The following is a 57671-nucleotide window of genomic DNA, read 5'->3' as shown; positions in this document are numbered from 1 at the left end:
CGGCCGGGCTGTGGGTCGTGACGCAGCTCAAGGTGATCGTCGTGCCGATCGCGGTGGCGCTGCTGCTCACCGTGCTCCTCACGCCGGTCCAGCGGTTCTTCCGGCGGCACCTGCGGATGTCGCGGGGCCTCGCGTCGGGCGCCGCGCTCATCGCGCTGATCGTCGTGGTCGCGGGGCTCATCGCCATCGCGGGGCAGCAGATCGTCAGCGGGTTCCAGGACCTGCGCGACCAGGCGGTCGAGGGCTTCGAGCAGTTCACGAACTGGCTCGCCGACGGCCCGCTCGGCCTCGACTCGACCACGCTCTCGCACTGGCTCGACCAGGCCGGGACCGCGGTGTCCGAGAACCAGGACTCGATCGTCTCGGGCGCCCTGGGCGCGGCCACGACCATCGGCCACGTGCTCGCCGGGGCCCTCATCGCCCTGTTCTGCACGTTCTTCTTCCTGCTCGACGGCCGCTCCATCTGGTCGTGGGTCGTGGGGCTGCTCCCGCTGCGCGCCCGCGACCGCGTGCACCAGGCCGGCCGCCGCGGCATCGTGACCCTCGCCGCGTACACGCGCACCCAGATCCTCGTCGCCGCGGTCGACGCGGTCGGCATCGGCGTCGGCGCCGCGTTCTTCGTGCCGTCGCTCGCGCTGCCGCTCGGCATCCTCGTCTTCGTCGGGTCGTTCATCCCGATCGTCGGTGCCATCGTCACCGGGTCCATCGCGGTGCTCGTCGTGCTCGTCGCGCAGGGCTGGGTGCAGGCGCTCGTCATGCTCGGCATCGTGCTGCTCGTGCAGCAGATCGAGGGCCACATCCTCCAGCCCTTCCTCATGGGGCACGCGGTCTCGCTGCACCCCGTCGCCGTCCTGCTCGTCGTCGCGGCGGGCAGCTTCGCCGCGGGCATCGTCGGCGCGCTGTTCGCTGTCCCGATCGCCGCGGTGCTCAACACGGTGGTGCTCTACCTGCACGGCCACGACAAGTTCCCCGAGCTCGGCACCGACGACCGCGTCGTCGTGCGCGGCAGCCCGCAGCCGCCCGTCATCGCGCGCGCCGAGTCCGACCTCGACGACACGAGCGCCCGCCGCCCCGGTCGCCGGGCGCACGACGCCGGCGGCTCGGCGGTCGTCGAGACGCAGGACGCGGGCGTCGCCGACGCACCGGGCGAGGGCACGCCGGGAGAGGCGCGGTGACCTCGGGTCCCGTGCCCGTCCCGCTCGACGACGTCCGCGACGCGGCCCGCCTGCTCGACGGCGTCGCGTACCGCACGCCGGTCCACACGACCCGGGCGATCAGCGAGGCGGCGGGCGTCCAGGTCCTCCTCAAGTGCGAGAACCTCCAGCGCGCGGGGTCGTTCAAGGTCCGCGGCGCCTACGTGCGCATGGCGCGCCTGAGCGCCGACGAGAAGGCGCGCGGCGTCGTCGCGGCGAGCGCGGGCAACCACGCCCAGGGCGTCGCGTTCGCCGCGGGACTGCTCGGCATCCGGGCCGTCGTGTACATGCCGGTCGACGCCGCGCTCCCCAAGGTCGCGGCGACGCGCCAGTACGGCGCCGAGGTCCGGCTCGTCGGCGCCGACGTGGACGAGACGCTCGCCGCCGCGCGCGCCGAGGCCGACCGCACGGGCGCCGTGTTCATCCACCCGTTCGACCACCCCGACGTCGTCGCGGGCCAGGCGACCATCGCGCTCGAGATCCTCGAGCAGGTGCCCGACGTCCGGACCGTCGTCGCCCCGCTCGGCGGCGGCGGGCTCGTCGCCGGGCTCGCCGCGGCGTTCGCCCAGGCCGCGCCGCACGTGCGCGTCATCGGCGTGCAGGCGGAGCGCGCCGCCGCCTACCCGGGCTCGCTCGCCGCAGGGGCGCCGACGACGGTCCGGCTCGCCGGGACGATGGCCGACGGCATCGCCGTCGGGACCCCGGGAGCGGTGCCGTTCGGGATCGTCGCGCACCACGGCGTCGAGGTGCGGACGGTGACCGAGGAGGAGATCTCCCGCTCGCTGCTCATGGTCGCCGAGCGCGCCAAGCTGCTCGTGGAGCCCGCCGCAGCGACGGGCGTCGCGGCCCTGCTGTCGGGGACGGCCGCCGTCGACGCGGGCGCGGCTGACCCGGTCGAGGGGCCGGTCGTCGTCGTGCTGTCCGGGGGGAACGTCGACCCGCTCGTGCTGCTGCGGGTCGTGCGGCACGGCCTCGCCGCCGCCGGCCGGTACATCCAGCTTCAGGTGCTGCTCGACGACCGTCCCGGCGCGCTGGCGCGCATGCTCGAGGCGATCGCGGCGAAGCGCGGCAACATCATGCACATCGACCACGACCGCACGGACGTGGGCCTCGCGATCGGAGAGGCGTGGGTGCGCATGCAGGTCGAGACCAAGGGACCCGAGCACTGCGACGAGCTCGTCGCGCACCTGCGCTCCGCGGGCTACCGCGTCGAGCGCAGCGACGGCGGCTCGCCGCGGGTCTGACGAGAAGCGAGAAGTGGCCCCTCCGACACGTGTCGGAGGGGCCACTTCTCACGTCTCGCCCGGCGGCATGCGGCTGCCGGGGGCGCGTCAGCCCTCGAAGGGCTTCGCGGCGGTGATCTTCACGGCGATCTCGTTGCCGTTCGGAGCGGTGTAGCTGGTCTCGTCGCCGACGGTCTTGCCGTCGATCGCGGCACCGAGCGGGGACGTCGGCGAGTACACGTCGAGGTCCGTCGTGCCGGCGATCTCGCGCGAGCCGAGGAGGAACGTCATCTCGTCGCCCGCGACGACGGCCGTGACGACCATGCCGGCCTCGACCTTGCCGTCGTCCGGGGGCGTGCCGATGCGCACGTTGCGCAGCTTCTCGGTGAGCTCGCGGATGCGGGCCTCGTTCTTGGCCTGCTCCTCGCGGGCGGCGTGGTAGCCGCCGTTCTCCTTGAGGTCGCCCTCGTCACGGGCGGCGGCGATGCGCTCCGCGATCTCGGTGCGGCCCTCGCCGGACAGGTGGGCGAGCTCGGCCTGCAGCCTGTCGTGCGCCTCCTGGGTCAGCCAGGTGACGGTGGTGTCGGTCACGGTTCGCTCCTTCCTTTCCATGGTTCGACGGTCGCGCCGGGCACGGCCGTGCAGGTACGGGCAGCCGGGGCGCGTGCTCACGCGAGCGCCTGCCTGCCCGGGTCGGTGACGCTGCCCGGGTGGCAGCGCGGAGGACTGGTTCCCGCCGGACCGCCGGGTCGCCCGGTGGTCGGTCGCCTGTCACGAGCGCCGGCCGCGGGCCGCACGCGGTCGGGTGCGGGAATCCCTCAGGATAGCAAAGCACGAGGTGCCGACGGCGCGGGCCAGGGCGGCGCGAGGGCCGAGCGGCGCAGCGGCCGGGCCGCACGACAGCAGGGCGGCTCAGGGAGCCGGGCGGCAGGACTGGACGATCCCCGTCGTGGCGAGCTCCGACGTCGCGACGCTCACGGTGTAGCGGGACTCCGTGACCTCGACGGGGCCGACCGTGACGTCGACCGTGCCGACCTGCGCGTAGCTCTCCGCGAGCGCGTCGAGGGTGCAGGTCGCCGTCGTCCCGGGGTCCATGTACACCTCGAACGTGACGTCCACGCGCTCCGGGCTGACGACGGTGTACCCGAAGTCCTTGAACCGCACCGGTTCGTTCGCGTAGCGCATCCCGATGACGAACGTGATCGCGAGCCCGACGACCGCGACGAGCACGATCCCGACGACGGCCAGGCGCCGACGGCGCTCCGTGGGCTCGGGTCCGTACCGGCCCGCCGGGGGGCGCAGGGGCGTGCTCGGGCTGGGCTGCGGGGCGGTGGTCTCGTTCGTCATGGTGCGGTCCCGTGGTCGGTGCCGCCGCGCCCCGGTCGCTGCCCTGCGGAGTGCCGGCGGTGACCGGCGGTTCGTCAGGTGTGGGCGCGGTGGTGGATCATGTCCTCGACCCATCTTCGCAGAGCCCCGGCCCTCGTCGTGCACCCACGGCGTCCCGTGCCGCGTCCCAGGCCGCGCGAGGAGACGTACGACGCACCCGGGAGGACCAGTGGCCGAACCCGCGGCCGGATCGACCACCCACCGCGAGCAGCCGGAGACGCTCCGTCTCCTGGCCGTGCACGCCCACCCCGACGACGAGTCGAGCAAGGGTGCCGCGACGACGGCGCGCTACGCGGCCGAGGGCGTGGACGTGCTCGTCGCCACGTGCACCGGGGGAGAGCGCGGCGACATCCTCAACCCGAGCTTCGGCGAGGGTCCGGCGGACATCGAGGGCATGCGCGCCCTGCGCCGCGTCGAGATGGCCGCCGCCGCGCGCGCGCTCGGCGTCCGGCAGCAGTGGCTCGGGTTCGTCGACTCGGGGCTGCCCGAGGGCGACCCGCTGCCGCCGCTGCCCGAGGGCTCGTTCGGCCTCGTGCCGCTCGAGGAGGCGGCCGCGCCGCTGGTCGAGCTCGTGCGCGAGTTCCGCCCGCACGTCGTCACGACGTACGACCCGTCGGGCGGCTACCCGCACCCGGACCACGTCATGTGCCACCGCGTCGCGTTCGAGGCGTTCCACGCCGCGGGCGACCCGGAGCGCTACCGCCGGGAGGGCGGCGCGGCGCCCTGGTCGCCGCTGAAGCTGTACTACAACCACGACTTCTCGATGAACCGCATCCGCACGCTCCACGAGGCGATGCAGGGCGCGGGCCTGGAGTCGCCGTTCGGCGACTGGGTCGAGTCGCGGTCCGCGCGGGAGATCCCCGAGCGCGAGGTCACGACGCGCGTCCACGTGGCGCGCTACTACGCCCAGCGCGACGCCGCACTCATCGCGCACGCGTCGCAGATCGACCCGGACGGCTTCTTCTTCGCGATCCCGCGCGACCTCGAGGTCGACGTGTGGCCGTTCGAGGAGTTCGAGCTCGCGGAGTCGCGCGTCCCGACGGACCTGCCGGAGGACGACCTGTTCGCGGGCGTGCGGGAGCTCGTCGCGGGCGAGGAGGTGGCCTCGTGAGCGCGGCGCCCTTCCTCGACGTGCCGACGCTCGCGGGCGGCCCGGGCTGGGCGGCCGACGTCGTCGCGGAGACCGCGACGCCGAGCCCGTCGGACGACCCGCTGCGCGAGGACCTCGACCCGAACGACGTGTCGCCCGGCCTCGTCGGGTTCCTCGCGATCTTCGCCGTCGCGGTCGCGACCGTCGCCCTGTTCTTCGGGCTCTCGCGCCAGCTCCGGCGGATGCGGCGCAACGCCGACGCGCAGGGGATCGGCCCTGACGGCCCGGTCGGCGCGACCACCCCGGAGACCTCTGCAGGCGCCGGTCCGGACGGCGCGACGCCGGGCGGCTCCACGCCCGACCGCGGCACGCCGGACGGGCGCGGCCCGGCCGGCAGCGGTCCGGAGCGGCAGGACTGACCGTGGCGACGGGCGCCCGCGTCACGATCGGGCAGCTCGAGGTCTCGGCCGACCACGCCGCGAACCTCGTGACGGTCGGTGCCGCGTTCCGCGAGGCGGGGCGCGTGGGCGCCGACCTGCTCGTGCTGCCGGAGTACGCCGCGGCGTTCGACCCGCGGGGCACCGGCGCCGAGCACGCCGAGCCTCTCGACGGGCCGTTCGTCGGCACGCTGCGCCGCCTCGCGCGCGAGCACGGCGTGGCGGTCGTGGCGGGGACCCTCGTGCCGGGCAGCGCGCCCGGCCGGGCGGTCAACGTCGTCGTGGCGGTGGACGCCGCGGGCGAGCTCGTGGGCACGTACCGCAAGGTGCACCTCTACGACGCCTTCGGTCACCGCGAGTCGGACCGGCTCGACGCGGGCGACCCGGCCGCCCCGCCGCTCGTCCTGGAGGTCGGCGACCTGACGTTCGGCGTCATGACCTGCTACGACCTGCGCTTCCCGGAGAGCGCGCGGCGCCTCGCGGACGCGGGCGCCGACGTGCTCGTGGTGCCGGCCGCGTGGGCGGCGGGCGAGCTCAAGGCGGACCAGTGGCGCACCCTCGCGCGGGCCCGCGCGATCGAGAACACCGCCGTCGTGCTCGCCGTCGGGCAGGCGGGCCGGGGCGTGACCGGGCGCTCCCTGCTCGTCGGCCCCGACGGCCAGGTGGGCCTGGAGCTCGGCGAGCGCGCGGAGCTGCGCAGCGCGGACCTCGCCCCGGCCGCGCTGGCCGCGGTGCGCGAGCGCAACCCGTCGCTCGCGAACCGGCGCTACGTCGTCGTCCCGAAGGACTGAGCCCGCGCCCGGGAGGGCGCTCAGCGCGCGGCGAGCGCCGCGAGGAGGATCGCGGCGTAGTGGCACCCGTAGCCGACGACGGTGAGCACGTGGAAGATCTCGTGGAAGCCGAACCAGCGGGGGCTGGGGTTGGGCTTCTTGATGCCGTAGACCACGGCGCCCAGCGTGTAGGCGAGGCCGCCGACCGCGACGAGCCAGACGATCGCGGGGCCGTTCGTCGTCGTCCAGAACTGGGGCATGTAGCCCACCGCGACCCACCCGAGCGCGACGTAGACGGGCACGTACACCCACCGCGGGGCGTCGAGCCACAGGATCCGGGCGAGGAGGCCGAGCGCGGCCCCGCTCCACACGATCGCGAGCAGGATCGTCGCGGTCCGCTGGGGGAGCAGGAGCACGGCGAGGGGCGTGTAGGTGCCCGCGATGATGAGGAAGATGTTCGAGTGGTCGGCGCGGCGGAGCACGCCCGCGACGCGGGGCGACCACGTGCCGCGGTGGTACACGGCGCTCGTGCCGAACAGGAGGCACGCGGTGAGGCCGAAGACCGCGGTCGCCACCTTGCCGGCGACGGGCGGCGCGACGACGACGAGGACGATGCTCGCGACGAGCGCGAGCGGGAACGTCCCGGCGTGGATCCAGCCGCGCAGGCGCGGCTTGACGACCTCGGCGACCTTCGCGACCGCGTCGCCCACGTTCTCGCGGACGGAGTCGAGCGCGTCGGTGCCGGGTGCGTGCGCCGGGCCAGGGTCGGCGGGCGGCGCGCTCGGGGTGCGGTCGCGGTCGGTCGGTCGGTCCACGACGTCTCCTCGGGGTGATGAGTCCGGGCACGGAAAGGGCGGTGCGGGGGCGCCCGCACCAACCTACGCCATCGTAAGTTACGGCAACGTAGGTTTGCGACCTGCGCCCCCGTCCGGTGTGAAGATCCTGGGCAGGGGCGTGCGGACCGGTCCCGGGCCGCCGGACCGGGCACGGACGAGCGGTAGCGTGTGCGGGTTCGGCCCGAGCGCCCCGCACCGGGGCGTGCCCGCCGGGCGTCCCCGTCCGCCCATCGCCGAGGAACCAGCGTGCGCCTGCCCCGCCCCGTCTACGGACTCTACGAGCGTCGCCTCGCGGCGACCCTCTCGCGCGAGAGCGTCCCGCGCCACGTGGGGGTCATCCTCGACGGCAACCGGCGGTGGGCGCGCTCGTTCGGGGAGTCGACGGCGACCGGCCACCGCCGGGGTGCCGACAAGATCACGGAGTTCCTGGGCTGGAGCGAGGACCTCGGCGTGGAGGTCGTCACGCTGTGGATGCTCTCGACCGACAACCTGTCACGGTCGCAGGAGGAGCTGTCGGCGCTGCTCGACATCATCGAGGACGCCGTGCGCGACCTCGCCGAGACGGGCCGCTGGCGCCTGCGGGTCATGGGTCGGCTCGACCTCCTGCCCGAGCGGCTCACGGCGGCGCTGCGCGACGCGCAGCAGCGCACGGCCGCCGTCGACGGGCTCCAGGTCAACGTCGCGATCGGCTACGGCGGGCGCCACGAGATCGCCGACGCCGTGCGGTCGTACCTGCGCGAGCAGGCCGCCGCGGGCGCGCGCCTGCAAGACCTCGCGGAGAACCTCGACGTCGAGCACATCGAGGAGCACCTCTACACCAAGGGCCAGCCGGATCCGGAGCTCGTCATCCGCACGTCGGGCGAGCAGCGACTCGGCGGCTTCCTGCTCTGGCAGAGCGCGCACTCGGAGTTCTACTTCTGCGAGGCGTACTGGCCCGACTTCCGTCGCGTCGACTACCTGCGCGCGCTGCGCGCGTACTCCCAGCGCGAACGTCGGCTGGGCCGCTGACCGGCCACCCGGCGGGTAGGGTCGATGCGAACGCATCGAACGTGACGACCGAGCCGTCCGGGGGCGACATGACGCAGCAGCACGCCGACGACGCGGGCCCCGAGCCGGGCCCGGGGAGCGCGCGCCTCGCCGTCGAGACCTGGGAGTCCCTCTTCCGCGCCCAGGTCGCGGTCATGCGGCGGCTGCAGTCCGACCCGGTGTGGGACGGCCTGACCCTGCGCGAGTACGACGTGCTGTTCTCGCTGACGAAGGGCCCCGAGGACGGGATGCGGCTGCGCGACCTCAACGCGTACATCCTGCTCAGCCAGCCCTCGCTGAGCCGCATGGTGGAACGGCTCGCGGCGCGCGGCCTCGTCGAGCGGGCGACCCCGCCGGACGACGCGCGGGGCACGCTCGTCCGCCTCACCCCGGCGGGTCGGGACCTCCAGCGCACGACCGGCCGCGCGCACGCCCGCGCCATCGCGACGTACGTGGGCGGCGCGCTCGACGACGACGACCTCGCGACGCTCGGCGTGCTCCTCGAGCGGCTGCGCGCGGCCCAGCCGGACATCCCGGACGCCGTGCCGGGACGGGACGCGAGCACCCCGGGCGACTGAGCCCTCGCCCCTCGGCTCGCCCCGCACGCCGGGCGCGCACCCCGCGCGCTGTGGCGCGGAACACGTCCGGTCCGTCCCTTCCGCTGCGGGCCGTCGCGCGCCGGCCTGCCTAGGATGCGAGCGTGTCCTCAACGCCGAGCACCACCCCGAACCCCGTCCCCGGGCCCCGCGTCGACGGCCCGCTGCGCGTCGTCGTCGCACCCGACTCGTTCAAGGGCAGCCTGAGCGCCGCCGACGTCGCGCGCGCCGTCGCGACGGGCGTGCGCAGCGTCGTCCCCGACGCGGAGGTCGTCGAGCTCCCCATGGCCGACGGCGGCGAGGGCACGCTCGAGGCCCTGCTCGCCGTGTGGGGCGTCCCGGCCCGGGAGGTCTCCACGGTCGACGCGATCGGCCGTCCCCGCGCCGCACGGTACGGGGTCTCGGCCGACGGCCGCCTGGGCGTCGTCGAGCTCGCCGAGGCGAGCGGGCTGCCGCAGGTGAGCGACGTCGCGCTCCAGCCCCTGCACGCGCACACCCGCGGCACGGGCGCCGCGGCGGCCGCTGTGCTCGACGCGGGCGTCGACGAGGTGATCGTGTGCCTCGGCGGCTCGGCGTCCACCGACGGCGGCGCGGGCATCCTCACGGGCCTCGGCGCGCGGCTCCTCGACGCCGACGGCGTGCCCGTGCCCGACGGCGGGGAGGGCCTCGCGCGGGTCGCGCGGCTCGACCTGGCCGGCCTGCACCCGCGGGCGCGCGAGGTCCGCTGGCGCCTCGCGGTCGACGTCACCAACCCGCTGCACGGCGAGCGGGGCGCGGCGCACGTGTTCGGGCCGCAGAAGGGGGCCCAGCCGGCGGACGTCGCGTTCCTCGACGACGCGCTGCGGCGCTGGGCGGGAGTCCTCGTGCAGGAGACCGGCGTCGACGTGGCGGAGCTCGCCGGCGCGGGCGCCGCGGGCGGCGTGCCCGCCGGCATGGTCGGCGTCCTCGGCGCCGAGCTCGAGCCGGGCGCGCGCCTCGTCGCCGAGGCGATCGGGCTGCCCGCCGCGGTCCACGCGGCCGACCTCGTCGTCACGGGCGAGGGGTCGTTCGACTCGCAGTCCGTCAACGGGAAGGTCGCGGACGCGATGGGCGCCCTCGCGGCACAGGCACCGCACCGCCCTCCGGTCGTCGTGCTCGCGGGCCGGGTGCTGCTGCCCGCCCACCAGGCGCGCGAGGCCGGGATCGCCGCGGCGTTCAGCATCGCGCCCGGGCCCATCGCGCTCGACGAGCTGCTCGACCGCACGGCGTCCCGCCTCGTCGACCTCGCGGCGTCCGTCACGAGCCTGCACGTCGCGTCGCGGCGCTGACCGCCGCCCTGCCCGGGCCGACTCCCCGGGGAGGTGCCGCTCTCAGCGCTTCGGCCAGCTCCAGGCGGGCTGGTCGAGCAGCCCCTCGCGGCCCGCGACCGTCGTCTCGCCGAACGGCGACCGCACGAGCTCGACCTCGACGAGCTCGTCCGCGCCGGGCAGGCCCGCCGGGCCCGACGCGGCCGCGTCGCGCAACGCCTCGACGAGCGGCGGCGCGTGCGTGACGACCACGACCTGCGTCTCGCGACCCGCGGCGTGCACGAGCGCGCCGAGCGCGGGCAGGAGGTCGGGGTGCAGGCTCGTCTCCGGCTCGTTGAGCACGAGGAGCTCGGGCGGTCGCGGCGAGAGCAGCGCGGCGACGAGGAACAGGTAGCGCAGCGTCCCGTCGCTGAGCTCGGCACCGGTGAGCGGCCGGAGCAGCCCGTCCTGGTGGAAGGTGACCTCGAACCGGCCGTCGTCGGCGTGCACCGCGAGCCGGCTCCCGGGGAAGGCGCGGGCGACGGCGTCGTCGAGCTCGTCCCCGCGCCCCAGGTCGCGCACCGTCTCCAGCGCCGCGGCGAGGTCCGCGCCGTCGTGCGCGAGGACGGGCGTGCGGGTGCCGAGCTGCGGCGAGCGCGCCGGGGCGTCGGCGTCGGTGCGCAGCTGGTCGTAGAAGCGCCACGACCGCAGGCGCTCGCGCACCGCGACGACCTCGGGTGCGCCCACCGGGTCGACGAGCTCGGTGAGCACGCTGTCGAAGGGGCGCAGGCGCGCGGGTGAGGACTGCCAGCGGCCCGCGTCGTCGCGCACGCGGACGGCCGGCCCGCGCCGCTCGACCTGGAGCGTCGCGGGGCGCGGGACCGGCCCCGACCAGACGGTCTCGACCTTGATCTCCGGGTCGAGGGCGAACGCCGACCCCGGGTGCTGCGGCAGGCCGAGGTCCACCGCGTATCCGAGGTCGTCCGGGGTGGCCCCCGCGAAGCCGAGGCGCAGCGCGGCGGGCGCCGTGCGGCGCGTGCCCTGGACCGCGCCGCCCCCGCGCGCGGCCCGTCCGCCTTGCTCGGGCCCGGCCCAGAGCGTCGACCGCAGCCCGCCCTCGCGGGCCACCGCCCCGACGGCGCCGCCCAGCGCGCACCCGGACAGCAGGCGCAGCGCGCGGTACAGGCTCGACTTGCCCGTCCCGTTCGCCCCGGTCACGACCGTGAGCCGCCCGAGCGGCAGCACGAGGCTCCGCAGCGAGCGGTAGCCCTCCACCGCGATCGTCGCGAGCATCGGTCACCTCCCGCCCGGCACGCTACGCGCCGGGTCCCACGCGGCTGCCCGGGGGACCCGGCGCGGTGCGCGATGAGGCGGCGGCGTGCCGCGCGGCGGGGTCAGTCGGTGATCGCAAAGGCGTCGATCTCGACGAGCATCTCCTCGCGGGGCAGGCCCGTGAACACCGTGGTGCGGCTGGGGAGCACGCCCTTCGTGGTGTGCTGCGCGACGAACGCGCCGTACGCGTCGTTCATGATCGGGAAGTCCTCGCGCTTCGTGAGGTAGACGCGGAGCATGACGACGTCGTCGAACGTGGCGCCGGACGCCTCGACGATGGCGCGCACGTTCTCGAGCGTGCGCGTGGTCTGCGCGGCGACGTCACCGGGGTAGAGGTACTCGTTCGTCGCCGGGTCGACGGGGCCCTGGCCCGAGACCTGGACGAACGGTCCCTTGCGCACGCCCTGGTGGAACGTGTGCGCGGGGGCCGGGGCGTCGGGGGTGGAGATCGCGGTCTTCTCGGTGGTCATGCGGGGTCCTCTCGGGTGCCTGGGTGTCTTGTGGGGTCGGGGTGGGTCAGAGGTCGATCGTCGCGAGGTCCACGACCTCGTCGCCGCGCACGACGGCGGCGACGCGCCACCGGTCGAACGTCGTGCAGGGGTGGGAGATGCCGAAGCCGACGACGTCGCCCGGGCGGACCTGGGCGGTCGCGGGGCCGGTGGTCGCCTCGCCCGCGTCGAGCGCGAGGTAGAGGTGCTGGTCGTTGAGCGCGGTGACGCGCGTCCCGGCGAGCTCGCGCGGGGCGAGCCAGCCGTCGTCGGACTGCGAGCGCAGCCAGAGCGCGACGGGCAGGTCGATATCGAACGAGACGTCGCGGCGCCCGACGCCGCAGATCGCGAGCCCGGGCTCGGGGACCGAGAGCACCTGCCCCCAGACCGTCGCGGCGCCGCGCAGCGGCTCGACGCCGGGGAGGCGGCCCCAGGGGTCCGTGCGCGAGTAGAAGCCGTGGTCGTGCGTGACGTACGCGCCCGAGCGCACGACGACGCGAACCTCGACCTCGGGCCCGTCCGGGCCGGGGACCGGGCCGGGCAGCCCGGCGAGCACGACGTCGAGGAACGAGCTGCCGCCCGCCGACAGCACGAGCGGCTCGTCCACGCCCGCGAGACCCTCGCGCACGAACGCGGTGCCGAGCGTGCGCAGGTCCTCGCACCAGGCGGCGACGGCACCGAGCTCGTCGGCGCTCGTGCCGCCCGCGACCGAGCCCTCGTACCCGGTCGCGCCGAGCAGGCGCAGGCCCGACGCGCGGACCGCGCGCGCGAGGTCGAGCGCCGCGGCGGTGCTGCGGACGCCGGTGCGCCCGCCGGGGACGCCGAGCTCGACGAGGACGCCGAGGCGCGCGCGGACGGCGGCCGGGGCGTCGGCGAACCCGCGGGCGAGCAGGTCGACCCCGTGCGGGGAGTCGACGCACAGCCACACCTCGCCGTCGTCGCCCGCGGCCTCGGCGCGCGCCAGGTCGTCGCGCAGCCACGCGATCTCGCGCGGGTCGAGCAGCTCGTTGGCCAGGAGCACGCGCGGCACGCCCCAGTCGCGGACGGTGCGCAGCTGCGACGGCGTCGCGACCGTCGCGCCCCACGCCCCGGCCGCGGCCTGGCGCGCGTAGAGGGCGCGCGACATCGTCGTCTTCACGTGCGGCGCGTGCTCGACCCCGCGCTCGGCGCACACGCGCGCGACGGTGCGGACGTTGTGGTCGAGCGTCGCGTCGTCGAGCGTGAGCAGCGGCCAGGAGAACGCGCCGTCGGTGACGCGCGGCGAGCCCGCGAGCACGTCCCCGACGGTGGTCTCCGCCGGGAGCCGCAGCCCCTTGGTCCGGGGCCCGACGACGTCGCGCGCCCAGGGGCGGTCGGGTGCGGGGCGCGCGGCGTCGGGCGTCGTGCCGGTCATGGGGTCCTCCTCGGGGACGGGGCTCTCGTGCTGGACGGGGGCAGGGCGCGGGTCACGCCGCCGGTGCGCCCGGACGCAGCGGGCGGCCCGGGAGCGCGTCGGTGAGCGCGCCGTCGCGCAGGACGCGCACGCCCGCGACCAGCACGTCGTCCACGCCCGACGCCGGGCGGCGCGGGTCCTCGTACGTCGCCTCGTCGCGCACGCGGTCGGGGTCGACGAGCGCGAGGTCCGCGACCGCCCCCGGGACGACCGCGCCGCGCCCGGCGAGCCCGAAGCGCGCGGCGGGCCGCGCGGACAGGTGCGTGACGGCGTCGTGCCACGTCCAGTCCCCGAGCGTACGCACGTGCTCGGCGAGGAAGCGCGCGAACGCGCCCCAGCCGCGCGGGTGGGGGCGGCCGCCGCCCCCGACCGGCGCGTAGATGGCGTCGGACCCGCCGACGTGCGCGGGGTGGCGCAGCAGGGCGCGGACGGACTCCGGGGAGTTCGTGGGCGGCTGGGCGAACACGCACGACGCGCGCAGGCGCGTCGCGACGAGCAGCCGCACCGCGGTCTCGGCGAGGGACAGCCCCAGGCGCGCCGCGACGTCGGGCAGCGTCCTGCCCTCGGTCCACGACAGGTCCTCGACCGGGCCCGGCGCGGCCCCGGCGGCGGGGCCGGTCGGGACCGCGGCCATCGTCACGCGCGGCCACAGGTCGGCCAGGTGCGGGAAGTGCTCGCGGTGCAGGCGCTCGAGCACCGCGGGGTCGGCGAGCGCCGCGACGGTCGCGTCGACGTCTGCGATGGGGAGCCAGGTCGGCAGCGAGACCATCGACAGGATCGAGCAGCCGCGCAGGTACGGGTACGAGTCGAACGTGACGTCCAGGCCCTCGGCGTGCGCGTCGTCGACGTACCCCAGCAGCTCCGCGGCCGGGCCGTGGTAGTGCGAGACGTGGGTCGCGACCCCGGAGGCGCGCGCGACGCGCACGAGCTCGGCGAACGCCGGCCCGGCCCGGTCCTCGTAGCCGCGCATGTGCGACACGTGAGGAAGTCCTCGCGCCGCGAGCGCGCGCGCGAGCGCGACGAGCTCGGCCTCGTCGGCGTACGTCGCGGGGACGTACTCCAGGCCGGTCGACAGGCCGAGCGCGCCGTCGTCGAGCGCGGACGCGAGCAGCGCGAGCATGCGGTCCGTCTCGGCGGGCGTCGCGGGGCGCGCGGCGGCGCCGAGCACCGCGTAGCGGAGCGTGCCGTGCGGGGCGAGGTAGCCCACGTTGACGCGCGTCGTGCCGTCGTACGTGGCGAGGAGGTCGCCGACGGACCCGCCGCGGAACGTCGGGTGCTCGCCGTTGATCGCCGCGAAGTACCCGCTCGCCCAGGCGGCGGCGTCGTGCAGGCGCGACGCCGCGGGCCCGCCGTCCACCGCCTGCGCACCCGGGCGCGGCGAGGGCGCGTAGGACACCCCGTCCTGCCCGACGACGACGCTCGTGACGCCCTGGCGCAGCATCGCGAGCTGCACGTCGTCGTGGAGCACGGCCGCCTCGCCGTGCACGTGCGCGTCGACGAACCCCGGCAGCAGCAGCCTGCCGTCCGCGTCCAGCACGTCGACACCGGCCGGAGCGGTCGCCGCGGCCGGTGCGACGCCCTCGACCCGGCCCGCGCGGACGGTGACGTCGACGGGGGCGGAGGGGCCGCCGTCGGGCAGGACGAGGCGCGCGCCGCGCACCACGAGGGCGCTCATGCCGGGCCCCCCGTGTCCTCGTCGCGACCCTCGACCCAGCCGCCGACGCCGCGCAGGCCGCCCGCGGCGAGCTCCTCGGCGCGGTCGCGCGGCCAGCCCGCGACCCCGGGCCGGGTCTGCCACGGGTGCGGCCCGTCGAGCGGCCGGTACTCCACCCCGGCCGCGTCGAGGCGCGGCAGGTGGTGCGCGACGAGGCGCTCGCGGAACGCGCGCGCCGCGGGGGACCCGGGGGAGCGGTCGGCCTCGGGCGACCACATGACCTCGGCGAACGCCGCGAGGCGCGGGAACGCGGCGTAGTCGACGCGGCGCGCGGAGTCGAGGTGCTCGGACCAGAGCTCCGCCTGCCCGCCGAGCAGCGCGCCCGGCGCGGGAGCGGTGGCGGGGCCGGCTGCGGTACGGGCTGCGGCGCCCGCGAGCTCGGCCGGCAGGGGCTCGAACGCGTACACGTCGTCGAGCGTGGTGAGGAACCCGACCGGGACGGGCTCGTCCGGGGTGTCGCCGCCGCGGTGGTCGAGGTACACGACCTGCTCGGGGGCCATGACGACGTCGTGGCCCGCCGCGAGCGCGTCCGCGCCCACGGCCCAGCCCCGCCACGACGTCACGACGACGTCGCGCGGGAGCGCGGGGCCGAAGGCCTCGTCCCACACGACCGCCCGGCGCCCGCGGGACGCGACGTGCTCGGCGAGCCGCGCGAGGAACCAGCCGTGCAGCCCCCCGACGTCGTCGAGCCCGAGCGCCTGGGCGCGCGCGACGATCGCGGGGTTCTCGCGCCACAGCGTCGTGGGCACCTCGTCGCCGCCGATCGCGACGAACGGCGCGTCGAAGATCTCCAGCACCTCGTCGAGCACGTGCTCGAAGAACGTCAGCGACTCCTCCGACGGGTCGAGCACCTCGGTGCTCACGCCCCACGTGGTGCGGACCTCGTGCGGCCGCTTGCGCGTGCCGAGCTCCGGGTACGCGGCGACCGCCGCCTCCACGTGCCCGGGCGCGTCGATCTCCGGGACGACGGTGACACCGCGCTCGCGCGCGTACGCGACGATCTCGCGCAGGTCGTCCTGGGTGTAGAAGCCGCCGTGCGGGCGGCCGTCGGCGACCCCGGCGCGCCAGGTGCCGAGCCCCGACTCGCGCCGCCACGCCCCCACCTCGGTGAGCCGGGGGTAGCGCGCGATCTCGACGCGCCACCCCTGGTCGTCGGTGAGGTGGAGCTGGAGCACATTGAGCCGGTGCGCCGCCGCGAGGTCGACGAACCGCAGCACGTCGGTCTTCGGCAGGAAGTGGCGCGCGACGTCGAGCAGCACGCCGCGCCACGGGAACCGGGGGTGGTCGGTGACCGCGACGTGGCGGAGCGCGAGCGTCGCGCGGCCGCTCGCGCCCGGCGCGGCGGGGGCGCGGCGGAACGCGGCGGGGCCGGCGAGCTGGCGCAGGGTCTGGGCGGCGGCGTGCGCGCCGTCGAGGTCGGCCGCACCGACCCGCACACCGTCCTCGTCGACGAGGAGGCGGTAGCCCGACGGCGGGAGGTCGCCGTCGAGCGCGAAGACCACGGACGGGGTGCCGTCGGCGGGGACGGCGCCCGGAGGGGCGGGCACGAGGTCGAGGCCGAACGCGTCGTCGGTGACGCGCCGCCACCAGCGCGCCGCCGGGTGCAGGGCGGGGTCCGCGACGACGGACGTCCCGTCCGCGACGACGGTCGTCCCGGCGCCGGGCTCGAGCGACACGGGGGCGGGGAGGATCCCGGCGGGGTCCGCCGTGGACGAGGTGGGCACCTTTTGGAAGGACACCGAACGAGCCTAGCGGTCCCGCCCGGTGCGCTCCTACCCGACCGGCGCTCGCGTGCCGCGCCCACCTCCTCCGCCGGGACACGGGGTGGGCGACCGGAATCGTCCGGATCCGGTCGCCGACCCCGTGCTCGGCGGCGCCAGGGGCGTCGGCCGCGCGGGCGGCTCAGCCGCGGCCGCGGGGCTGCATCGCGCGCAGGACGGCGTCGTGGACGTCGGTGTTGCGCTGCGCGCCCGCGAGGCGCGCGGCGCCCGGGCCCTGCGCGGTGATCGGCGTCGCCTCGCCCGTGTGGCCGCCCGTCGTCCAGTCGACCGTGAACTGCAGGTCGGAGCCCGCGAGGTCGAACGGGCCGTCCTCGGCCGTCGCACCCTCGCCGCCCTCGTCCTCGGGGTCGACGTTCTCGATCGCGAGCCCGCCCGTCGCGTGGTCGCCCACGACGAGCACGAGCGTGTCCCGGTTCCGCTTCTGGAAGTCCAGCGCCAGCGCGACGGTCTCGTCGAGCGCCTGCCCGGCCTGGATCGTGCGCGTCGCGTTGGAGCGGTGCGCGAACTCGTCCACGCCCTCCTCCTCGACGAGGAGGAAGAACCCGTCGCGGTCGCGCGACAGCACGTCGAGCGCCTTGGCCGTCATGTCGACGAGCGGCACCTCCGGCTCGTACAGGTCGCCCTCGCCCTCGTTGCGCTGCTCGAACATCTCCTCGTTCGCGAACAGGCCGAGCAGCTTGCGCCCGCGCGCGTCCGCGAGCCCCTCGGCGTCGCTCACGTACGTGTAGCCGAGGCCCTGCGCGCGCTCGACGAGGTTCCCCTTCGTCCCCTTGCTCTGCTCGGTCGGGTCCTTCGCTGGGTTGTCCTCCCACGCGCCGGGGTCGCCGGCCGGGTACCACCAGTCCTCGCCGCCGCCGAGGACGACGTCGGGCCGCGAGCCCTCGAGGAGCTGGCGCGCGATCTCGCTCTGGTCGCCGCGGTCGGGCACGTGCGCGCCGAACGCCGCGGGCGTCGCGTCGGTGACCTGCGCCGTCGTGACCAGGCCCGTGGCCTTGCCCGCGTCCCGGGCCGCCTCGAGGAGCGTCGGGACCGGGTTGCCGTCGACGTCGACGCCCACCGCCCCGTTGTACGTGCGGACCCCGGACGCGAACGCCGTGGCGCCCGCCGCGGAGTCCGTGACGGCCTCCTCGGGGTCGGCCGAGTCCGTCGTGGTCCACCCGGCGTGCTCGAGCGAGTCCATCGCGAGCTGCCCGTCCTTGCCGACCGTCGCGAGCCGGACCAGCTCGCGGTGCGAGAGCCCGAGCCCGTCGCCCTGGATGAAGATGACGTTGCGGGCGCGGTCGTTCCCGTGGCCCTGGCCGCCGCCGCGGTCGCCGCCCCGGTCGTCGCCGCGCTCGCCACCGCCGCCGAGCGGCAGGAGCATCACGAGCGCCGCGGCGGCCGCGACCCCCGTCGTCCCTGCGCTGAAAAGTCCTCGTCGTGCCTGCATGAGACCCCTTCCCACCGGTGCCGGCTCCGGTGCCGGCACGGCCGCCGCGGACGGGGTCGCCGTCGTCGCGGGGCACGCCCGACGGCGTCGGTGCCGCCGGGTCGTTCCCCACGCTAGGCAGGGGCGGGGGACTGGCAAGCGGGGCCGGGGTGCGGGGCGGTCACCAGCGGTTGTGGACCTCCTCGGCCCAGCCGACGAGCCCGTCGAACCGCACCGGCGCGGACGACGTGCCGCCCGCGCCCGGCGCGGCCGACGGGGTGAACGTGCCCGACCAGTGCCCGAAGCACTGGTCGGTCGACGACGAGACGACCCCGAGGTGCGTGCGCGTGACCTTCGTGTGGAAGGGCACGAACGTCGCGTCGAGCCCGCCGCCGCTGACGCGCCACGGCCGGTCCGGGTCGGCGAGGTCGTAGTCCCACACGAGCTCGTCGGGGAGGTGGTGGAGGCGCCCGTCGACGAGGACCGCGTTCTCGGTCGATCCCGTGCCGACCGTCCAGCGGCCGCCCACCTGGATCCCGACGACCCGGCCGTGGCTCTCGCCCGAGCCCGCGCCCCAGTTCCAGCGGACGTCGTACGGCCAGCGCCCGCGGCCGTGGTCGAGCACGGCCCACGACGACCCGGCGGGCACGTCGACCGTCCGGCCGTCGACCCACAGCGTCCCGTGCGCCGGGCGGGCCACGTCCTTGACCGTGTACTGGAACCGCGTGTCGCTCCACGGGACCACCACCGCGAGCCGCTCGTGACCGGGCGGCAGCGCCGCGACGACGTCGAACGAGACGTCGCGCGTGCGCGCCCGCAGGCGCGTGCCGCCGTCGACCTCGTCGAGGTCGATCGCGAGGTTCCTCGCCCGGGCGCGTGCCGGGCCCTCGCCCAGCGTGCCGGGGAGCTCGACGCCGCGCGCCGGCACGACGGTCGCGGCGGCGCCCCACGTCCGCCCCGACTCCCGGTCCAGGACCCACACCTCGTGCACCGCGGCGTAGTCGATCGAGGAGACGGTGAGGGCGAGCACGTGCGTCGGGGTGGTGACGCCCCAGTACTCCCAGCGCTTGTTCCGGCCGAACCGGCGGGGGCCGCCCGGGCCGCGACGCCCGATCGCGGCGGTGCCGACGAGGGGCTGCCGGGCCCAGCCGACGGCTCGGCGGTCGAGGCGGCCGTCGGGGCGGGTGAGCGGCACGCGCTCGGTGATCTCCGGGAGCGGCACGGCTCCACCTCCACGTGGTCGGCTCGGGGCGGCTCGTCCGCGGGCGTCGGTGCCCGCGGCGCGGCCCTGAGGGACGAGCGGCCCGAGTCTAGGGTGCGAGCGTCCTCGCGAGGGGACGAGGTGACACTCTGTCCCGTCAATGTCACGTCCGAGGTGCCCGCTTCCGGACGAGCGGGCTCAGGAGCGGGTGCCATGATCGGGAGCATGCCCCCGTTCTCCCCCCAGGACGTCACTGCCGACACGGGCCGGGCCGTCGAGCCCGTCGAGCCCGTCGAGCCCGCCGCCACCCCCGCGAGCGCCGTCGACCCCGGTCCCACGCCCGACCTGCGCCCGTACGACGCGCTGCTGCTGTACTCGTTCGGCGGCCCCAACAAGCCCGAGGACGTCGTGCCGTTCCTGCGCAACGTCACCGCGGGCAAGGGCATCCCGGACTCGCGCCTCGAGGAGGTCGGCGAGCACTACTACGGCTTCGGCGGCAAGAGCCCCATCAACGAGCAGAACCTCGCGCTCAAGGCGGCGCTCGAGGCAGAGCTCGCGCGCCGCGGCGTCGAGCTGCCCGTCGTGTGGGGCAACCGCAACTGGGAGCCGTACACGACCGACGCGATCGACGAGCTCGAGGCGCTGGGCGCGAAGAACGCCGTCGCGCTGGTGACGTCCGCGTACTCGTCGTACTCGGGCTGCCGCCAGTACCGCGAGGACCTCGCGGTCGTGCTCGACGGGCGCGGCCAGCTCGGCCCCGACGGCTCCACGGGCGTGCAGTTCGACAAGGTCCGCTCCTACTTCAACCACCCCGGCTTCGCGCAGGCGAACGTCGACGCGGTGCTCGACGGCTACGCGGCGCTCGCGGACAAGGGCGGCGACGGCGCGGCCGCGCGGCTCGTGTTCGTCACGCACTCCATCCCGGACACGATGGAGGCGGCGTCGCGCATCTCGTTCGCGACGTACTCCGAGCAGCACCTCGACCTCGCGCGCGTGATCGCGGCGGAGGTCTCGGCGCGCCTGGGTCACGACGTCGCGTGGGACCTCGCGTACTGCTCGCGGTCCGGCCCGCCGAGCCAGCCGTGGCTCGAGCCCGACGTGAACGACCACCTCGAGGCCCTCGCGCAGGACGGCGTCCGCGACGTGGTGCTGTCGCCGATCGGCTTCGTCTCCGACCACATGGAGGTCGCGTACGACCTCGACACCGAGGCGATGGAGACGGCGACGGGGCTCGGGATGACCGCGGTCCGCGCGGGCACCGTGAGCACGCGCGAGCCGTTCGTGCGCGGTCTCGTCGACCTGCTCGTCGAGCGCGCGGCGCTCTCGCGCGGCGAGGACGTCGAGCAGGCCACGGTCGGCGCGCTCCCGGCGTTCCGCTCGGTGTGCGCTCCCGGCTGCTGCCTGCGCCGCGACGGCGAGCCGAGCGGCGTCCCGGCGCTGTGCAGCACGGACATCCACAGCTGAACCCCGGCGGGCACCCCCGCACGGACCCGAGAGGAACCCCGATGAACGACGCCGCGCGCGTACCCGCGGACCACGAGCAGATCAACACCACCATCCGCTACGCGATGTGGTCCGTCTTCGCGACGGCGGCGCCCCTGCCCGCCGACGCGGACGAGCGGGCGGGCCTCGTGGCCGACGCGCTGGCCGCCGTCGGCGGTGGCGACGACCCGTCGGCGACGGACGGCGACCTCGTCGTGCGCGGCTGGTACGACGTCGCGGGCCTGCGCTCGGACGCCGACCTCATGGTGTGGTGGCACGGCCCGACGGTCGAGTCGGTGCAGCGCGCCTACCAGCACCTGCGCGCGAGCGCCCTGGGTGCGCACCTCGAGCCCGTGTGGTCGAACGTGGCGCTGCACCGCCCGGCGGAGTTCAACCGGGGGCACGTGCCCGCGTTCCTCGCGGGCGAGGAGCCGCGCGACTACCTGTCGGTGTACCCGTTCGTGCGCTCGTACGACTGGTACCTCCTGCCCGACGCCGAGCGCCGCACCATGCTGCGCGACCACGGCCTCGCCGCGAAGGACTACCCCGACGTGCGGGCCAACACGGTCGCGTCGTTCGCGCTGGGCGACTACGAGTGGATCCTCGCGTTCGAGGCCGACGAGCTGCACCGCATCGTCGACCTCATGCGCGAGCTGCGCGCGACCGAGGCGCGCCGCCACGTGCGCGAGGAGGTCCCGTTCTTCACGGGCCCGCGCACGACGCTCGCCGACTGGGCGGACCGCCAGCCCCTGGCCTGAGTCCGGCCCCTCGCTCCCGCCCGCCCGGCTCGCCCACCCGGCTCCGCCCAGGCCCGCGGCCGAGAACGACCCTGGTGTCGGTATCCCCGTGATACCGACACCAGCGTCGTTCTTGTCGGCGAGCGGCGTCGTTCTCGGCGGGGGAGCGGCGACGCTCCCGAGATGCTCAGCATGCTGAGTGATGTCAGGCTGGAAATATGACCACCGAAGCCGCCGTCCCCGCGGGAAGCGTCCGCGCCCCCGCCTCCTCCGACCGGGTCCGTCAGGTCGTCGTCCTCGTGGGCTCGCTCGTCGCCGCCGGTGCCGCGGCGTACGGCGCGGGCGCCTTCGGCGGCACGTCCGTCGAGCAGACCGCCGGGGGTGCGCTGTCCTCGACCGCGACGCCCGTCGCGCCGGACAACCCGGCGTTCCGCATCTGGTCGGTGATCTACCTCGGGCTCTTCGTGTTCGCCGTCTACCAGGTGCTGCCCCGGCACGCCGCGAGCCCGCGCCTGCGCGCGACCGCGTGGTGGGTCCTCGTGTCCATGGTCCTCAACGCCGCGTGGATCGGCGTCGTGCAGGCCGGGTGGGTCCCGCTGAGCGTCGTCGTCATCGCGGCGCTGCTCGCCGTCAACGCGGTGGTCGTCGTGCGGCTCGTGCGCCGTCGGCCCGAGTCGACGGCGCAGGCCGTCGTGCTCGACGGGACGATGGGCCTGTACACCGGCTGGGTGAGCGTCGCGACGCTCGCGAACGTCGCCGCGGCGCTCACGGACGCGGGCGTCGGCGAGCTCGGCCTCGGCGCGACGGGCTGGTCCGTCGTGCTCGTGGTGCTCGCCGCGGCGCTGTCCGTCGCGTGGGCGGCGTTCGCCGCCGGGCGCCGCGCGGTCGCCCTCGGTATCGGCCTCGCGATGTCGTGGGGCCTCGCGTGGATCGCCGTCGGACGGTTCCAGGGCGAGCTCCTCGACACCACCGTCGCCTGGGCCGCCGTCGGAGCATCCGCGATCGCGCTGACAGCGGCGCTCCTGGCGGCAACCCGCCCCGCACGCCCCTGAGCACCCGCCGAGCACGGGACCCGCGACCGGATCGAGCCCAGGACGGTCGCGGACCCCGTGCTCGGCGGGGCGGAGCGTCGTCCGTCAGGGGTAGAGGCCGCGGATCTGGTGGGCCTCCGCCACGCGCTGGACGCCGATGACGAGCGCCGCGTCGCGCAGGCTCAGGTCCTCGCGGCGCGCGAGCGCGGCGACCTCCTCGTACGCGTGCAGCATGCGGAGCTCGAGCTTGTCGCCGATCTCCTCCGCGGTCCACCAGTACGCCTGGTTCGCCTGGACCCACTCGAAGTAGGAGACGACGACGCCGCCCGCGTTCGCGAGCACGTCCGGCACCACGGTCACGCCGTTCTTCGCGAGCACGCGGTCGCCCTCGGCGGTCGTCGGGCCGTTGGCGCCCTCGACGACCCAGCGCGCGCGCACGGTCCGGGCGGTGTCGCCGTCGAGCACGCCCTCGATCGCGGCCGGCACGAGCACGTCGACGTCGAGCGCGAGCAGCGCGTCGTTGTCCACCGGGTCGGCCCGGTCGAAGCCCACGACGCTGCCGGTCGCGGCGACGTGCTCGACCAGCGCCCGCACGTCGAGCCCGTCCGGGGCGTGCACCCCGCCGTACTGGTCGGACACCGCCACGACGCGGGCGCCGCGGGCCGCGAAGATCGCGGCCGCGTGCGCCCCGACCTTGCCGAAGCCCTGGACGGCGACGCGCACGTCGGAGAGCGGCACGCCCGCCTCCTCGAGCGCCGCGGCGGTGACGTGCACGACCCCGGCGCTCGTCGCCGTCGTCCGACCGAGCGACCCGCCCACGGTGATGGGCTTGCCGGTCACGACCGCCGGGATCGTGTAGCCCTGGTTGACGGAGTAGGTGTCCATGACCCAGGCCATGGTCCGCTCGCTCGTGCCCATGTCGGGCGCCATGATGTCCCGCTCGGGCCCGATGACCGGCATGATCTCCGACGTGTAGCGGCGCGTCACGCGCTCGAGCTCCGCCTCGGAGTAGGAGCGCGGGTCGATCGCGACGCCGCCCTTCGCGCCGCCGTACGGCAGGTCCACGAGGGCGCACTTCCACGTCATCCACATGGCGAGCGCGCGGACCTCGTCGATGTCGACGCTCGGCGCGTACCGCAGGCCGCCCTTGCCCGGACCGCGCGACACGTTGTGCTGCACGCGGTAGCCGTGGAACAGGACGGTGCGGCCGTCGTCGCGCCGCAGCGGCACGGCCACGTTCACCTCGCGGCGCGGGGTCGCGAGCATCTCGTGCAGGCCGTCGTCGTAGCCGAGGAAGCGGACCGCGTCGGCGAGCTGCGCGTGCGCGGTGTCGAGCGCGGACGCCGGGGCGCCGGCGTCGGGGGAGCGGCGCGTGCCGCGGGGGAGATCGGTGCGGTCGGTGGGGGCGGGGCCGTCGCTCGTGGTGGCGGGCGGCACGGACGTCGTCGTCACGGTTCCTCCGGTTCGAGGTTCTCCTCGGTGCCGCGGGGGTGTGCGGCACCGAGGGTCACGCTACCCCCGGCGCGGTCGCTCGCCGCTCACGCGCCCCGGCGGTGCCCCAGGGCGTCGACGGCCGCGAGCTCGTCCGCGGTGAGGGAGAACCCGGTCACCGCGAAGTTCGCCTCGATGCGCTCCGGCGTCACCGACTTCGGGATGACGACGAACCCGTGGTCGAGGTGCCAGCGCAGCACGACCTGCGTGGGCGTGACGCCGTGCGCCGCCGCGACCTCCGCGAGGACCGGCGCGTCGAGGTCGGTGCGCTTGAACGGGCTGTACCCCTCGAGCACGACGCCGCGCTGCGCGAGCTCGTGCACGACCCGGTGGTGGTAGTCGGCCGGGCTCCACGGGATCTGGTCGACGGCGGGCGTCTCGCCGACCTGCTCGGACAGCACGTCGACCTGCTCGACGGAGTAGTTGCTCACCCCGATCGAACGCACCTTGCCCTCGTCGCGCAGCTCGACGAACCGCTCCCACACCCACGGCGACGCCTCGCCCGCCGGCGGCCAGTGGATGAGCCACAGGTCGACGTGGTCCGTGCCGAGGTCGCGCAGCGACGCCTCGAGCGTCTCGCGCTCGCGGCCCGCGGCGTCCGGCGGGAGCTTGGTCGTGACGAACACGTCGCCACGGTCGACGGACGAGTCGGCGAGCGCGCGCCCGACCTGCGCCTCGTTGCCGTAGCCCGTCGCGGTGTCGACGTGCCGGTAGCCCACGTCGAGCGCGTGGCGCACGGCGCGGTAGGCGTCGTCGCCCTCGGACTGCCAGGTGCCGAGACCGAGCAGGGGCATCGTGCCGCCGGGCAGCTCGACCGTGGGGACGGGGGCGGGGTCTGCGGAGGTCATGCCGTCAGTCTCCGTGCCCGACGGCGTCGCTCGCCACCGCGGGCGCCCTCGCCGTCGCGCGGGCGGAGGTCAGCGGCGCGTGCGGCGGCGGTACTGGGCCGGGGTCTCGCCCGCGAGGCGCGCGAACGTGCGCGTGAACGACGGCTGGTCGTAGAACCCGCTCGCCGCCGCGACGTCGCCGATCGTCATGGCGCTCCCCGCGAGGAGGCGCGTCGCGTGGTCGACCCGGGTGCGCAGCACGAGCTGGCGCGGCGTCACGCCGTACACGCGCCGCACGCGCCGGTCGAGCACCGCGGGCGTGCAGCCCGCCGCCTCGGCGAGCCGAGCCGTCGTCCAGCGGGCGCCGAGGTCCGTCTCGACCGCGGCGACGAGCGCGGCGAGGGAGTCCATGGTCGCGTCGTCGGCGGCGCCCGCACGCAGGTCGTGCGAGACGGACACGAGGCCGACGAGGTGACCGGCGTCGTCGTGCACGGGGAGCTTGGACGTGAGGAACCAGCCCGACGTGCCGCCGAGCCGCCGGATGCGCTCGAGCTCGCCGCGCAGCGCGCGCCCGCGCAGCACCTCGGCGTCCTGCTGCTCGTAGCGCTCGGCGAGCTGCGGGACGAACAGGTCGCGCGCGCGTCGGCCCAGCACCGCGCGGCGCGAGCGCTCGGTCGTCCGCGCGACGAACACCGGGTTGACCGCGACGTACCGGCCCGTGACGTCCTTCGCGCAGAACATCGTGTCCGGCAGCTCGTCCATGAGCGCGACCATGGCGGGGCTGAGCGCTCGGAGGAGCCGGTCCGCCGCGGGCGGCGAGGTCTCGGCGTTGTCGCGGTCGGGTGTCATGTCGCCCCGGATCGTACAAGACGAGTCGCCGCGACCCGAGGCACCCTGGAGGGATGAGCAACGACGCGCCCGCCCGGCCGCTCCCCACCCCCGGAGCCGTCGGCGACACGAGCCTCACCTCCCCGGACGACCTCGTCGAGGAGGCCGTCGCGCTGGCCCGGCGCTGGCTCGCCGCCAGCGAGGGAGCGGGCGACGCGCGCGCCCGCAGGACCGCCGAGCGGCTCGGCGCGCTCGTCTCCGACCCCGCGGGCCTCGAGCTCGCGGTCCGGTTCGTCGACGACGTCGCGCGCCCCCAGGACGTGCACGTCGCCGCGCGGGCGCTCGGCCGCCTCGGCGAGCTCGCGGGCAGCGCGGGGTCGTTCCTCGGGGCGGTCGACCGGTCGCTCCTGCGCGTCGGGGCGGGCGTCGCGCCGGTGCTGCCGCGCGTCGTCGTGCCGGCCGCGCGCGTGCGCCTGCGCCAGCTCGTGGGCCACCTCGTGGCCGACGCCGGCCGCGGCCTCGGCCCGCACCTCGCCCGGACCCGCGCGGAGGGCTACGCGCTCAACGTCAACCTCCTCGGCGAGGCCGTGCTCGGCGAGGCCGAGGCGGACGCCCGCCTCGAGCGCACCCTCGCGCTCGTGCGGCGGCCCGACGTCGACTACGTGTCGGTCAAGGTGTCGTCCGTCGCGTCGCAGCTCGTCACGTGGGACCTCGAGGGGTCGTGCGCGCGGGTCGTGGAGCGGCTCCTGCCGCTGTACCGGGCCGCGCGCGAGCACGGCGTCTTCCTCAACCTCGACATGGAGGAGTACAAGGACCTCGCGCTCACGACCGCGGTCTTCCGCGAGATCCTCGCGCACGACGACCTGCACGACCTCGAGGCCGGGATCGTGCTCCAGGCGTACCTGCCCGACGCGCTCGGTGCGCTCGACGGGCTCACGCGCTTCGCGGCCGAGCGCGTCGCCGCCGGGGGAGCGCCGGTCAAGGTGCGCCTCGTCAAGGGCGCGAACCTCGCGATGGAGGCCGTCGAGGCCGAGCTGCACGGCTGGCCGCAGGCGCCCTACCCGACCAAGCCCGACGTCGACGCCAACTACGTCCGCCTCCTCGACCACGCCCTGCGCGCGCCGCGGACCGACGCCGTGCGCATCGGCGTCGCGAGCCACAACCTCTTCCACGTCGCGCTCGCCGTGCTCCTCGGCCGGGCCCGCGGCGTGAGCCACGCGCTCGACGTCGAGATGCTCCAGGGCATGGCCCCCGGCGAGGCGCGCGCCGTGCGCGACGAGGTCGCGACCGACCGCGTCGAGAGCGGCCCGCACGCCGGGCGCGGCGGGCGCGTCGTGCTGTACACGCCCGTCGTGCGCGACGAGGACTTCGACGTCGCGATCTCCTACCTCGTGCGCCGCCTCGAGGAGAACGCCGCCGAGCAGAACTTCCTGCACGCCATGTTCGCGCCCGACGGGTCGCCCGCGGGCAGCCCCATGGAGCGCCAGGAGGCCGCGTTCCGCGCGTCGGTGCGCCACGGGGTGCACTACGCCGAGACCGACGTCGCGCCGCGCCGCGCGCCCCGGCCCGCCGTCGGCGCCGGGTCGGCGAGCCCGGAGCCCGACGGCACCGTGCCTGAGGGGACCGGCACCGGGTTCGCGAACGCCCCCGACACCGACCCGGCGGTCGCCGCCTCGCGCGACTGGGCCCGCCACGTCACCGGGACCGGCTCCGGGTACGTCCCCGTCCGCACGCCCCAGCTCACCACGACCGCGCAGGTGGACGACGCCGTCGCGACGGCCGTGCGCGCGACCGCCGCGTGGTCGCAGGTCGCCCCGGCGGCCCGCGCCGCCGCCCTGCGCGCCGTCGCCCGGCGCCTGGAGGAGGCGCGGACCGACCTCGTCGCCGCGATGGTCCACGAGCCGGGCAAGACCGTCGCCGAGGCCGACCCCGAGGTGAGCGAGGCCGTCGACTTCGCGCGCTACTACGCGCGCTCCGCCGAGGAGCTGGACCACGTGCCCGGCGCCCGGTTCGCGCCCGACGGCGTCACGCTCGTCACGCCGCCGTGGAACTTCCCCGTCGCGATCCCCGTGGGCGGGGTCCTCGCGGCGCTCGCGGCCGGGTCGGCCGTGCTCGCCAAGCCCGCGCCGCCGACGCCGCGCTGCCTCGAGGTCGCCGTCGAGGCGGTCCACGCGGGCCTGCGCGACGCGGTGGCCGCGGCGCCGGGAGACTTCCCGGCGCTGGACGCGAGCTCGGTGACGGAGGTCGTGCAGTACGTCCGCGTGCCCGACGACGAGCTCGGCACCCGCCTCGTGACGCACGACGACGTCGCTCGCGTCGTGCTCACGGGCTCGATCGAGACCGCGCAGCTCTTCGCGCGGTGGAAGCCGTCGCGCCCGGTGCTCGCCGAGACGTCGGGCAAGAACGCGCTCGTCGTCACGCCGTCGGCGGACCTCGACCTCGCGGTCGCGGACCTCGTGCGGTCGGCGTTCGGGCACGCGGGGCAGAAGTGCTCGGCCGCGTCGCTCGCGATCCTCGTCGGCTCGGCGGGCGACCCGCGGACCGAGACGGGGCGGCGCGTGCGACGCCAGCTCGTGGACGCGGTGCGCTCGCTCGCCGTCGGCCCGGCGACCGACGTCTCGACGACCATGGGCCCGCTCACCGAGCCCGCGTCGGGCAAGCTGCTGCACGCGCTGACGACCCTGGAGCCCGGGGAGTCCTGGCTCGTGCGGCCGCGGCTGCTCGACGGCGGGCCCGACCTGGAGGGCCGCCTCTGGACGCCCGGCCTCAAGGAGGGCGTCGCGCCCGGGTCGCCGTTCCACCTCACCGAGTACTTCGGCCCCGTCCTCGGGATCATGACCGCCGCGACGCTCGACGAGGCGATCGCGCTCCAGAACGCGGTCCCGTTCGGCCTGACGGGCGGCATCCACAGCCTCGACGACGCCGAGGTCGAGCGCTGGCTCGACGCCGTCCAGGTGGGCAACGCCTACGTCAACCGGCACATCACGGGCGCGATCGTGCAGCGGCAGTCGTTCGGCGGCTGGAAGCAGTCGGCCGTCGGCCCGGGCGCCAAGGCGGGCGGGCCGAACTACGTCGCGCAGCTCGGGCGCTGGAGCGACGCGCCGGGCGAGGACGCCGTCGAGGGCGCGGGGACGTCGTCGGGCAGCACCGGCCCGGGGCGGGCCGCGCCGGCGGACGCCACGCCGCCCGCGCGCGAGACCGCGCCCGAGGCGTGGCTCGCGTGGGCGCAGGCCGACGACGCGCGCTGGTGGGCGCGGGAGTTCTCCGTGGGCCACGACCCGTCGGGCCTGCACGTCGAGGCGAACGTGTTCCGCTACCGCCCGGTCGACGTGCTCACCGTGCGCGTCGGCGCGGACGCGCTCCCCGTCGAGGTCGAGCGCGTGCTGCACGCCGCGCGCACCGCGGGCGTGCCGGCGGTCGTCGTGCCGAGCGTGGGCGACGCCGCCGTGAGCGACGAGGAGTTCGCGCGCCGCGTCGCGTCCGGCGCGGTCCGGGGCCGGGTCCGCGTCGTCGGCTCGGCGCCGGGGCTGCACGAGGCCGCGGCCGAGCGCGTCGGCGAGGTGACGGTGCTCGACCACCCCGTCGTCGCGAGCGGTCGTCGCGAGCTGCTCGCCGTGCTCCACGAGCAGGCGGTCAGCCGCACGACCCACCGGTACGGCCACGTGAAGCACTGACCCGCCGCGCCGTCGCGGGAGGGGCCCGGGCTCGACCAGGCCTCTCCCTCGACGGGCCGGGCTCTACGACGCGTCCTGCGCCGGTACCACCGTCACGGACGTCGCGTCGCGGAACGCGCGCAGGCGCTCCGCCTGCTCGGCGACGGCGTCGGTGAGCCCGGCGTCCCACGGGACCCACGGGTCGGTGCGGACCGTGAGGCGCCGGCCCGACGCGCGGGGCCGCCACGTGCCCACGACCTCACCGCCCGCGAGCACGGCCCCGGGCCGGCCGAGGACCCGCCACAGGTCCTGGGCGCGCGCGACGCCCGGGACGAGCGTCGCGCGGTCGCGCAGCTGGAGGAACAGGTCGTAGGGGCCCACGAGGCGCACGGCCGGGACACCGGCTGCGGGCCGCGCGCCGCGCTCGCGCCCGGCGGCGCCCGTGACGTGCCCGAGGTCGTCGGCGAGCACCCATCTCTCGGTCGGCCGCGCACCCGGCTCGACGTCGGTCACCTCGACGCGGACCGCGTCGTCGGGCCACCGGCTCCGGACGTCCTTGACCGGGGCGTCGAGGAACGCGGCGACGTCCTGGACGCTCGCGCCGGGGAAGAACCGCAGGTAGCCGCGCACGACGTCCAGGCGCGGCGGGGCGTCGTCGCCGAGGCGCCCGTAGAGCGGCGGCTCGAGCCCGGGGACGCGCCGCAGCACGGGCGGGGACGAGCCCGGCTCGAGCTCGAGCCCGGCCTGCAGGGCCGCGAGGCGGAACGTCTGCTCGTAGCTGTGGGTGGCGCCGCACGGCCCGCACCAGCGCAGGTGCGGCTCCGGGAGCCGCGCGGTGAGCCGCGTCGAGAGGTCGCCCTTGACGGTCGGGGTCTCGACGAGGTCGCGCTCCAGCCGCGCCTCGGTGCGCAGCGCCTCGAGCACGGCGACACCGGCCGCACGGAGCGGTCGGCTCGCGTCGTAGACCCGCTTGGCGGCGTCGGCCTCGGAGAACGGGGCCGTGGCGGTCGCGACCTCGGCGAGGTCCGCCCGGCGGTAGACGTGCGGGGCGCCCCGCAGGGTCCACGCGAGCGCGAGGTCGGGCGGCAGGGTGCCGGGCGTGATCGGCGGGGCGCCGCGGACGGCGAGCGCCCACGCGGCGCCGTCGGCCCCCGTGTCCTGGACGCCCAGGTCGAGGACGGCGACGTCCGTCGCCGCGGCGGCCGCGCCCGGCGCCCGGTCGAGCTGGTGGGCGTGCCAGCGCGCGGCGAGGACGTCGGCCCGCGAGAGCGTGGCCACCGGTTCCGTGGACGGGTGCACGTCGCCAGGCTACGAGCGACCGCCCACGGCGTCGCGCCCCGGCGGCCCGGGGGGCTGTCGGGACGCAGTCGGGGACCGACGACGGGTCAGACGGAGTCGCGCTCGACGAGCTCGGGCGCGAGGACCTGCGACGCGATCTCGTCGCCGCGGCCGCCCACGAGGTCGAGCAGGAGGTCGGTCGCGCCGCGCACCATCTCGACCATCGGGTTCTGCACCGTGGTGAGCGGGGGCGACGTCGTGGCGGCGGTGGCGAGGTTGTCGAAGCCGACGACGGACACGTCGCGCGGCACGTCGCGGCCGTGGGCTGCGAGCACGCGCAGCGCGCCCTCGGCCATGAGGTCGGACGCGACGAACAGGCCGTCGACGTCGGGGTGCGCGGCGAGGAGGCGCTCCATGGCCGCCGCGCCGCCCGCGACGGCGAAGTCGCCGATCTCGACCGCGTCGTCCGGCAGGCCGGCGTCGCGCAGCACCTCGCGGAAGCCCGTGAGCCGGTCCACGCCCGCCGTCATGTCCTGCGGGCCGGCGATCGTCGCGATGCGGCGCCGGCCCGCCTCGACGAGGCGCCGCGCCGCGAGGCGCCCACCCTCGACGTTGTCCACGTCGACGTAGAGGAGGTCCGGCGTCGGGCGGAACGGCCGCCCCACGAACACGGCGGGCAGGCGCGCCGCGAGGAGCGCCTCCTCGAGCTCGTCGTCGCGGTGGTGCGACGCGACGATCGCGCCGTCGACGTGGCCGCTGCTGAGGTACCGCACGATGCGGCCCGGCTGCTCGTCGGGGCGCGCGAACAGCAGCACGAGCTGCAGGTCGGTGCCGCCGAGCGCGGCGCTCACGCCGCGCATCGTGCCCGCGAGGAACGGGTCGGTGAGGATGCGCTCGTCCGGCTCGGGGACCACGAGGGCGATCGAGTCCGTGCGGCGCGTCACGAGCGAGCGGGCGGCGCGGTTGGGCGTGTAGCCGAGCTGCGCGACGGCGGCATCGACCGCCGCCTGCGCCTCGGGGGACACCCGCAGACCGCCGTTGATGGCGCGCGACGCCGTCGAGCGCGAGACACCCGCCGTCTGGGCCACCTCGTCCAGGGTCGGCGCGGAGCGCAGGCTGTTCATCCGGACAGTATCGCGCGCGCGCTCCCCGGTCCGCACCGCCCCGCTCACCGTGTCCTCACCGTCGTCCTCACTCGGCCGGGTCGGGGTCCGCGGCCGGCGTCTCGCGCGCCGGGATCGCGTTGTCGCGCGCGACCTGGCCGTACCAGGCGCCGCTCGCCTTGACGGTGCGCTCCTGCGTCTCGTAGTCGACCCGGACGATGCCGAACCGCTTCGTGTAGCCGAGCGCCCACTCGAAGTTGTCGAGGAGCGACCACGCGAAGTAGCCGCGCACGTCCGCCCCGGCGTCGATCGCGTCGCGCGTCGCGCGCAGGTGCGCGTCGAGGAACTCGAGCCGGTCCTGGTCGTCGACCGAGCCGTCCGGGCCCACCTGGTCCGGGTAGGCGGCACCGTTCTCGGTGATGTACATCGCGACGCCGCGCGGTCCGGTGAAGTCGCGCTGCAGGCGCGTGAGCAGGCGCGTCAGCCCCTCGGGCTGGACCTCCCAGCCCATGTCCGTGCGCGGCAGGCCGCGGGAGTGGGCGTGCACGCCGTCCGCGGCGGGGTAGGGGGACGACGTCGCGCGCACCGGCGCGTCGTCGGCCGCCTCGTCGCGGACGCCCTCGGGGCGGGTGCCCCCGGCGCCGTCGCCCTCGGCGCCGGGCGCCGTCGCCTGCGGGCGGGCCGAGACGGCACCGCCGTTGTAGTAGTTGACCCCGAGCGTGTCGATCGGGGTGGAGATGATCTCGAGGTCGCCGTCTTTGACGTGCTCGAGCAGCCCGTAGGGCGCGACGTCCTCGAGGACGTCGGCCGGGTACTCGCCGTGGAAGACGGGGTCGAGGAAGATCCGGTTGAACTGGCCGTCGATCCGGCGCGCGGCGTCGACGTCGGCCGGGTCCTGCGGGTCGACCGGGTCGGACACGGTGAAGTTGAGCGTGAGCCCGAGGTTCGCCTCCGGCGCGCGCTCGCGCAGCGCCTGGACCGCGAGGCCGTGCCCGAGCAGCAGGTGGTGCGCGGCCGCGAGGCCGTCCTCGCGCGACTGCCGGCCCGGTGCGTGCACGCCCGCGGTGTAGCCGAGGAACGCGGAGCACCACGGCTCGTTGAGGGTCGTCCACACGCCGACGCGGTCGCCCAGCGCCTCGTGCATCGTCACCGCGTACTCGGCGAAGAGGTACGCCGTGTCGCGCGACGTCCAGCCGCCCTTGTCCTCGAGCGCCTGGGGGAGGTCCCAGTGGTACAGCGTGAGCCACGGCAGGACGTCCGCGGCGAGCAGCTCGTCCACGAGGCGGTCGTAGAACGCGAGCCCGGCGGGGTTCACCGCGCCGCCGTCGGGACGCACGCGGGCCCACGACGTCGAGAACCGGTAGGCCCCGAGGTCGAGGCCGCGCAGGAGCGCGACGTCCTCGCGGTACCGGTGGTAGTGGTCGCACGCGACCATGCCGTCGTCACCGTTCACGACGGCGCCCGGCACGCGGGCGAACGCGTCCCACACGGAGTCCGTGCGCCCGTCGGTGTGCCCCGCGCCCTCGATCTGGAACGCGGCCGTCGCGGCGCCCCAGAGGAAGCCCGGGGGCATCTCGACGCGCCCGGTCGCGGTCGCCGGATTCGGGGGGAGGGGCGCGGACGGGACGAAGCTGGTCATGGTCGATTGTCCTTCGAGAAGTCGCGGGATGGCGCGCGGGCGGGCCGGTCGGGCCCGCCCGCGCGACGGTCGGCGCGCAGCACGGACCGCGCCCACCGGGTGGTGGGCGGGTCGTGCGGCGCGGGGCGCCGGGCGTCAGCCCTTGACGGCGCCCTGCATGATGCCCGCCACGAGCTGGCGGCCGGTGAAGATGAAGATGACGATGAGCGGCAGCGTGACGAGGAAGATCCCGGCCATGACGAGCGAGTAGTCGACGAAGAAGTTCGACTGGAGGGACCGCACCACGAGCGGCAGCGTCGGGTTGTTCTGATTGAGCACGATGGACGGCCAGAAGAAGTTCGTCCACTGCTGCACGAACGTGAACAGGCCCAGCATCGCGGCGGCCGGGCGGGCCGCCGGCAGCGCGATGGACCAGAACGTGCGGATCATGGACGCGCCGTCGACCCGGGCCGCCTCGATGAGCTCGTACGGCAGCGCCTCGCCGAGGTACTGCGTCATCCAGAAGACGCCGAACGCCGTGACGAGCGCGGGCACGATGACGGCCTGGAGCTTGCCGATCCACCCGAGGTCCGACATGAGGATGTACATCGGGATGACGCCGAGCTGCGTGGGCACCGCCATCGTCGCGATGACGAAGACGAGCAGCGGGCCGCGGCCACGGAACCGGAGCTTCGCGAACGAGAAGCCGGCGAGCGTCGAGAACAGCACGACCGAGAGGGACGTGAGCACCGCGACGACCACCGAGTTCCAGGCGGCCTTCCAGAAGTTGATCGCGTCCGAGCTCATGACGTCGGCGAACCGGTCGAACAGGCTCGCGTCCGGCAGGAGCTGGGGCAGCGCGCTGCGCGAGATCTCCTCGGGCGTCGAGGAGCCGAGGATCAGCGTGAAGTACAGCGGGAACACCGAGATCAGCAGGACGATCCCGAGGATGGTGTACGTGACCCAGCGCGGGCGGCGCTGCGTGCCGCCGACGTTCTTCCCGGCGCTCCGGCGGCGGGACGCGGCGCGGGCCGCGCCCGGGCCGGCGGTCTGGGCGATGACGGGGACGGAGCTCATCGCTTCCTCCGGTCGGTCGGGCTGGCGGCGGTCGGGACGGATGCCTCGGTCCCCGCGGCGGAACGCTGCGCGGACATGGCGTCCTCGGCGCGCAGGCGCTTGCGCGCCTCCTGGCGGCGACGCACCCAGCGTGGCGGGCGCGGCTGCGCGTTCGACGTGGCGATCCGCCGGGTGACGAGGAAGTTGACGATGCCCACGAGGATGATGAGCAGGAACAGCAGCCACGCGACGGCGGCCGCACGACCGAAGTTCTTCTGGTTGCCCCACGCGACGTCGTAGAGGTAGAGCACGGTCGTCATCCACTGGCGGTCGGCGCCGCCGAGGCCCTGCGCGTCGAACATGCGCGGCTCGTCGAAGATCTGCAGGCCACCGATCGTCGAGGTGATGACGACGAAGATGATCGTGGCGCGGATCTGCGGGACGGTCACGGAGAAGAACTGGCGCACGCGCCCGGCGCCGTCGATGATCGCGGCCTCGTACAGCTCGCGCGGCACGGCCTGCATCGCGGCGAGGAAGATCAGCGCGTTGTACCCCGTCCAGCGGAAGTTCACCATCGACGCGATGGCGACGTGGCTCGCGAGGGCGTCGGCGTGCCAGCGGATCGGGTCGACGCCGACGAGGCCGAGCAGCTCGTTGATGAGCCCGTACTGGTCGGCGAACAGGCGGCCGAAGATCATCGAGACCGCGACGGGTGCGACGACGTACGGCAGCAGGACGCCCATGCGCCAGAAGGTCGCGGCGCGCAGGTTCTGGTCGAGCAGCGCGGCGATCGCGATCGCGGCGAGGACCTGCGGCACGGACGAGAGCACGAAGATCGAGACGGTGTTGCGCAGGGACTTCCAGAACGTGGGCTGCGCGAGGACGTCCGTGTAGTTCTGGAGACCGACGAAGTCGCCCTGGCCGCCGAGCAGGTTCCAGTCGTAGACGGACACGACGGCGGTGTACACGAGCGGGAAGAGCCCCGTGATCGCGAACAGGATGAAGAAGGGCGAGATGTAGAGGTAGGGCGAGACCTTGACGTCCCAGCGGCTGAGGCGCTGGGAGAAGCCGACGCGGCGCGGCGTGCGCGGCGGCGGACCGCTGAGCCCCGGCGAGGGCTGGGTGGGCGTGAGGACGGCCATGTGGGATTCCTGGGCTGCTCGGTGGCGCTGGGTGGCTGCGGGTGCGGGGCGTCGTCCGCGGGCGGACGCGCGCGGGGCCGGGGGCGGCAGGTCGTGCCGCCCCCGGCCCCGTCAGGTCACAGGCCCAGGTCCTGGAAGGACTGGAGCGTCTTCTGCCACGAGGAGGCGGCGTCGTCCGTCTTCTCGACGTCCACGCGCTTGATGCCGTCCTGGACGGCCGTGTGGATCGAGAAGTAGTTCGCGCCCTTGAACGGCGCGCTGTCGATCGCGAGCGCACGGTTCACGAAGATCGTGCCGACCGGGGCGTCGTTGAAGAAGTCGTTCGTGAAGGACTGCACGGCGTCGGACTCCTGCGCCTCGAGCTGCGACGGGAACGTGCCCGCGTTCTCGAAGGCCGTCGTCTGCTGCGCCGGGTCGGTCAGCCACGCGGCGAGCTCCTTGGCCGCCTCGGCGTTCGGGCCGGAGGCCGGCACCGTGAGGAACGAGCCGCCCCAGTTGAGGCCGCCGCCGGGGAAGACGTCCGCGACGTTCCAGCCGGTGACGCCGCCCGAGCGCTCCTCGACCGGGCCGGTCATCCACGCGGGGCAGATCATCGTCGCGAAGCCGTCGTTCTGGAACGCGGCGTCCCAGTCGCCCGACCACTGCTCGAGGCCGGCGGAGAGCTCGTTCGTCGTCGACTGCTCGAGCACCGTGTCGTAGATGTCGATGATCGGCTGGTTGGACGCGAGGTCCTTGGGCGTGCCGTCGGACTCCTCGTAGGCGTTGTCGATCTGGTTGACCATGGCCTGCGAGATGGACATCGCGGAGTCGTACCAGGCCGAGTCGCTCGCGGCGACGAACGTGGCGCCCGCGGCGAAGTAGTCGTCCCACGTGGCGTCCTCGCCACCGAGGAGCTCGGCCACGCCGGCCGGGTCGCTCGGGAGGCCCGCGGCCTCGAACAGGTCCTGGCGGTAGCAGATCGCGCTCGGGCCGATGTCGGTGCCGTAGCCGATGAGCTTGCCGTCCGTCGTCGTCGCCTGCTGGACCTTCCAGTCCACCCAGCGGCCGTCGAGCGACGAGTCGGTGAGGTCGGTGAAGAGGTCGGGGTACTGCATGAGCTCCGGGAGCCAGTCGACCTCGATGGCCTCGATGTCCGCGAGGCCCTCGCCGCCGGCGGCGAGCTTCGTGGTGAGGTTGGTCCGCGCGTCCTCGGACTTGGCGGCCTTCGTCTGCTTGACGGTGACGTTCGGGTGCTCCGCGGTGTACGCGGCGAGGAGCTCGTCCGTGTAGCCGAAGTCGTTGAACGTCGCGACGGTGAGCGTGATCTTGTCTCCGTCGCCGGAGCCCGTCGCGTCGTCGTTCGAGCCGGAGCCGCTCGAGCACGCGGTCAGGGTGAGGGTGATGGCCGCGAGGCCTGCGACGGCGGCGATCGCCTTGCGGGGCCGGCGGGTCGTACGGGTGCTGCTCAGCACGGTGACTCCCTTGTCGGTGGGGCGGGGTCATGGCAGCGCTCCCACCTCCAATGTGGTAGCGCTTCCACACAACGGCCTGATCGTGCGTTCCCGCCCGAACCCGTGTCAAGCCACGCTCGTGCTCGGAGGGGTGTGGTTGCGCTCCCACCCGGGTATCTGCGCAGGTCAGAGCGTTGCGGTGACCTACCGGTTGGTCGGATTCTGTGGAAATCGTTACCGGTTCGAGACCGGTCTCCGCGCGGTGCCGACGAGTGCCCGCGTCGGTCGGGCCACGCCGGACTCCGCCCGGTCGGCGGTCAGCGCGACAGCCACGCGAGGCCGGCGGACTCCTCGGCGGCGAGCGCCGTCCGCACGGCCTCGGCCGCAGCCTGCTCGATCGCGCCGCCGAAGAGCGGCACGTTGGCCTTGACCTCGCCGTCGTAGCGCTCGACCGTGCCGTCACCCTCGGGGGAGAGCGTCACGGTGCCCGTGAGGCGCACCGGCGCGCCGGTGATCTCGAGCGACACCGTGCCCGACCGCTCGCCGTCGCGCTCCGGCTCCCAGACCTCCGCCTGCCGGATCTCGAGACGACCCCCGACGAACGACCGGACGTGCGCGGGGATCTGGTCCGTGGGCAGCGTCCGCCGCACCGCGACGGTGAACCCCTCGTCCGGCCCGCCGGTGACGTCGACCTGCTCGACGTGGGCGCCGTCGCCGCCGGAGCGGGCAGCGCGCCAGCGGACGAACTCCTCGTCCGCGAGCATCGCCCCGACGGCGGGGACGGGGGCGGGGTAGCGGAGCTCGACGCTCAGGTGCACGGGACCTCCTCGGACCCTGCGCCGGCCCGTGACGGGCCGGTCGACGGGACGGCTGACGGTTCTGGCGACCGCGCACGCGGGCGCTGAGGGGACTCTACCGGTCGCGCCCCTCTACGCTGGGGTCCGTGTCTGCCATGAGTGACCTCATCTCCCGCCACGCCGACCTCAGCTCGGCGGACAACGAGTGGTTGCACCTGCTCGTGGGCGACTGGCAGGTGATCTCCGACCTCGCGTTCGCCGACCTCGTGCTGTGGCTGCCCACGAGCGACGGCAACTTCGTCGCCGTCTCCCAGTGCCGGCCGTCGACGGGCGCGACCGTCCACTACGACGACATCGTCGGGTCGTTCGCCCCCGAGGGGCAGCGCCCGCAGCTCGAGCGCGCGCTCACCGAGGTGCGGTCGCAGCGCTCGCGCGAGCCGCGCTGGTTCGGCGCGTACGCCGTGCGCGAGGAGGCCATCCCGGTGCTGCACTCCGGGAAGGCGATCGCCGTCGTCGCGCGGCAGACCAACCTCGGGAGCGGGCGCACGCCCAGCCGCCTCGAGCTCAACTACGTCGAGGCCGCGGACGACCTCATCGCGATGATCTCGCGCGGGGAGTTCCCGTTCCCGAACGCCGCGACCGGGCCGCGGCGCGGCGCGCCGCGCGTCGGCGACGGCCTCATCCGGCTGAACTCCGAGGGCGAGGTGCTCTACGCGAGCCCCAACGCGCTGAGCTGCTTCCACCGCCTCGGCGTGATCGGTCCGCTCGTCGGGCGCTCGCTCGCCGAGGTGACGGCCGACCTCATCGAGCACCAGAACCCCGTGGACGAGTCGCTGCCGCTCGTCGTCATGGGCCGTGCGCCCTGGCGCACCGAGATCGAGGCGCAGCGCGTCGCGCTGTCGCTGCGCGCCCTCCCGCTCACCGAGTCCGGTCAGCGCATCGGCGCCGTCCTGCTGTGCCGCGACGTCTCCGAGCTGCGCCGTCGCGAGCGCGAGCTCATCACCAAGGACGCGACGATCCGCGAGATCCACCACCGCGTGAAGAACAACCTCCAGACCGTCGCGGCGCTCCTGCGGCTGCAGGCCCGGCGCATGGACGTCCCGGAGGCGCGTGCCGCGCTGGAGGAGGCGATGCGGCGCGTCGCGACGATCGCGCTCGTGCACGAGAGCCTGTCGCAGACGCTCGACGAGGAGGTGGAGTTCGACGACATGGTCGGTCGCGCGCTGCGCCTCGCGGCCGACGTCGCCTCCGCCGACACGAGCGTGCGGACCGTGCGGACGGGGAGCTTCGGGCTCGTGCCCGCGGAGGACGCGACCCCGCTCGCGCTCATCCTCACCGAGCTCGTCACCAACGCGGTCGAGCACGGCCTCGCGAAGCAGGACACCGGCACGGTCGAGGTCGCGGTCGAGCGCGACGGGTCGGCCCTGCGGATCGTCGTGGCGGACGACGGCGTCGGCATGCCCGACGGCGACGTCGCCCGCGCAGGCAAGGCCGCCAAGAGCGGCCTGGGCTCGCAGATCGTGCAGACCCTCGTGACGAACGAGCTCGGCGGCACCATCGAGTGGTCGCCGCGCCCCGGCGGGGGCACCCAGGTCGTGCTCGCGCTCGTGCTGCGCGACGGCAACCGCCAGGGCTGACCGCCGGTACGACGACGGGCCGCCACCCCGGAGGGTGACGGCCCGTCGTGCTGCTCGACGCCCGGAGGGCGGAGCGGCGTGTCGTGTCAGCCGGCGCGGCGTGCGCGCGCGGTGCGGCGCTTGAGGGCGCGGCGCTCGTCCTCGGAGAGGCCGCCCCAGACGCCGGCGTCCTGGCCGGACTCGATGGCCCACTTGAGGCACGTGTCGACGACGTCGCAGCGGCGGCAGACGGCCTTCGCCTCCTCGATCTGCAGGAGCGCAGGGCCGGTGTTCCCGATGGGGAAGAACAGCTCGGGGTCTTCGTCGAGGCAGGCTGCGCGGTGGCGCCAGTCCATGTTCGTCGTCTCCTTCGGGCAGAGGGGAGCCTGGTCGCGAGGTGATGACTCGTCGCTGGGCGACCCGGCAGGGGGCTGCCCGGGCCAAGGGCTCGAGGCGGGGGGTGATTGATGCTTGAACCAGGTTCACACCTCGTGAAGCACAGCACAAGGGGTTACGAGAAAGTTTCCGTCGCATGAATCGTGAGGCCTTCGTCACACGGGTGTGAAGCCGCAGGTCGCCGCGTACGCTGGGTGATCGTGCCCTCCCGCGAGCCCTCCGGAACCCCGCCCGAGCCCCGCCCGACGCCCCCGGGACCGTCGTCCGACGGGGGGTCGCGGCCGCCCGCACTGACGGCGCTCGTCGCCGGGGTGGGCGTCGAGATCGCCGCGCTCGTGGTGGGCGCGGTGCTGATCCTCGTCGAGCTCGTCCGTGGTGGGTCGCAGTCGTTCGGGGTGAGCGTCTTCCTCGTCGTCTTCGCGCTCGGCGTGGGAGCCGTGCTCGCCGCGAGCCTCCGCGGGCTGCTGCGCGGGCAGCGCTGGGCACGGTCGCCCGTCGCGACGTGGCAGATCCTCCAGGGGGTCGTCGCGGTCAGCTCGCTCCAGGTGGGCGTGACCCCGTGGGTCGTCGTCGCGCTGGTGCTCGCCGTCATCGTGCTCGTCCTCCTCATGCTGCGTCCCGTCGTCGAGGCGACCACGCGCGACGTCCGCCCGGCCGCCTGACTCTCGGCCCGCGGGCCGGGCGGCTCGCCCCTCACGGGCGGGCACCGGGCTGCGGCTCGGCCGTCACGGGCGGGCGACCTGGAGCGGCGCCAGCCGCGTGCCCTGGACCAGCACCCCTCGACCCGGTCGGGGCCGACCAGGTTCGGTGAGCCACTCCAGCCCGTGCCCGAACACCTCGGCGCTCCCGCGCTCCCGCGGCGCGAGGACGACGCCGCAGCGCGCCCCGCGCAGGTCCGCGAGCGGGCCGCGCAAGGCCGAGGCCGCGGCGCCCGTCGTCGCCGACGCGAGCAGCACGAGCCCGTCGCGGCACAGCGCTGCGAGCCGCTCGGCCTCGAGCACGCAGAGCTGGGTCAGCACGTCCAGGTCGTCGACCACCACGACCTCCGGTGCCGTCGCTCTGCCCAGGGACGCCGCGCCGGCTCGGTCCGCCTCCAGCGTGTCGAGGAGCCGCGCGACGTCCGCGGGCGCGTACCGCCGCACGACGATCGTCCCGTTCCCGTTCCCGTTCCTCTTGCCGTCGTCGTCCACCTGCCCGCCCCCGGTCCGGCCGGTGGTGCGCGCGATGCGTCCGGGGCCGGGCACCGCCGTGCCGGCCAGCGCGTCGTCCCGGGTGACGATCGCGCGGAGCGAACCGGTGCGAGCCACGTGGCGGGCGAGGAGCGCGAGCGTGCTCGTGCGGCCGGAGCCGGGCGGACCGACCACGAGCGCGCCGCGCCCGACGTCCATCCACAGCGTCCGGCCGTCGTCGCCGCCCCGGCCGACCGGGACGCCGGTGGGTCCCCGGGCGGGCGCAGCGTCCGCGTCGTCGCCGTCGGCCCAGGCGACCGTGCGGTCCGCGTCCGCGGCGGCCCCGGCGGGGAACCGGTCGACGCCGGCGGTCGCGCGTCCGGCGACGTCGAGGTCGGCGGCCGCGACGTCGTCGGGCAGCGGGTGCAGCCGGAACGCGCCCCGGCGGGTCGTCGCAGGGAGCTCGGTCCACCCACGCGAACCCTCCGGTGCCACCGCGACCTGGCACACCAGCGGGTCGCCCGGGCCTAGCCACACCGCCCGGCCCGGCGGGCCGCCCTGTCCGGCGAGCGCCGCGGGCACGCCGAGCGACACGTCGTCGTGCCGGTCGCGTGACGCGAGGACCGCCCGGACGCCGACGAGCGACACCAGCCCGCCGACCGTCGGCCCGCTCGCGCTCACCGCGACGGCGGCGGGGGAGTCGGCGAGCACGTCCGCGAGGGCGTCGGCGCCCGCCCCGCCCGCGACCCCGGCGAGCACGCCGCGGACGACCTCGACGTCGTCGACGAGGAGCAGGGTGCGGCCGGTCGTGCGGTCGAGCCCCGCGGGCCGGGGCTGACCGTCGTCGTGCCCGGCCAGGAGCCGGAGGAGGCGGACGACGCGGCGCGGGTCGCTCCGGTCCACGACCGTCCCGGTGCCGGGGTGCGCCGCGAGGCCGGCGAGCCCCGACCCGATCGCGTGGACCGACCAGCCGCGCTCGAGCGCGGCCCGCCCGACGGTGCGCAGCGCCGTGGTCCGGCCCGACCGGGCCCGGCCCTGGACCGCGAGGTGACCGTCGCGCGGGTCCCAGCGGACCACCGTGCGGCGCTGGAGGGCAGGCAGGTCGCCGAGTGCGAGGGGCAGCGCGCGGTCGTCGCGGCGCACCTCCCCGCCCCCGCCCTCGGTCCCCTCGATGGCTCCGCGCCCCCCGTCCACCCCGCGCCCGTCCACCCCGCGCCCGTCCGCCGCCGGGTCGCCCCCCACGTGCGCGCCCGTCTTGCGGTCGCGCGCCGCGAGCACGCCCGCCTCGTCGTCCGGCTCGTCGACCCCGTCGAGGTCGTCCGGCCCGACGCGGGCGGGCAGGGCGGGGAGCCATGGCGCGGGGTGGGGACTCAGGCCTGACCGGGCGGCGACCTCGCGTGCCGCCGCGACGAGGAGCGGCAGGTGGTCGGCTGCCCGGCCCGGCGCGGGCCCGCCCGGCCCGCGCTCCGTGCCCCACGGGTCCGCGATCCGCACGCGAGCCTCCGGCAACGCGAGCGGCCCGCCGGCACGCGCGCACTGCACGGCGACCGGCGGCTCGGCGCCGCGGCGCAGGACCAGGCGCCCCGGGATCGACGCCGGGACGTGGGCCGCGTGCGGCGCGTCGACGACGTCGCGCGAGTCGGCCACGTCCACGACCCGGAGCGCGAGCCGCAGCGTGACGTTCGCCCGCACGTCGGCGCTGACGGCGCCGGCGGGCCGCTGCGTCGCGAGGACCAGGTGCACGCCGAGCGACCGGCCCTGCGCGGCCACGCGCAGCAGCCCGGGCACGACGTCCGGCAGGTCGTCGGCGAGCGCGCGGAACTCGTCCACCACGACCACGAGGCGCGCGAGCCGTCCGCGCGGGAGGTCGTCGATGGTCGCGACGCCCGCCGTGGCCAGGAGGCGCTCGCGCCGGTGCAGCTCGGCCCGGAGCCCGGCGAGCGCGCGCCCCGCGAGCCCGGGGTCGAGGTCGGTCACCTGGCCCACGACGTGGGGCAGCCGACCGCACGCCCCGAAGCTCGCTCCGCCCTTGAAGTCGACGAGCGCGAACGACAGCTCGTCGGGCGAGCGCCCGAGCGCGAGCCCGGTGACGAGCGTCTGCAGGAGCTCCGACTTCCCGGAGCCCGTCGTGCCGGCGACGAGCACGTGCGGCCCGTCGCGGACGAGGTCGACGGAGACGGGCGCACCCCCTGAACCGACGCCGAGCACGGTCCGCAGCCCGTGCCCGTCCCGGTGCGACGCGTCCTGCCAGCGCTCGGCCGCCCACGTCGGGAGCCGGTCCGGCGCTCGCGGCGCCCCCAGCAGGGGACCCAGCGCGACCGCCGACGGCAGCGACCGCGCGGTGGGGTCGCCCGGGTCGGGCTCGCCCGCGCCGTCCCCGGCGCCGCCGCCGAGCCGACCGAGGTGCTCGGCCGCGGCGAGCCGCCGCGCGAGGCCGAGTGCCCACCGGGCGGTCACGCCGACGTGCTCGCGCGGCGTCGGGGCGCCGTCCGGACCCGCCACGACGGCGACGGCTCCCGACACGTCGACGAGCGTCCGGCACCACGCCGGGACGTGCGCCCGGTCCGCGAGGACCAGCAGCACGTCCGTGCCCCCCGCGGCGCACCGCTCCCACGCCCGCGAGAGCTCGCCCGCCGGCACGGGGCCGTCGACGACGACGAGGTCCGGCGGGGCCCCGGCGGCCAGGGCGTCGAGCGTCCGGACGGCACGGGCCTGCGGCAGCCAGCGGCACCACGACCACGCGTGCGGGTCCTGGGAGGCGTGCCGCACCGTCAGCACCGCCCCCGCCGCGAGGACCTCCGCGAGGACGGCGCGGGACCCGGCGAGCGCGGCATCGCGAGGCCCGACGACGGCCACGCAGCCGTCCGGCAGCCGGACCCGCGACGGGTTCGTCGCGCCCCGCGCCGCGATCAGCGCCCCGCCACCGGCCGAGCCCACGGGGCGGCCCGGCACCGTGCCGGCGGCGGTCCTTGCCGGCGCCGCTCCCGACGACCCGGCGTGCGCCGACGGAGCGCCCGGCGATCCCGCCGCCGGGTCGGCGCCCGCCGGGGCGAGCCGGGCGACCGTCGCCCACAGCAGGACGTCCGTGGGCCGGGGGTGCAGCGGATCCACCGGCGCGGTCCCGCGGACGGCCTCGGCGTCCGTCGACGCTCCGGGCCCGGGCGGGGCGGCGCGCTTCGCGGCGCGCCGACGGCGGGCCTCGGCGAGCGCGGGCCCGAGGACCGCGAGCGGCCCGACGAGCGCGAGCAGGGCGAGGAGGGGCTGACGCAGCGCCACCGCGAGCCCGATCGACGCGACGGCCGGCACGAGCGCGGTCGCGAGCTGCGTCGTCCCGAGGCGCCCCGGGTCGGCGGGACGGCCCGGAGCCACGGCGGGTCCGGTCCCGGGGCCGTGCACGAGCGCGGGCCGCGCACGCAGCGCGTACGTGCCGTCGGGCGTCACCAGGGCGCGACCGTCGCGCCAGCGCACCGCGCGCCACGAGCCCACCCGCCGCCCGGCCCGGGCCGGGCGCGCGTGGAGGAGGGCCGCGTCGTCGGGCACGCGGCGCGTGCCGTGCGGCACGCGCACCCGGACCCGGGGCCCGCGCCGCGTGGTGCGCCAGCGGACGTCGAGCCGGTCGACGCGCGCCCGGCCACGGGCGCTGCGCCCGACGGCGACGAGCCGCCCGGCCTCCGGGCCGCCCAGGACCGCGACGTGCCGGGGCGCCGCGAGCACGTGCTCCGGGGCCGGCCCGTCGTCGCGGGCCCGGGGGTCGGGGCCCCTCCGCGCGACCGCGACCGTCGTTCCGGGGAGGAGCGGCCGCGTGCCGCAGCGCTGGTCGTCGTCGACCGGGACGCCGTCCACGGCCAGCGGCGCCGTGCGCAGCTCGGGACGGCAGCCGAGGTCGGCGAGCGCAGGCCGTGCGTCGCCGAGGCGCGTGCCCGCGGCCAGCAGGACGTCCGTGCCCGGGTGGACCGTCACGCGCACCCACGCCGCGCCGTCGGGCCGGGGCGCGGGCGTGCCGCCCGGCGGTGCACCGGGAGCGAGGGGCGGGGCGGGGGAGCGCACCCGCTGATCGTGCCCGACGGCGGTCCGCGCCCGCCGCGCACGACCGCGCCCCTGTGGACGGGGGTCCGTCCACAGGGGCGCGTGTCGGCCGACGGCCGGTGGGGCGTGTCGGCTCAGTCCACGGCGAGCGCCGCGACGGGCGACGTCCGGGCCGCGGTGCGGCCGGGGACGACGGAGGCGACGAGACCCGCGACGAGGGCGACCACGAGCACGAGCGCGATGTCGCGCCACGGCACGGCGAGCGACACGTCGCCCATGACGCTCAGCGCCGTCGCTGCTCCGGCCCACCCGTAGAGCACGCCCAGTACGATCCCGAGGACCGCCCCGACGCCCGCGATGAGCATGCCCTCGATCGCGAGCATCCACCGCAGCTGCGTGCGGCTGAGGCCGATCGCCCGGAGCGTCGCGGACTCGCGTCGCCGCTCGATGACCGAGAGCGAGAGCGTGTTCGCCACGCCGATGAGCGCGATGACGACCGCGACGGCGAGCAGCCCGACGATGACCCCGAGGATCGTGTCGATGACGCTCTGCATCGCCGCGCGCTCGACGGCGATCCCGGCGACCTCCACGGGCGTGTCCGACTCCACGACGGCGTCCTGGATCGCGGGCACCACCTGTGCGGCGGCGCCGGTGTCGTCGAGGCCGACCCACAGCCGGGACATGAGGCCCGTCGGGTCGACGGCGCGCGCGTCGTCGACGGTGAGCAGCCCGCCGGAGCCGATGCCCCCGGTGCGGACGACCACGTCGAGCGTCTCGCCCGTCGGGCCCGTGAGCTCGGCGGTCTCGCCGTCCGCGAGGCCGTAGTTCTCCGCCTCGCCCTCCGAGAGGAGGACCGTCCCCGGACCGAAGGCCGCGAGGTCGTCCGGCGTCCGCACCACGGAGCGCGCGGCGTCGGGGTCGACCCCGTGGAACGACGTCTCGGTGCCGTCCGGCATGGTCACCGCCGTGGCGTACAGCTCGACGACGCGGGACACGCCCTCGGTGCCGGACACGGCCCGCACGACGTCGGACGGCACCGGCTCGCCGGTCGACCCGTACGCGTCCGTCGCGACCATGACGTCGACGGGGTACTGGTCGTCGAGCGCCGCGTCGAGCGACGTGCGGGCGCTCGCGGCGCCGGTCGACATCATGGCGACGAGCGTGACGCCGATGAGGAGCGCGGTGCTCGTCGCCGTGGTGCGGCGCGGGTTGCGCAGCGTGTTCGCGGTGGCGAGGCGCGCCGTCGACCCGGTGCCCGCGAGCAGCCGGCCGACGAACGCCACGACGGCGGGCAGCCAGTAGACCGCTCCGACGAGGACGCCCACGAACGACAGCGCGCCGCCGGCGACCCCGGCGAGGAGCCCGATCTCGGGCTTGTCGGTGAGCCCGAGCCAGATCCCGCCCGCGAGGACGGCGACGCCGCCCAGCGTGAGCAGGGACGCGAGGACGAGCCGCACGCGACCGCCGCCGCGCAGGATGCTCGGCGCGTCGGCCGGGCGCAGCGCCTCGAGCGGGGCGACGCGCGTGGCGGCGCGGGCGGGGGCGAGCGACGCGACGACCGTCACGAGCGTGCCGACCACGAGCGGCACGAGCACGACCACGGGCGTCACCGTGATGGTCGCGGGGACCGGGACGCCCAGGTCGGCGCCGCGGGCCACGAGGAGCGCGATCTGCGTGAGCAGGCCGCCCAGGACGATGCCGGCGAGCGAGGACACGACGCCGAGGATCGTCGCCTCGGTGAGCACGGACCGGGCGAGCTGCGCCTTGTTCGCGCCGACCGCCCGCAGGAGCGCGAGGGTGCGCGTGCGCTGCGCGACGAGGACCTGGAACGTGTTCGCGATGACGAGCGCCGCGACGAGCAGCGCGACGGCGGCGAACGAGAGGATGACGTAGGTGAAGACGTCCTGGTCGCCGGTCATCTTGCGCGCCTGGTCCTGGGCGTGCTCGTCCGGCGTGACGGCCTTCGCCCCGTCCGGCGAGGCGGCGACGAGCTCGGCGCGCGCCGTCTCGAGGTCCGTGCCGGGCGCGAGGCCCACCATCGCGGACGAGTACGTGCGGCCCGGGTCGTCGGGCGTGGTCTGCGCGGCCTCCCAGGCCGCGACGTCCTCGGCCGGGACCACGACGGCACCGCCCATCTGGGCGTAGGCGCCGAACGGGTCGTCGGTCGTGCCGACGACGGTCAGCTCGTCCCGGACCTCCGTGTAGTCGCCGCCGTCGGGCGCGGTGTCGTCCCACACGTTGCGCGAGCTGGTGACGGTGTCGCCGATCCCGACGCCGAGGCGCTCGGCCACGGCGGTCGGGAGCGAGATCTGGCCCGAGGCGGTGGGCATCGAGCCCTCGACGACCTCGAGCGCCTCGAAGCGCGGGTCGGACGGCGCCGGGACGCCGAGCTGGAACACGCGCTTCGCGCCGTGGGAGAGGTCGAGGTAGGTGAACGAGACCGCGTCGACGGCCTCGACGCCGGGCACGGAGCGCAGCGCCTCGACGTCCGGTGCCGTGAGGTCGTCCGGGGCCGACACGACCAGGTCGGCGTCGGCGTACTGCGCGGCGATCGAGTCGTTCGTGGTCTGGGTGATGACGTTGCCCGCGATGAGCGTCGCCGTGACGAAGGCCGTCCCGATGACGATCGCGACGCCGGCCGCGACGAGGCGGCCGATGCTGCGGCGCATCTGCGCCAGGGTGAGCCGGAACATCAGGCGCGCACCGCCTGCGACGCCGTCGGGGCGGGGCCGTCGGTGCCGGCGTCGAGCGTGCGCAGCGCGTCGAGCCCTGCGAGCACCGACTCGGGCGTCGGGTCGGTGATGTCGCCCGCGATGCGCCCGTCGGCGATGAGCACGACGCGGTCCGCGTAGGCCGCGGCCGTCGGGTCGTGCGTGACCATGATGATGGTGCGGCCGAGCTCGCGCACCGAGCGGCGCAGGAAGCTCAGCACCTCCGCGCCCGAGCGCGAGTCGAGGTTGCCCGTCGGCTCGTCGGCGAACACGACCTCCGGGCCGGCGATGAGGGCGCGCGCGATGGCGACGCGCTGCTGCTGCCCGCCGGACAGCTCGCTGGGACGGTGGCTCAGGCGTGCCTCGAGGCCGAGCGTGCGCACGAGCGTCTCGAACCACGCACGGTCGACCTTGCCGCCCGCGAGCTCGACGGGGAGCGTGATGTTCTGCTCCGCCGTGAACATCGGCAGCAGGTTGAACGACTGGAACACGAAGCCGACGCGGTCGCGGCGCAGCTGCGTGAGCGCGTTGTCGTTGAGGCGGGTGACCTCGGTGTCCCCGAGGAAGGCGTGCCCGCTGGTCGCGGTGTCGAGGCCCGCGAGCAGGTGCATGAGCGTCGACTTGCCCGAGCCCGACGGGCCCATGATGGCCGTGAAGTGACCGCGCTCGAAGTCCACGTCGACGCCGTCGAGCGCGTGCACCGCCGCCTCGCCCGTGCCGTAGGTCTTGCGCAGCGTGCGGGCCCGCACCGCGGGCGGGCCGGCGGGGGCCGGGTCGGTGGGTCGGTACACGGTCGTGTCCACGTCGTCTCCTGGTTCGTCGTGCCGCACGCGGACCGGTGGTCACGGGCGTGCGTCGGGATCGTGGACGACGCTACGGAGCGGGCCGGGCCCGCCGCGTCCCGCGACGGTCGGGTCCTGGCCGCGGGCCGGGTCATCCTCTGGTCGTAGACGTCCCCCGCCCAGGGCGGACACGACGGCGCCCCACCGGTCGGGGACCGGTGGGGCGCGGGCGGTGCGGGGTCAGGCGCCGGGGCGCACGAGCCCCGTCTCGTAGGCCGTCACGACGGCCTGGACGCGGTCGCGCGCGCCGAGCTTGGCGAGGATGCGCCCGACGTGGGTCTTGACCGTCGCCTCGGCGACGAACAGGTCGCTCGCGATCTCCGTGTTGGAGCGGCCGCGCGCCATGAGCACGAGCACCTCGCGCTCGCGCTCGGTGAGGCCCTCGACGGCCGCGTGCGCGGGCGAGTCCTGGACCTGCTCGGCGGGCAGCGCCGTCACGAGGTGCTCGAGCAGGCGCCGCGTGGACGACGGCGCGATGACCGCGTCGCCGCGGTGCACCGTCCGGATCGCGGCCAGCATCTCCTCTGGCGGCGCGTCCTTGAGCAGGAAGCCGCTCGCGCCCGAGCGGATGGCCTCGAGCACGTACTCGTCGAGGTCGAACGTCGTGAGGACGATGACCTTGGGGGCGTGCGCGCCGTCGGCCGCCGCCGCGGTGAGGCGCGCCGTCGTCTGGAGCCCGTCGAGGTGCGGCATGCGGACGTCCATGAGCACGACGTCGACCGGGTGGTCCGCGAGCAGGCGCAGCGCCTGGAGCCCGTCGCCCGCCTCGACGGCGACCGTGAGGTCCGGCTGGGAGTCGATCACCATGCGGAAGCCCGCGCGCACGAGCTGCTGGTCGTCGACGAGCGCGATGCGCACGGGGGCGTGCGGCTCGGCGGCGTACGCGTCGTCGGGCACGGGGAGGGCGTCGGTCATGGTGTCCTGTCGGTCGGTCCGGTCGGGGTCTCGCGCGCGGGTCGGGCGGGCGGCGGGGGCGGGGCGAAGACGCCCGGCGCCGGTCCCGCGGCCGTCGGGCCCGGTCCCGTCCTGCCCGGTCCCATCCTGCCCGACGGTCCCGTCCTGCCCGACGGCGCCGGGCCGGGCGGCACGGGCGCACGACCGGGGACCGGCGGCACGGGCAGGCGCAGGTGCACCCGGAACCCGCCGCCGGCGCGCGGCCCCACCTGGACGGACCCGCCGAAGAGCGCGGCCCGCTCGCGCATGCCGAGCACGCCGTACCCACCGGACCGGGCGTCCTGCCGGGCCTCGGCGGCGCTCGAGGCGCCCCGGCCGTCGTCCTCGATCTCGAGGTCGAGGGTCGTGGCGCCCCAGCGCACGACGACCGTCACCTCCGGGTCGGGGCCTGCGTGCTTGAGGACGTTGGTGAGCGCCTCCTGGCAGACGCGGTAGACCGTGAGCCCGGCCCCGGGCGGCAGGGGTCGTGCCTCGCCCACGCGCACGAACGACACGCGCATCCCGCTGTCGCGCACCTGGGCGACGAGGCTCTCGAGGTCGGCGGCGTCGGGCTGCGGCGCGCGCTCGAGCGCGGCCGGCGGGGGGTTGCCCGGGAGCTGCTGCGTGGGCGCGCCCGGTCCGGAGGGCCCTGGGCCGGGGACACCGCCGCGGCCCGCGGGCAGCGCGAGGGTGCCGGCCGGCCCGACCCCCGGTCCCGCCGCAGGCGGCCGCGGTGGTTCGGACCGCAGCACGCCGAGCAGACGGCGCATGTCGGCCAGGGCGGTGCGCCCCGTCTCCGAGACGGTCGCGAGCGCGCGGGCCGCGGCGTCGGGGTCGTGCACGGCGGCGTACCGGCCGCCGTCGGCCTGGGCGATGATGACGGACAGCGAGTGGGCCACGATGTCGTGCATCTCGCGGGCGATGCGCGCCCGTTCGGCCGCGGTCGCGATCTGGGCCTGCTGGTCGCGCTCGACCTCGAGGCGCTCCGCGCGGTCGACGAGCGCCGCGATCGTCTCGCGCCGGGACCGCCGCACCAGACCGAACGCCCAGACCGCGAGGAACGTCATCCCGCCGAACGCGGACGTGAGGAAGACCATGAGCGCGAGGTCGGTGAGCCGGCCCGACAGCAGCCCGAGCGCGACGCCCAGGACCACCGCGCCGACGAGCGACGCGACGATCGCGGTGCGGTGCGCCCAGCGCGGCCCGTAGACCGTGACCGAGTAGAGCGCGACGAGCACGGCGAAGTCGGCCGGGAAGATGAGGAGGTAGCCCGCGAGCAGGTGCACGAGCGCGACCGAGTACACCGTGACCGCCGACGCGAGCGGGTACGAGCGTCGCCAGGGGAGCGGCGCGAGGAGCAGCACGGCCCAGAACGCGGCCCAGCCGCCGCTCGTGCCGACGCCGCTCGCACCGGACGCGGAGAACGCCGCCGACGCGGGGACGAACGCCACCGCGAGGACGAGCGTGACGGTGAGGTCCACACCGAAGCGGTGCTCGTCGGACCACTGCCCGAGGCGCTCGTACCAACCCATGCGTCCAGCCTAGGCAGCGGGCGGTCGCACGGCGTCCGACCAGGGTCGCAGAGTTCACCGAGCACGATGGGACCGAAGTCGTACTGATGCCCTAGCATGAGCGAATGACCCACGTACTGCTAGCGGAGGACGACCCGGCGATTGCCGAACCTTTGGCGCGCGCACTGACACGTGAGGGTTACAACGTCGTCGTCCAAGGAACTGGTCAAGGGGCGATCGACTCGGCCAGCGGTGCGGACATCGTGGTGCTCGATCTGGGCCTTCCGGACATGGACGGCCTCGACGTCGCACGCGAGATCCGTCACAAGGGCCTGACCACGCCCGTGCTCGTCCTCACCGCGCGCGCCGACGAGGTCGACCTCGTCGTGGGCCTCGACGCGGGCGCCGACGACTACGTCACCAAGCCGTTCCGCCTCGCGGAGCTCCTCGCCCGGGTCCGGGCGCTCCTGCGCCGCTCGCACGGCGAGCAGGTCGACGAGGAGGAGCTCGCCGCGCAGGACGTCCGCATCGACGTCTCCGCGCACCGGGCGTTCCAGGGCGAGCGCGAGCTCCACCTGACCACCAAGGAGTTCGAGCTGCTGCGCGTGCTCGTCGCGAGCGCGGGCTCGGTCGTCGTCCGCGACGCGCTGATGCGCGACGTGTGGGGCTCGGAGCCCGTCGGCTCGACGAAGACGCTCGACATGCACGTGTCGTGGCTGCGCCGCAAGCTCGGTGACGACGCCAACGCGCCGCGCTACATCTCGACCGTCCGGGGCCTCGGCTTCCGCTTCGAGACCGGCGAGAGCTGACCGTCCCCTGACGGGACGAGGGACACGGGGAGCGAGGGGCAGCGTGCGGCGTCGGATGCTGCAGGCGACGGTGGCGGCCGTGGCCGTCGCCGTGATCCTCCTCGGGTTCCCCCTCGCCTTCTACGGCGCCCGGTTCGTGCTCCAGGGCGAGGTCGACGACGTCTCCTCGCGCGTGGAGCGCCTGTCCCGGTCCATCGACGCGCGTCTCGCGGCGGGCGACGAGATCCCGGACTACGTCATCGAGGACGCGGTCCAGCCGCGCGCGAGCGACCCGCCGGCGCACGTCTACGTCGCGCTGCCCGACGGCACGGTGCTCACCGCGGGCGACGAGATCACGGGCCGCGAGATCGAGCAGCCCCTGCACTCCGACTCCGGCGCGCTCGTGACCCTCACCGTCTCCTACTGGGACGCCTACCTCCGGGCCGCGCAGGTCGTGCTGCTCGTCGTGGCCGCGGCGATCGTCGCGTTCGCGGCGGGCATCGGGATGGCGGTGTGGCAGGCGAACCGCATCGCCGCGCCGCTCGTGTACCTCGCGGCGTCCGCGGAGCAGCTCGGCTCGGGGCAGGTCCGGCCACGCCTCGAACCCTCGGGCGTCGAGGAGATCGACCTGGTCGCGGCCGAGCTCGCGCGCAGCTCCGACCGGCTCGCGGGCCGGCTCGCCGCGGAGCGCCAGTTCGCCGCCGACGCGTCGCACCAGCTCCGCACGCCCCTCACGGCCCTGAGCATGCGGCTGGAGGAGATCTCGCTCGCCTCCGACGACCCGGCGGTCCAGGAGGAGGCGCGCATCTCCCTCGAGCAGGTCGAGCGCCTCGTCGGCGTCGTCGACGACCTCCTCGCGTCGTCCCGGCGCGCGCAGGGCGGGACGACGGAGGCGGTCAGCCTGCTCGACGTCGTGCACCAGCAGGAGGAGGAGTGGGTGCCGACGTTCGCGAAGGCGGGGCGCCGGCTCGTCGTCGACGTGCCGCCCGAGTACCAGGTGCTCGCGACGCCCGGTGCGCTCGCGCAGGTGCTGGCCACGCTCATCGAGAACTCCCTCAAGCACGGCGGCGGCACGACGACGGTCCGCGCCCGCCCGTCCGGCACGAGCGGCGCCATCGTCACCGAGGTGTCCGACGAGGGCGCGGGTGTCCCCGACGACCTCGCGCCGCGCATCTTCGAGCGCGAGGTCACGTCGGGCGCGGGGACGGGCCTCGGTCTCGCGCTCGCCCGGGACCTCGCCGCGTCCGACGGCGGTCGCCTGGAGCTCGCGCAGCGCCGGCCCGCGGTCTTCGCGCTCTTCCTCGCGGGGGTGCCGCGGCGCCTCGACCCGCGGGTCGTGCTGCCGACCGGGACGGCGGTCGCTGCCGGTCGGCGTCGGCGCCGGCGCGGCTGACGCGTCGCGGGACGCGGAGGGCTCAGTCGGCCCGCACGTCCGCGGGAGGGCGGGCCGCGCCGTCGGCGGCGGTGCCCGCCGGGGTGGCAGGAGCGTCGCGGTCTCCCGTGAAGACCAGGTGGCGGTACGCGACGTAGCGGAACGCCGTGCCCAGGGCGAGCCCCACGACGTTCGCCGAGATGTTCTTGGCGAGCGGCGACGTCAGCCCGAGCGCGTACGTCGAGATCGCGAGGCACCCCACCGCGATGAGCATGCCGCCCACGTTGACGACGACGAACGCGGCGAGCTCCCGCCCGCGCGACTGCGTGCGCCGGTCCGAGAACGTCCAGTACCGGTTGCCGACCCACGCCACGAGCGTCGCGACGGCGACGGAGACGATCTTCGCGGTGAGCGGCTTGTGCCCGAGCAGCTCGCCCGGGCCGAAGCTGAGCAGGTTGAACAGGCCGAGGTCGACGACGTACGCGAGCGCGCCGACCGAGCCGAACTTCGCGAGCTCGCGGACCCGCGCGAGCACCCGCTCGCGGCGCGACCCGGACGTCGCGGACGTCTCCGCTCGTCGGTCCAGGTCGCTCACCACCCCTCGAGGCTACCGGGCGGTCCGGGGCCCCGCCCGGGTGCGGTCCGTCGTCCGCCCTCCGCCCGGTTCCCGTCCGCCCCTCCACCCGGCGTCCGGCTGCCGTCCGTCCGACGGGCGGTCCGGGGCGGGCCGCTCCCGGGCCAGGCACTAGGGTGGGTGCACGTGGCAGCCCCAGTGATCGCCGTGGTCGGCGGAGGACAGCTCGCACGCATGATGGCCCCCGCGGCCGGGGAGCTCGGCGTGCACCTGCGCGTGCTCGTGGAGGCCGCGGACTCGTCCGCGGCCCAGGTCGTCGTGGACGCGCCCGTCGGCGTCGCGTCCGACGAGGCCGCGGTCCGCTCCCTCATCGCCCCGGCGGGCGCCGCCCCGGCGGACGTCCTGACGTTCGAGCACGAGCACGTCCCGAACGCGCTGCTCACCGACCTCCTCGAGCACGGCACGCCCGTGCGCCCCGGGCCGGACGCGCTCGTCCACGCCCAGGACAAGATCGTCATGCGCCGCCGGCTCACCGAGCTCGGCGTGCCGTGCCCGCGCTGGGCCGCGCTCCCCACGGACCCGGCGGCCGCCCGGGCCGCGCTCACCGACTTCCTCGACGAGGTCGGGGGCGAGGCCGTCGTGAAGACGGCGCGCGGCGGGTACGACGGCAAGGGCGTCCGCGTGGTCTCGGCCGCGGAGGGCGGCCCCGAGCAGGTCGCGGAGTGGATCGAGGCGGCCGCGGCGGACGGCCCCGAGCTCCTCGTCGAGGAGAAGGTCCCGTTCACGCGCGAGCTCGCTGTCCTCGTCGCCCGGCGCCCGAGCGGCGGCGCCGACGGGCAGGGCGAGGTGCGCACGTGGCCCGTCGTGGAGTCGATCCAGCGCGACGGCGTGTGCGCCGAGGTGATCGCGCCCGCACCCGGTCTCACCGACGCCGAGGCGGAGCGTGCGCGCGACGCCGCCGTGCGGATCGCCGAGGGGCTCGGCGTCACCGGCGTGCTCGCGGTGGAGATGTTCGAGGTCGCGGGGGAGGACGGACCGCGCGTGCTGGTCAACGAGCTCGCGATGCGGCCCCACAACTCCGGCCACTGGACGATCGACGGCGCGGTGACGAGCCAGTTCGAGCAGCACCTGCGTGCCGTGCTCGACCTCCCGCTCGGCGACACCGCCGCGACCGCGCGCTGGACCGTGATGGCGAACGTCCTCGGATCGACGCTCGACGCGCTCACCGACGCGCTGCCCGACGTCCTCGCCGCGTTCCCCGACGCGCGGGTCAACCTCTACGGCAAGGGCGTGCGTCCCGGGCGCAAGCTCGGCCACGTCAACGTGAGCGGCGACGACCTGGACGAGGTCCGGCGTCGGGCCCTGGCCGCCGCCGCGACCTTGCGGGGCGAGCACCCCGCGACCGACCCGAACGAGGAGCGCGCATGAGCAAGAACCCTGTCGTCGGCATCGTCATGGGGTCGGACTCCGACTGGCCCGTCATGGAGGCCGCCGCCGACGCTCTCGCCGAGTTCGACGTGCCCGTCGAGGTCGACGTCGTCTCCGCCCACCGCATGCCCGTCGAGATGATCGACTACGGTCGCACCGCCGCGGAGCGCGGCCTGCGCGTCGTCGTCGCGGGCGCCGGGGGAGCGGCCCACCTGCCGGGCATGCTCGCCGCCGTCACGCCCCTGCCCGTCATCGGGGTCCCGGTGCCGCTGCGCCACCTCGACGGCATGGACTCGCTCCTGTCGATCGTGCAGATGCCCGCGGGCGTCCCCGTCGCCACCGTCTCCGTCGGCGGCGCGCGGAACGCCGGGCTGCTCGCCGCGCGCATCCTCGCCGCGGGCACCGACGACGACGCCGCGCGGCTGCGCGAGCGCATGGTCGCCTTCCAGGCGGACCTCGGGGACCAGGCGCGCGCGAAGGGTGCCCGGCTGCGCGCGTCGCGCGCGGGGGAGCAGCGGACCGGCTTCGGCGCCTGAGCCGAGGCGTCAGCCCGTCGGCTGCGGCAGGCCGCCCACCTGACCGGGCGCGAGGTTGCCGTCCCGGATGTCGACCCAGAACTGGCCCACCGTCGCGGGGTCGAGCTGCACGGTCGAGCCCAGGTTGCCGCCGGGACGGAAGTCCGGGTTCGAGATCGGCGGCGTGCCGGTGATGCCGTCGGGCCCGTTGGCCTTGCGGAAGGCGAGCGCGAGCTTGCCGAGGTCCACGATGCCCGTCTTCTCGTCGACGGTGAGCGCCCCCAGCCCGGAGTCGAGGAGCGAGACCTGGTCGCCCGGACGGAAGAGGATGCTGGGGTTCGCGGCCTGCGAGCTGATCGCGCCGATGACCTGGCGCTGGCGCTCGGCCCGCCCGATGTCGCCCTGCGGGTCCGAGTACCGCATGCGCGAGAACGCGAGCGCGGTGTGTCCGTCGGCCGTGTGGCAGCCCGCCGTCCAGACCAGCTCGCTCTTCGGGTCGTCCACGTCGTAGTCGAGGCACAGCTCGACGCCGCCGACGGCGTCCACGATGCCCTCGACGCCGCCGAACCCGACCTCGACGTAGTGGTCGACCGTGAGGCCGGTGAGCTGCTCGACGGTCTGCACGAGCAGCGCCGGGCCGCCCCAGGAGTACGCCGAGTTGAGCTTGCCCGACCCGTTGCCCGGGATCTCCGCGTAGGTGTCGCGCGGCAGGCTGATGAGCGCGACGGGCCCGCTCGGCGGGGCGTGGAGGACCATGATCGTGTCCGTGCGGGCACCCTCGGTGCCGTCCTCGCTGATGCCGTCGCCTCGCGCGTCGGACCCGGCGAGCAGGTAGGTGTTGCCCGCGGTCCCGGGAGCGCCGGAGAGCGCCTCCACGTGCTGGATCTTGCCGTTGGCCCAGAGGAGCAGGCCGACGGGCCACGCCAGGAGCGCGACGATGACGACGCCGGCGACGAGCCCGACGACGCGGCCCCTGCGGACGCGGAAGCCGCCGCCCGGACGGGACGACCCGGGGGTCGAGGGCGGGCGCCCGGCGCCCGGACCACCGGGACCGGCCGTGCGCGGGCGGGGGGTCGCGGTGGGCCGCCGTCCCGGGCTCGCGGTCGCGGCGCGCGCGCCCGCGTGCGGTGACGACGAGACGCGGGCGGGGGCCGAGCGCTCGGGCGACCGCGCCGGCGCGACGGACGGGGGCAGCGCCGACGGCGCGGGCTCGCCCCGGGGGCGCGTGCGTCCCGCGGGCGGCGCCGGGGGCGGGGTGCCCTTGCGGGCCGGGGTCACGGGGATCTCCCGCGAGGACTGGCGCCGGATGCGCGGCTCGGCCCGGACGGCGTCGTCGGGCACGGACCGGGCCGGCAGCCGGGGGCGACCGCTGTTCCCGACGGCGATCGCGTCGTCGGCCGACGTCGGACGGGGCGAGCGACCGCCCTGGGGCGTGAAGCTCGGGGGCAGCGACCGAGGGTCGCGCGAGTCGGTCATGGTGTCATCCGCACTGGGAGGTCTCGTCGGCGGCGGAGAACGCCTCCTTGCCGGCTTCCTTCGTCTGCGCCGGCGCGGGGTCGGTCGCCGCGGGCTCCGGTGCGGGGGCGTCCTCGCCCTCGGGGGACGGTGGGGTGTCGGTCGCGGCGTCGCCCGTCGGCTGGTCGGCCGCAGGGACGGGCGCGACGATCGGCTCGTCCGCGCGCACCTTCGCCCACAGCTCGTCGGCCTCCGGGGTCCAGACGACCTTCGCGTCGGGGTCCCGCGGGTCCGGCGCGTTGGGAACGGTCATGAAGGTGATGTTGCCACTCGTCGCGCCCTGGAGGCTGAAGGCGAGCCCGGCGAGGCTCGGGATCGACGAGAGGTTGTCGCTCATCGTGAGCGACTTCGTGCCCGCGTCGACGAAACCGTAGATCTGGCCGAGGTCCGAGAGCAGGTTCTTCGACAGCACCTGGTTGACCGTCGCGGCGAGGAGCTGCTGCTGGCGGCCGATCCGGCTGAGGTCCGACCCGTCGCCCACGCCGTACCGGGCCCGCGCGAACCCGAGCGCCTGGGCACCGTCGAGCGTCTGCCACCCCGCGTCGAGCTTGAGGTCCGCCTTGGGCGAGTCGATCGCCTCGGGGATGCAGATCGGGACGCCGCCGATGGCCGTGACCATGTTCT

General features: G+C 75.9%; 47 protein-coding genes (2 of these 47 running past the window's edge). 18 read left to right on the top strand and 29 right to left on the bottom strand.

The genetic code is table 11. The annotated features are described in order from the left end of the window. A protein-coding gene (locus ACZ4MO_RS09970) for an AI-2E family transporter (RefSeq protein ID WP_175009077.1) crosses the window boundary here: on the top strand, positions 1 to 1175 show its 3' portion. It extends 136 nt beyond the left edge of the window; 1175 of the gene's 1311 nt are visible here — the last part of the coding sequence; the start codon falls outside the window, past its left edge; it ends in the stop codon at positions 1173 to 1175. Further along, complete coding sequence (ilvA, locus tag ACZ4MO_RS09965; protein ID WP_175009078.1) at positions 1172 to 2437, top strand: threonine ammonia-lyase; 1266 nt, start codon at positions 1172 to 1174, stop codon at positions 2435 to 2437. Before ACZ4MO_RS09970 ends, ilvA begins: the two co-directional genes overlap by 4 nt. 87 nt (positions 2438 to 2524) lie before the next feature. Here ilvA and greA read toward each other — a convergent pair whose 3' ends face one another. Together greA and ACZ4MO_RS09955 are read right to left on the bottom strand one after the other, a co-directional pair. Beyond that, a complete protein-coding gene (gene greA / locus ACZ4MO_RS09960; protein ID WP_021483866.1) occupies positions 2525 to 3007 on the bottom strand; it encodes a transcription elongation factor GreA in 483 nt (160 codons plus the stop codon). 321 nt (positions 3008 to 3328) lie between these two features. Further along, positions 3329 to 3763 carry a DUF4307 domain-containing protein gene (locus ACZ4MO_RS09955; RefSeq protein WP_074807826.1) on the bottom strand — a complete coding sequence of 145 codons (435 nt, stop codon included), beginning with the start codon at positions 3761 to 3763 and terminating at the stop codon, positions 3329 to 3331. Positions 3764 to 3971: 208 nt separating this feature from the next. On the opposite strand from ACZ4MO_RS09955, the gene mca reads away from it, so the two are divergent. From mca to ACZ4MO_RS09940, 3 genes are read left to right on the top strand one after another with little or no spacing between them, the layout of a single operon-like run. Beyond that, complete coding sequence (gene mca / locus ACZ4MO_RS09950; protein ID WP_074807824.1) at positions 3972 to 4913, top strand: mycothiol conjugate amidase Mca; 942 nt, start codon at positions 3972 to 3974, stop codon at positions 4911 to 4913. Beyond that, complete coding sequence (locus ACZ4MO_RS09945; protein ID WP_175009079.1) at positions 4910 to 5311, top strand: hypothetical protein; 402 nt, start codon at positions 4910 to 4912, stop codon at positions 5309 to 5311. The genes mca and ACZ4MO_RS09945 overlap by 4 nt, the downstream gene beginning before the upstream one ends. Positions 5312 to 5313: 2 nt before the next feature. Continuing rightward, positions 5314 to 6120 carry a carbon-nitrogen hydrolase family protein gene (locus ACZ4MO_RS09940; RefSeq protein WP_255437251.1) on the top strand — a complete coding sequence of 269 codons (807 nt, stop codon included), beginning with the start codon at positions 5314 to 5316 and terminating at the stop codon, positions 6118 to 6120. Between the two features lie 20 nt (positions 6121 to 6140). Here the strand turns inward: ACZ4MO_RS09940 and trhA are convergent, their stop codons facing one another. After that, positions 6141 to 6914 (bottom strand): PAQR family membrane homeostasis protein TrhA, encoded by a 774-nt coding sequence (gene trhA / locus ACZ4MO_RS09935; RefSeq protein WP_175009081.1) that lies wholly within the window; start codon positions 6912 to 6914, stop codon positions 6141 to 6143. 267 nt (positions 6915 to 7181) lie between these two features. Here trhA and ACZ4MO_RS09930 point away from each other — a divergent pair, with 267 nt between their 5' ends. The 3 genes from ACZ4MO_RS09930 (at position 7182) to ACZ4MO_RS09920 (ending at position 9864) form a co-directional block, all read left to right on the top strand. Continuing rightward, positions 7182 to 7943: an isoprenyl transferase gene (locus ACZ4MO_RS09930; protein ID WP_043655243.1), complete on the top strand. Its 762-nt coding sequence runs from the start codon at positions 7182 to 7184 to the stop codon at positions 7941 to 7943. A gap of 41 nt (positions 7944 to 7984) precedes the next feature. Continuing rightward, positions 7985 to 8539 carry a MarR family winged helix-turn-helix transcriptional regulator gene (locus tag ACZ4MO_RS09925; protein WP_342779585.1) on the top strand — a complete coding sequence of 185 codons (555 nt, stop codon included), beginning with the start codon at positions 7985 to 7987 and terminating at the stop codon, positions 8537 to 8539. A 122-nt stretch (positions 8540 to 8661) separates the two neighbouring features. Then, positions 8662 to 9864, top strand: a complete 1203-nt coding sequence (locus ACZ4MO_RS09920) for a glycerate kinase (protein WP_175009082.1) — start codon at positions 8662 to 8664, stop codon at positions 9862 to 9864. A 42-nt stretch (positions 9865 to 9906) separates the two neighbouring features. On the opposite strand, the gene ACZ4MO_RS09915 is transcribed toward ACZ4MO_RS09920, so the two are convergent. The 7 genes from ACZ4MO_RS09915 to ACZ4MO_RS09885 all read right to left on the bottom strand — a co-directional run bounded on the left by ACZ4MO_RS09915 (position 9907) and on the right by ACZ4MO_RS09885 (position 19199). Next, the gene (locus ACZ4MO_RS09915; RefSeq protein WP_175009083.1) at positions 9907 to 11115 is read right to left on the bottom strand and encodes an AAA family ATPase; all 1209 of its coding nucleotides are present in this window, start codon (positions 11113 to 11115) and stop codon (positions 9907 to 9909) included. Positions 11116 to 11216: 101 nt separating this feature from the next. Then, complete coding sequence (locus tag ACZ4MO_RS09910) at positions 11217 to 11624, bottom strand: RidA family protein (RefSeq protein WP_021483739.1); 408 nt, start codon at positions 11622 to 11624, stop codon at positions 11217 to 11219. Positions 11625 to 11670: 46 nt separating this feature from the next. Further along, positions 11671 to 13035, bottom strand: coding sequence for an alanine racemase (locus ACZ4MO_RS09905; protein ID WP_175009084.1), 1365 nt, complete (start codon positions 13033 to 13035; stop codon positions 11671 to 11673). Positions 13036 to 13087: 52 nt separating this feature from the next. Beyond that, positions 13088 to 14749: an amidohydrolase family protein gene (locus ACZ4MO_RS09900; protein ID WP_175009085.1), complete on the bottom strand. Its 1662-nt coding sequence runs from the start codon at positions 14747 to 14749 to the stop codon at positions 13088 to 13090. Next, entirely contained in the window at positions 14746 to 16527 is a 1782-nt protein-coding gene (locus tag ACZ4MO_RS09895) for a beta-N-acetylhexosaminidase (protein ID WP_255437252.1), read from the bottom strand. The genes ACZ4MO_RS09900 and ACZ4MO_RS09895 overlap by 4 nt, the downstream gene beginning before the upstream one ends. A gap of 163 nt (positions 16528 to 16690) precedes the next feature. Beyond that, positions 16691 to 17998: an alkaline phosphatase gene (locus ACZ4MO_RS09890; protein ID WP_255437253.1), complete on the bottom strand. Its 1308-nt coding sequence runs from the start codon at positions 17996 to 17998 to the stop codon at positions 16691 to 16693. A gap of 160 nt (positions 17999 to 18158) precedes the next feature. Then, on the bottom strand, positions 18159 to 19199 hold the full coding sequence (locus tag ACZ4MO_RS09885; protein ID WP_175009086.1) for a DUF2804 family protein: 1041 nt from the start codon (positions 19197 to 19199) through the stop codon (positions 18159 to 18161). 204 nt (positions 19200 to 19403) lie between these two features. Between ACZ4MO_RS09885 and ACZ4MO_RS09880 the strand changes: the two genes are divergently transcribed. The 3 genes from ACZ4MO_RS09880 to ACZ4MO_RS09870 all read left to right on the top strand — a co-directional run bounded on the left by ACZ4MO_RS09880 (position 19404) and on the right by ACZ4MO_RS09870 (position 22449). Further along, on the top strand, positions 19404 to 20642 hold the full coding sequence (locus ACZ4MO_RS09880) for a ferrochelatase (protein ID WP_175009087.1): 1239 nt from the start codon (positions 19404 to 19406) through the stop codon (positions 20640 to 20642). A gap of 41 nt (positions 20643 to 20683) precedes the next feature. Beyond that, positions 20684 to 21418: a hydrogen peroxide-dependent heme synthase gene (hemQ, locus tag ACZ4MO_RS09875; RefSeq protein WP_175009088.1), complete on the top strand. Its 735-nt coding sequence runs from the start codon at positions 20684 to 20686 to the stop codon at positions 21416 to 21418. Between the two features lie 197 nt (positions 21419 to 21615). Further along, positions 21616 to 22449, top strand: coding sequence for a TspO-related membrane protein (locus ACZ4MO_RS09870; protein ID WP_175009089.1), 834 nt, complete (start codon positions 21616 to 21618; stop codon positions 22447 to 22449). An 84-nt stretch (positions 22450 to 22533) separates the two neighbouring features. Here ACZ4MO_RS09870 and ACZ4MO_RS09865 read toward each other — a convergent pair whose 3' ends face one another. The 3 genes from ACZ4MO_RS09865 to ACZ4MO_RS09855 form a co-directional block, all read right to left on the bottom strand. Continuing rightward, positions 22534 to 23880 carry a Glu/Leu/Phe/Val family dehydrogenase gene (locus tag ACZ4MO_RS09865; protein WP_255437254.1) on the bottom strand — a complete coding sequence of 449 codons (1347 nt, stop codon included), beginning with the start codon at positions 23878 to 23880 and terminating at the stop codon, positions 22534 to 22536. An 86-nt stretch (positions 23881 to 23966) separates the two neighbouring features. Beyond that, complete coding sequence (locus ACZ4MO_RS09860) at positions 23967 to 24767, bottom strand: aldo/keto reductase (protein WP_175009090.1); 801 nt, start codon at positions 24765 to 24767, stop codon at positions 23967 to 23969. Between the two features lie 69 nt (positions 24768 to 24836). Then, entirely contained in the window at positions 24837 to 25595 is a 759-nt protein-coding gene (locus tag ACZ4MO_RS09855; RefSeq protein WP_175009091.1) for a helix-turn-helix domain-containing protein, read from the bottom strand. Between the two features lie 53 nt (positions 25596 to 25648). Between ACZ4MO_RS09855 and ACZ4MO_RS09850 the strand changes: the two genes are divergently transcribed. Then, positions 25649 to 29248: a proline dehydrogenase family protein gene (locus tag ACZ4MO_RS09850; protein ID WP_175009092.1), complete on the top strand. Its 3600-nt coding sequence runs from the start codon at positions 25649 to 25651 to the stop codon at positions 29246 to 29248. A 63-nt stretch (positions 29249 to 29311) separates the two neighbouring features. Here the strand turns inward: ACZ4MO_RS09850 and ACZ4MO_RS09845 are convergent, their stop codons facing one another. The 7 genes from ACZ4MO_RS09845 to ACZ4MO_RS09815 all read right to left on the bottom strand — a co-directional run bounded on the left by ACZ4MO_RS09845 (position 29312) and on the right by ACZ4MO_RS09815 (position 37672). Then, complete coding sequence (locus ACZ4MO_RS09845; protein WP_222592394.1) at positions 29312 to 30526, bottom strand: DNA glycosylase AlkZ-like family protein; 1215 nt, start codon at positions 30524 to 30526, stop codon at positions 29312 to 29314. An 86-nt stretch (positions 30527 to 30612) separates the two neighbouring features. Further along, a complete protein-coding gene (locus ACZ4MO_RS09840; protein WP_086150845.1) occupies positions 30613 to 31629 on the bottom strand; it encodes a LacI family DNA-binding transcriptional regulator in 1017 nt (338 codons plus the stop codon). Positions 31630 to 31696: 67 nt separating this feature from the next. Continuing rightward, on the bottom strand, positions 31697 to 33247 hold the full coding sequence (locus ACZ4MO_RS09835; protein WP_175009093.1) for a family 1 glycosylhydrolase: 1551 nt from the start codon (positions 33245 to 33247) through the stop codon (positions 31697 to 31699). Between the two features lie 135 nt (positions 33248 to 33382). Further along, entirely contained in the window at positions 33383 to 34303 is a 921-nt protein-coding gene (locus ACZ4MO_RS09830) for a carbohydrate ABC transporter permease (RefSeq protein WP_034651858.1), read from the bottom strand. Beyond that, positions 34300 to 35424 carry a carbohydrate ABC transporter permease gene (locus ACZ4MO_RS09825; RefSeq protein WP_074807765.1) on the bottom strand — a complete coding sequence of 375 codons (1125 nt, stop codon included), beginning with the start codon at positions 35422 to 35424 and terminating at the stop codon, positions 34300 to 34302. Before ACZ4MO_RS09825 ends, ACZ4MO_RS09830 begins: the two co-directional genes overlap by 4 nt. Positions 35425 to 35540: 116 nt before the next feature. After that, complete coding sequence (locus ACZ4MO_RS09820; RefSeq protein ID WP_175009094.1) at positions 35541 to 36875, bottom strand: extracellular solute-binding protein; 1335 nt, start codon at positions 36873 to 36875, stop codon at positions 35541 to 35543. A 296-nt stretch (positions 36876 to 37171) separates the two neighbouring features. Next, positions 37172 to 37672: a DUF2505 domain-containing protein gene (locus ACZ4MO_RS09815; protein ID WP_074807760.1), complete on the bottom strand. Its 501-nt coding sequence runs from the start codon at positions 37670 to 37672 to the stop codon at positions 37172 to 37174. Between the two features lie 134 nt (positions 37673 to 37806). On the opposite strand from ACZ4MO_RS09815, the gene ACZ4MO_RS09810 reads away from it, so the two are divergent. After that, the gene (locus ACZ4MO_RS09810; RefSeq protein WP_499278797.1) at positions 37807 to 39288 is read left to right on the top strand and encodes a sensor histidine kinase; all 1482 of its coding nucleotides are present in this window, start codon (positions 37807 to 37809) and stop codon (positions 39286 to 39288) included. Positions 39289 to 39374: 86 nt separating this feature from the next. Here the strand turns inward: ACZ4MO_RS09810 and ACZ4MO_RS09805 are convergent, their stop codons facing one another. Further along, positions 39375 to 39623, bottom strand: coding sequence for a WhiB family transcriptional regulator (locus ACZ4MO_RS09805; RefSeq protein ID WP_021481972.1), 249 nt, complete (start codon positions 39621 to 39623; stop codon positions 39375 to 39377). Between the two features lie 240 nt (positions 39624 to 39863). On the opposite strand from ACZ4MO_RS09805, the gene ACZ4MO_RS09800 reads away from it, so the two are divergent. Next, positions 39864 to 40325, top strand: a complete 462-nt coding sequence (locus ACZ4MO_RS09800) for a hypothetical protein (RefSeq protein ID WP_175009096.1) — start codon at positions 39864 to 39866, stop codon at positions 40323 to 40325. A 63-nt stretch (positions 40326 to 40388) separates the two neighbouring features. On the opposite strand, the gene ACZ4MO_RS09795 is transcribed toward ACZ4MO_RS09800, so the two are convergent. From ACZ4MO_RS09795 to ACZ4MO_RS09775, 5 genes are all read right to left on the bottom strand, one after another. After that, entirely contained in the window at positions 40389 to 44879 is a 4491-nt protein-coding gene (locus tag ACZ4MO_RS09795; RefSeq protein ID WP_175009097.1) for an FtsK/SpoIIIE domain-containing protein, read from the bottom strand. Positions 44880 to 44992: 113 nt separating this feature from the next. Further along, on the bottom strand, positions 44993 to 47527 hold the full coding sequence (locus ACZ4MO_RS09790) for an ABC transporter permease (protein WP_499278783.1): 2535 nt from the start codon (positions 47525 to 47527) through the stop codon (positions 44993 to 44995). Between the two features lie 23 nt (positions 47528 to 47550). Beyond that, a complete protein-coding gene (locus ACZ4MO_RS09785; protein ID WP_175009099.1) occupies positions 47551 to 48372 on the bottom strand; it encodes an ATP-binding cassette domain-containing protein in 822 nt (273 codons plus the stop codon). A 219-nt stretch (positions 48373 to 48591) separates the two neighbouring features. Next, positions 48592 to 49326, bottom strand: a complete 735-nt coding sequence (locus ACZ4MO_RS09780) for a response regulator (RefSeq protein WP_175009100.1) — start codon at positions 49324 to 49326, stop codon at positions 48592 to 48594. Then, positions 49323 to 50876 (bottom strand): DUF7134 domain-containing protein, encoded by a 1554-nt coding sequence (locus tag ACZ4MO_RS09775; RefSeq protein ID WP_175009101.1) that lies wholly within the window; start codon positions 50874 to 50876, stop codon positions 49323 to 49325. The genes ACZ4MO_RS09780 and ACZ4MO_RS09775 overlap by 4 nt, the downstream gene beginning before the upstream one ends. Positions 50877 to 50980: 104 nt before the next feature. Here ACZ4MO_RS09775 and ACZ4MO_RS09770 point away from each other — a divergent pair, with 104 nt between their 5' ends. Next, positions 50981 to 51664 (top strand): response regulator transcription factor, encoded by a 684-nt coding sequence (locus ACZ4MO_RS09770; RefSeq protein WP_031316534.1) that lies wholly within the window; start codon positions 50981 to 50983, stop codon positions 51662 to 51664. Positions 51665 to 51719: 55 nt separating this feature from the next. After that, positions 51720 to 53036 carry a sensor histidine kinase gene (locus ACZ4MO_RS09765; protein ID WP_499278781.1) on the top strand — a complete coding sequence of 439 codons (1317 nt, stop codon included), beginning with the start codon at positions 51720 to 51722 and terminating at the stop codon, positions 53034 to 53036. 22 nt (positions 53037 to 53058) lie between these two features. On the opposite strand, the gene ACZ4MO_RS09760 is transcribed toward ACZ4MO_RS09765, so the two are convergent. Further along, positions 53059 to 53610, bottom strand: a complete 552-nt coding sequence (locus ACZ4MO_RS09760; RefSeq protein ID WP_175009103.1) for a GtrA family protein — start codon at positions 53608 to 53610, stop codon at positions 53059 to 53061. Between the two features lie 165 nt (positions 53611 to 53775). Between ACZ4MO_RS09760 and ACZ4MO_RS09755 the strand changes: the two genes are divergently transcribed. Both ACZ4MO_RS09755 and purE read left to right on the top strand, forming a co-directional pair. Then, the gene (locus tag ACZ4MO_RS09755) at positions 53776 to 55017 is read left to right on the top strand and encodes a 5-(carboxyamino)imidazole ribonucleotide synthase (protein WP_175009104.1); all 1242 of its coding nucleotides are present in this window, start codon (positions 53776 to 53778) and stop codon (positions 55015 to 55017) included. Continuing rightward, positions 55014 to 55553 (top strand): 5-(carboxyamino)imidazole ribonucleotide mutase, encoded by a 540-nt coding sequence (gene purE / locus ACZ4MO_RS09750; RefSeq protein ID WP_175009105.1) that lies wholly within the window; start codon positions 55014 to 55016, stop codon positions 55551 to 55553. The genes ACZ4MO_RS09755 and purE overlap by 4 nt, the downstream gene beginning before the upstream one ends. Before the next feature lie 9 nt (positions 55554 to 55562). Here the strand turns inward: purE and ACZ4MO_RS09745 are convergent, their stop codons facing one another. Both ACZ4MO_RS09745 and ACZ4MO_RS09740 read right to left on the bottom strand, forming a co-directional pair. Then, positions 55563 to 57008, bottom strand: coding sequence for an LCP family glycopolymer transferase (locus tag ACZ4MO_RS09745; protein WP_175009106.1), 1446 nt, complete (start codon positions 57006 to 57008; stop codon positions 55563 to 55565). A gap of 4 nt (positions 57009 to 57012) precedes the next feature. Further along, on the bottom strand, positions 57013 to 57671 hold the 3' portion of the coding sequence (locus ACZ4MO_RS09740; protein WP_255437255.1) for an LCP family protein. 616 nt of this gene lie beyond the right edge of the window; the window shows 659 of its 1275 coding nt (coding positions 617–1275); its start codon lies off the right edge, out of view; it ends in the stop codon at positions 57013 to 57015.

The organism is Sphaerisporangium cinnabarinum (assembly GCF_055567015.1).
The sequence above is the reverse complement of the archived record's forward strand: the minus strand, read 5'-3'. Positions and strand labels throughout refer to the sequence as shown.

Bases quoted from the DNA above. Each gene is read 5' to 3' on its own strand.
- ACZ4MO_RS09840 (WP_086150845.1), bottom strand. From the start codon at position 31,629: ATGAACAGCCTGCGCTCCGCGCCGACCCTGGACGAGGTGGCCCAGACG.
- ACZ4MO_RS09830 (WP_034651858.1), bottom strand. From the start codon at position 34,303: ATGAGCTCCGTCCCCGTCATCGCCCAGACCGCCGGCCCGGGCGCGGCC.
- purE (WP_175009105.1), top strand. From the start codon at position 55,014: ATGAGCAAGAACCCTGTCGTCGGCATCGTCATGGGGTCGGACTCCGAC.
- ACZ4MO_RS09860 (WP_175009090.1), bottom strand. From the start codon at position 24,767: ATGACCTCCGCAGACCCCGCCCCCGTCCCCACGGTCGAGCTGCCCGGC.
- hemQ (WP_175009088.1), top strand. From the start codon at position 20,684: ATGAACGACGCCGCGCGCGTACCCGCGGACCACGAGCAGATCAACACC.
- ACZ4MO_RS09870 (WP_175009089.1), top strand. From the start codon at position 21,616: ATGACCACCGAAGCCGCCGTCCCCGCGGGAAGCGTCCGCGCCCCCGCC.
- ACZ4MO_RS09905 (WP_175009084.1), bottom strand. From the start codon at position 13,035: ATGACCGGCACGACGCCCGACGCCGCGCGCCCCGCACCCGACCGCCCC.
- ACZ4MO_RS09765 (WP_499278781.1), top strand. From the start codon at position 51,720: ATGCTGCAGGCGACGGTGGCGGCCGTGGCCGTCGCCGTGATCCTCCTC.
- ACZ4MO_RS09955 (WP_074807826.1), bottom strand. From the start codon at position 3,763: ATGACGAACGAGACCACCGCCCCGCAGCCCAGCCCGAGCACGCCCCTG.
- ACZ4MO_RS09790 (WP_499278783.1), bottom strand. From the start codon at position 47,527: ATGCGCCGCAGCATCGGCCGCCTCGTCGCGGCCGGCGTCGCGATCGTC.
- ACZ4MO_RS09810 (WP_499278797.1), top strand. From the start codon at position 37,807: ATGAGTGACCTCATCTCCCGCCACGCCGACCTCAGCTCGGCGGACAAC.
- ACZ4MO_RS09900 (WP_175009085.1), bottom strand. From the start codon at position 14,749: ATGAGCGCCCTCGTGGTGCGCGGCGCGCGCCTCGTCCTGCCCGACGGC.
- ACZ4MO_RS09775 (WP_175009101.1), bottom strand. From the start codon at position 50,876: ATGGGTTGGTACGAGCGCCTCGGGCAGTGGTCCGACGAGCACCGCTTC.
- ACZ4MO_RS09890 (WP_255437253.1), bottom strand. From the start codon at position 17,998: ATGCAGGCACGACGAGGACTTTTCAGCGCAGGGACGACGGGGGTCGCG.
- ACZ4MO_RS09880 (WP_175009087.1), top strand. From the start codon at position 19,404: ATGCCCCCGTTCTCCCCCCAGGACGTCACTGCCGACACGGGCCGGGCC.
- ACZ4MO_RS09780 (WP_175009100.1), bottom strand. From the start codon at position 49,326: ATGACCGACGCCCTCCCCGTGCCCGACGACGCGTACGCCGCCGAGCCG.
- ACZ4MO_RS09745 (WP_175009106.1), bottom strand. From the start codon at position 57,008: ATGACCGACTCGCGCGACCCTCGGTCGCTGCCCCCGAGCTTCACGCCC.
- ACZ4MO_RS09825 (WP_074807765.1), bottom strand. From the start codon at position 35,424: ATGGCCGTCCTCACGCCCACCCAGCCCTCGCCGGGGCTCAGCGGTCCG.
- ACZ4MO_RS09835 (WP_175009093.1), bottom strand. From the start codon at position 33,247: ATGACCAGCTTCGTCCCGTCCGCGCCCCTCCCCCCGAATCCGGCGACC.
- ACZ4MO_RS09805 (WP_021481972.1), bottom strand. From the start codon at position 39,623: ATGGACTGGCGCCACCGCGCAGCCTGCCTCGACGAAGACCCCGAGCTG.
- ACZ4MO_RS09770 (WP_031316534.1), top strand. From the start codon at position 50,981: ATGACCCACGTACTGCTAGCGGAGGACGACCCGGCGATTGCCGAACCT.
- ACZ4MO_RS09850 (WP_175009092.1), top strand. From the start codon at position 25,649: ATGAGCAACGACGCGCCCGCCCGGCCGCTCCCCACCCCCGGAGCCGTC.
- ACZ4MO_RS09855 (WP_175009091.1), bottom strand. From the start codon at position 25,595: ATGACACCCGACCGCGACAACGCCGAGACCTCGCCGCCCGCGGCGGAC.
- ACZ4MO_RS09915 (WP_175009083.1), bottom strand. From the start codon at position 11,115: ATGCTCGCGACGATCGCGGTGGAGGGCTACCGCTCGCTGCGGAGCCTC.
- ACZ4MO_RS09910 (WP_021483739.1), bottom strand. From the start codon at position 11,624: ATGACCACCGAGAAGACCGCGATCTCCACCCCCGACGCCCCGGCCCCC.